This window comes from Streptomyces chilikensis (assembly GCF_001642695.1).
Taxonomy (GTDB): domain Bacteria; phylum Actinomycetota; class Actinomycetes; order Streptomycetales; family Streptomycetaceae; genus Streptomyces; species Streptomyces chilikensis.
On sequence record NZ_LWCC02000155.1, the window covers coordinates 1 to 56,942 of the forward strand.

General features: G+C 72.9%; 46 protein-coding genes and 1 pseudogene (1 of these 47 running past the window's edge). 23 read left to right on the top strand and 24 right to left on the bottom strand.

The genetic code is table 11. From position 1 onward, the window contains the following. Positions 1-47: 47 nt before the first annotated feature. The gene (locus tag A2U95_RS29580; protein WP_166028666.1) at positions 48-761 is read right to left on the bottom strand and encodes a hypothetical protein; all 714 of its coding nucleotides are present in this window, start codon (positions 759-761) and stop codon (positions 48-50) included. A 382-nt stretch (positions 762-1,143) separates the two neighbouring features. Between A2U95_RS29580 and A2U95_RS29585 the strand changes: the two genes are divergently transcribed. Beyond that, the gene (locus A2U95_RS29585; RefSeq protein ID WP_206283119.1) at positions 1,144-1,989 is read left to right on the top strand and encodes a TIGR03620 family F420-dependent LLM class oxidoreductase; all 846 of its coding nucleotides are present in this window, start codon (positions 1,144-1,146) and stop codon (positions 1,987-1,989) included. Positions 1,990-2,043: 54 nt separating this feature from the next. Here A2U95_RS29585 and A2U95_RS29590 read toward each other — a convergent pair whose 3' ends face one another. Beyond that, entirely contained in the window at positions 2,044-3,207 is a 1,164-nt protein-coding gene (locus A2U95_RS29590) for a S1 family peptidase (protein ID WP_166028668.1), read from the bottom strand. Positions 3,208-3,391: 184 nt separating this feature from the next. After that, positions 3,392-4,627 carry a beta-1,3-glucanase family protein gene (locus A2U95_RS29595; protein ID WP_166028670.1) on the bottom strand — a complete coding sequence of 412 codons (1,236 nt, stop codon included), beginning with the start codon at positions 4,625-4,627 and terminating at the stop codon, positions 3,392-3,394. A 507-nt stretch (positions 4,628-5,134) separates the two neighbouring features. Between A2U95_RS29595 and A2U95_RS29600 the strand changes: the two genes are divergently transcribed. The 4 genes from A2U95_RS29600 to argG all read left to right on the top strand — a co-directional run bounded on the left by A2U95_RS29600 (position 5,135) and on the right by argG (position 10,429). After that, positions 5,135-5,725: a DinB family protein gene (locus tag A2U95_RS29600; RefSeq protein WP_166028672.1), complete on the top strand. Its 591-nt coding sequence runs from the start codon at positions 5,135-5,137 to the stop codon at positions 5,723-5,725. A 214-nt stretch (positions 5,726-5,939) separates the two neighbouring features. Beyond that, positions 5,940-7,421, top strand: coding sequence for an extracellular catalytic domain type 1 short-chain-length polyhydroxyalkanoate depolymerase (locus tag A2U95_RS29605; protein WP_166028674.1), 1,482 nt, complete (start codon positions 5,940-5,942; stop codon positions 7,419-7,421). A 129-nt stretch (positions 7,422-7,550) separates the two neighbouring features. Then, positions 7,551-8,972: an MFS transporter gene (locus A2U95_RS29610; RefSeq protein WP_166028676.1), complete on the top strand. Its 1,422-nt coding sequence runs from the start codon at positions 7,551-7,553 to the stop codon at positions 8,970-8,972. 14 nt (positions 8,973-8,986) lie between these two features. Next, positions 8,987-10,429 carry an argininosuccinate synthase gene (gene argG, locus A2U95_RS29615; protein ID WP_166028678.1) on the top strand — a complete coding sequence of 481 codons (1,443 nt, stop codon included), beginning with the start codon at positions 8,987-8,989 and terminating at the stop codon, positions 10,427-10,429. 100 nt (positions 10,430-10,529) lie between these two features. On the opposite strand, the gene A2U95_RS29620 is transcribed toward argG, so the two are convergent. After that, positions 10,530-11,402, bottom strand: a complete 873-nt coding sequence (locus A2U95_RS29620; protein WP_166028680.1) for an ABC transporter permease — start codon at positions 11,400-11,402, stop codon at positions 10,530-10,532. After that, positions 11,399-12,454 carry an ATP-binding cassette domain-containing protein gene (locus A2U95_RS29625; protein WP_166028682.1) on the bottom strand — a complete coding sequence of 352 codons (1,056 nt, stop codon included), beginning with the start codon at positions 12,452-12,454 and terminating at the stop codon, positions 11,399-11,401. The genes A2U95_RS29620 and A2U95_RS29625 overlap by 4 nt, the downstream gene beginning before the upstream one ends. 604 nt (positions 12,455-13,058) lie before the next feature. Between A2U95_RS29625 and A2U95_RS29630 the strand changes: the two genes are divergently transcribed. Together A2U95_RS29630 and A2U95_RS29635 are read left to right on the top strand one after the other, a co-directional pair. After that, complete coding sequence (locus A2U95_RS29630; protein WP_166028684.1) at positions 13,059-13,640, top strand: TetR/AcrR family transcriptional regulator; 582 nt, start codon at positions 13,059-13,061, stop codon at positions 13,638-13,640. Between the two features lie 36 nt (positions 13,641-13,676). Then, the gene (locus A2U95_RS29635; protein ID WP_166028687.1) at positions 13,677-14,852 is read left to right on the top strand and encodes a GDSL-type esterase/lipase family protein; all 1,176 of its coding nucleotides are present in this window, start codon (positions 13,677-13,679) and stop codon (positions 14,850-14,852) included. 189 nt (positions 14,853-15,041) lie between these two features. Here the strand turns inward: A2U95_RS29635 and A2U95_RS29640 are convergent, their stop codons facing one another. From A2U95_RS29640 to A2U95_RS33155, 5 genes are all read right to left on the bottom strand, one after another. Further along, entirely contained in the window at positions 15,042-16,385 is a 1,344-nt protein-coding gene (locus A2U95_RS29640) for an ABC transporter substrate-binding protein (protein ID WP_166028689.1), read from the bottom strand. A gap of 62 nt (positions 16,386-16,447) precedes the next feature. Then, on the bottom strand, positions 16,448-17,542 hold the full coding sequence (locus A2U95_RS29645; RefSeq protein ID WP_166028691.1) for a branched-chain amino acid ABC transporter permease: 1,095 nt from the start codon (positions 17,540-17,542) through the stop codon (positions 16,448-16,450). 5 nt (positions 17,543-17,547) lie between these two features. Next, complete coding sequence (locus tag A2U95_RS29650) at positions 17,548-18,426, bottom strand: branched-chain amino acid ABC transporter permease (RefSeq protein ID WP_166028693.1); 879 nt, start codon at positions 18,424-18,426, stop codon at positions 17,548-17,550. A 28-nt stretch (positions 18,427-18,454) separates the two neighbouring features. Next, positions 18,455-19,159 carry an ABC transporter ATP-binding protein gene (locus tag A2U95_RS29655; RefSeq protein WP_166028695.1) on the bottom strand — a complete coding sequence of 235 codons (705 nt, stop codon included), beginning with the start codon at positions 19,157-19,159 and terminating at the stop codon, positions 18,455-18,457. A 1-nt stretch (position 19,160) separates the two neighbouring features. Continuing rightward, on the bottom strand, positions 19,161-20,048 hold the full coding sequence (locus A2U95_RS33155; protein ID WP_240958352.1) for an ABC transporter ATP-binding protein: 888 nt from the start codon (positions 20,046-20,048) through the stop codon (positions 19,161-19,163). A 198-nt stretch (positions 20,049-20,246) separates the two neighbouring features. Between A2U95_RS33155 and A2U95_RS29665 the strand changes: the two genes are divergently transcribed. The 4 genes from A2U95_RS29665 (at position 20,247) to A2U95_RS29680 (ending at position 28,327) form a co-directional block, all read left to right on the top strand. Beyond that, on the top strand, positions 20,247-21,524 hold the full coding sequence (locus A2U95_RS29665) for a PucR family transcriptional regulator (RefSeq protein WP_240958354.1): 1,278 nt from the start codon (positions 20,247-20,249) through the stop codon (positions 21,522-21,524). Between the two features lie 184 nt (positions 21,525-21,708). Beyond that, positions 21,709-23,487, top strand: a complete 1,779-nt coding sequence (locus A2U95_RS29670; RefSeq protein ID WP_166028700.1) for a glycoside hydrolase domain-containing protein — start codon at positions 21,709-21,711, stop codon at positions 23,485-23,487. Between the two features lie 8 nt (positions 23,488-23,495). Further along, positions 23,496-24,434, top strand: coding sequence for a peptidoglycan-binding domain-containing protein (locus A2U95_RS29675; protein ID WP_166028702.1), 939 nt, complete (start codon positions 23,496-23,498; stop codon positions 24,432-24,434). 470 nt (positions 24,435-24,904) lie between these two features. Next, the gene (locus tag A2U95_RS29680; protein WP_166028704.1) at positions 24,905-28,327 is read left to right on the top strand and encodes a helicase-related protein; all 3,423 of its coding nucleotides are present in this window, start codon (positions 24,905-24,907) and stop codon (positions 28,325-28,327) included. Between the two features lie 53 nt (positions 28,328-28,380). On the opposite strand, the gene A2U95_RS29685 is transcribed toward A2U95_RS29680, so the two are convergent. Both A2U95_RS29685 and A2U95_RS29690 read right to left on the bottom strand, forming a co-directional pair. Beyond that, a complete protein-coding gene (locus A2U95_RS29685) occupies positions 28,381-30,054 on the bottom strand; it encodes an Hsp70 family protein (RefSeq protein ID WP_166028706.1) in 1,674 nt (557 codons plus the stop codon). 61 nt (positions 30,055-30,115) lie between these two features. Further along, a complete protein-coding gene (locus A2U95_RS29690; protein ID WP_166028708.1) occupies positions 30,116-32,302 on the bottom strand; it encodes a hypothetical protein in 2,187 nt (728 codons plus the stop codon). 826 nt (positions 32,303-33,128) lie between these two features. On the opposite strand from A2U95_RS29690, the gene A2U95_RS29695 reads away from it, so the two are divergent. Then, complete coding sequence (locus A2U95_RS29695; protein WP_166028710.1) at positions 33,129-33,476, top strand: DUF1330 domain-containing protein; 348 nt, start codon at positions 33,129-33,131, stop codon at positions 33,474-33,476. Positions 33,477-33,552: 76 nt separating this feature from the next. On the opposite strand, the gene A2U95_RS29700 is transcribed toward A2U95_RS29695, so the two are convergent. The 5 genes from A2U95_RS29700 to A2U95_RS29720 all read right to left on the bottom strand — a co-directional run bounded on the left by A2U95_RS29700 (position 33,553) and on the right by A2U95_RS29720 (position 39,526). Beyond that, on the bottom strand, positions 33,553-35,907 hold the full coding sequence (locus tag A2U95_RS29700; protein ID WP_166028712.1) for a M6 family metalloprotease domain-containing protein: 2,355 nt from the start codon (positions 35,905-35,907) through the stop codon (positions 33,553-33,555). A 273-nt stretch (positions 35,908-36,180) separates the two neighbouring features. Further along, entirely contained in the window at positions 36,181-36,864 is a 684-nt protein-coding gene (gene leuE / locus A2U95_RS29705; RefSeq protein ID WP_166028714.1) for a leucine efflux protein LeuE, read from the bottom strand. 117 nt (positions 36,865-36,981) lie between these two features. Beyond that, a complete protein-coding gene (locus tag A2U95_RS29710; protein ID WP_166028716.1) occupies positions 36,982-37,656 on the bottom strand; it encodes a 3-oxoacid CoA-transferase subunit B in 675 nt (224 codons plus the stop codon). Continuing rightward, positions 37,653-38,324 (bottom strand): 3-oxoacid CoA-transferase subunit A, encoded by a 672-nt coding sequence (locus tag A2U95_RS29715; RefSeq protein WP_166028717.1) that lies wholly within the window; start codon positions 38,322-38,324, stop codon positions 37,653-37,655. The genes A2U95_RS29710 and A2U95_RS29715 overlap by 4 nt, the downstream gene beginning before the upstream one ends. Then, entirely contained in the window at positions 38,321-39,526 is a 1,206-nt protein-coding gene (locus A2U95_RS29720; protein ID WP_166028719.1) for a thiolase family protein, read from the bottom strand. The genes A2U95_RS29715 and A2U95_RS29720 overlap by 4 nt, the downstream gene beginning before the upstream one ends. A 93-nt stretch (positions 39,527-39,619) precedes the next feature. On the opposite strand from A2U95_RS29720, the gene A2U95_RS29725 reads away from it, so the two are divergent. The 3 genes from A2U95_RS29725 to A2U95_RS29735 all read left to right on the top strand — a co-directional run bounded on the left by A2U95_RS29725 (position 39,620) and on the right by A2U95_RS29735 (position 43,255). Continuing rightward, complete coding sequence (locus A2U95_RS29725) at positions 39,620-40,504, top strand: LysR substrate-binding domain-containing protein (RefSeq protein WP_166028721.1); 885 nt, start codon at positions 39,620-39,622, stop codon at positions 40,502-40,504. Positions 40,505-40,665: 161 nt separating this feature from the next. Continuing rightward, entirely contained in the window at positions 40,666-42,117 is a 1,452-nt protein-coding gene (locus A2U95_RS29730; RefSeq protein WP_166028724.1) for a hypothetical protein, read from the top strand. Beyond that, positions 42,104-43,255 carry an ARPP-2 domain-containing protein gene (locus tag A2U95_RS29735; protein ID WP_166028725.1) on the top strand — a complete coding sequence of 384 codons (1,152 nt, stop codon included), beginning with the start codon at positions 42,104-42,106 and terminating at the stop codon, positions 43,253-43,255. The genes A2U95_RS29730 and A2U95_RS29735 overlap by 14 nt, the downstream gene beginning before the upstream one ends. A 176-nt stretch (positions 43,256-43,431) precedes the next feature. On the opposite strand, the gene A2U95_RS29740 is transcribed toward A2U95_RS29735, so the two are convergent. After that, on the bottom strand, positions 43,432-44,022 hold the full coding sequence (locus tag A2U95_RS29740; protein ID WP_166028727.1) for a flavodoxin family protein: 591 nt from the start codon (positions 44,020-44,022) through the stop codon (positions 43,432-43,434). A 95-nt stretch (positions 44,023-44,117) separates the two neighbouring features. After that, positions 44,118-45,284 carry an 8-amino-7-oxononanoate synthase gene (locus A2U95_RS29745; protein ID WP_166028729.1) on the bottom strand — a complete coding sequence of 389 codons (1,167 nt, stop codon included), beginning with the start codon at positions 45,282-45,284 and terminating at the stop codon, positions 44,118-44,120. Between the two features lie 155 nt (positions 45,285-45,439). Here A2U95_RS29745 and bioB point away from each other — a divergent pair, with 155 nt between their 5' ends. From bioB to A2U95_RS29770, 5 genes are all read left to right on the top strand, one after another. Beyond that, on the top strand, positions 45,440-46,693 hold the full coding sequence (bioB, locus tag A2U95_RS29750) for a biotin synthase BioB (RefSeq protein WP_166028731.1): 1,254 nt from the start codon (positions 45,440-45,442) through the stop codon (positions 46,691-46,693). Beyond that, complete coding sequence (locus A2U95_RS29755; RefSeq protein ID WP_240958356.1) at positions 46,686-48,041, top strand: adenosylmethionine--8-amino-7-oxononanoate transaminase; 1,356 nt, start codon at positions 46,686-46,688, stop codon at positions 48,039-48,041. The genes bioB and A2U95_RS29755 overlap by 8 nt, the downstream gene beginning before the upstream one ends. Positions 48,042-48,068: 27 nt before the next feature. Beyond that, positions 48,069-48,863 carry a dethiobiotin synthase gene (bioD, locus tag A2U95_RS29760; RefSeq protein WP_166028733.1) on the top strand — a complete coding sequence of 265 codons (795 nt, stop codon included), beginning with the start codon at positions 48,069-48,071 and terminating at the stop codon, positions 48,861-48,863. Positions 48,864-48,934: 71 nt separating this feature from the next. Next, positions 48,935-49,564 carry a GNAT family N-acetyltransferase gene (locus A2U95_RS29765; RefSeq protein ID WP_166028735.1) on the top strand — a complete coding sequence of 210 codons (630 nt, stop codon included), beginning with the start codon at positions 48,935-48,937 and terminating at the stop codon, positions 49,562-49,564. Between the two features lie 237 nt (positions 49,565-49,801). Beyond that, positions 49,802-50,902: a vWA domain-containing protein gene (locus tag A2U95_RS29770; RefSeq protein WP_166028737.1), complete on the top strand. Its 1,101-nt coding sequence runs from the start codon at positions 49,802-49,804 to the stop codon at positions 50,900-50,902. An 85-nt stretch (positions 50,903-50,987) separates the two neighbouring features. Here A2U95_RS29770 and A2U95_RS29775 read toward each other — a convergent pair whose 3' ends face one another. The 3 genes from A2U95_RS29775 to A2U95_RS29785 form a co-directional block, all read right to left on the bottom strand. Next, a complete protein-coding gene (locus tag A2U95_RS29775) occupies positions 50,988-52,211 on the bottom strand; it encodes a PP2C family protein-serine/threonine phosphatase (protein WP_166028739.1) in 1,224 nt (407 codons plus the stop codon). A 418-nt stretch (positions 52,212-52,629) separates the two neighbouring features. Next, the gene (locus A2U95_RS29780; RefSeq protein WP_166028741.1) at positions 52,630-53,286 is read right to left on the bottom strand and encodes a DUF1963 domain-containing protein; all 657 of its coding nucleotides are present in this window, start codon (positions 53,284-53,286) and stop codon (positions 52,630-52,632) included. A 76-nt stretch (positions 53,287-53,362) separates the two neighbouring features. Further along, positions 53,363-54,286, bottom strand: a complete 924-nt coding sequence (locus A2U95_RS29785; RefSeq protein WP_166028766.1) for a phosphorothioated DNA-binding restriction endonuclease — start codon at positions 54,284-54,286, stop codon at positions 53,363-53,365. A 296-nt stretch (positions 54,287-54,582) separates the two neighbouring features. Here A2U95_RS29785 and A2U95_RS29790 point away from each other — a divergent pair, with 296 nt between their 5' ends. Continuing rightward, positions 54,583-55,128, top strand: a complete 546-nt coding sequence (locus tag A2U95_RS29790) for a GIY-YIG nuclease family protein (protein WP_166028743.1) — start codon at positions 54,583-54,585, stop codon at positions 55,126-55,128. A gap of 75 nt (positions 55,129-55,203) precedes the next feature. Here A2U95_RS29790 and A2U95_RS33910 read toward each other — a convergent pair. Continuing rightward, positions 55,204-55,602, bottom strand: a pseudogene (locus tag A2U95_RS33910) (Scr1 family TA system antitoxin-like transcriptional regulator); the annotation flags it as partial. Continuing rightward, positions 55,488-56,048, bottom strand: coding sequence for a DoxX family protein (locus tag A2U95_RS29800; protein WP_166028745.1), 561 nt, complete (start codon positions 56,046-56,048; stop codon positions 55,488-55,490). The pseudogene A2U95_RS33910 and the gene A2U95_RS29800, both read right to left, overlap by 115 nt. 91 nt (positions 56,049-56,139) lie before the next feature. On the opposite strand from A2U95_RS29800, the gene A2U95_RS29805 reads away from it, so the two are divergent. Together A2U95_RS29805 and A2U95_RS29810 are read left to right on the top strand one after the other, a co-directional pair. After that, the gene (locus A2U95_RS29805; protein WP_166028747.1) at positions 56,140-56,685 is read left to right on the top strand and encodes a TetR/AcrR family transcriptional regulator; all 546 of its coding nucleotides are present in this window, start codon (positions 56,140-56,142) and stop codon (positions 56,683-56,685) included. 71 nt (positions 56,686-56,756) lie between these two features. Continuing rightward, positions 56,757-56,942, top strand: the 5' portion of a protein-coding gene (locus A2U95_RS29810; RefSeq protein ID WP_166028749.1) for a hypothetical protein. Its footprint extends 177 nt past the window's final position; 186 of the gene's 363 nt are visible here — the first part of the coding sequence; it begins with the start codon at positions 56,757-56,759; the stop codon falls past the right edge of the window.

Consider the following 56,942-nt stretch of genomic DNA (forward strand, 5'->3'; position numbering starts at 1 on the left):
CCCCCACGCCGCCGCCGGCCGGCGGGTCCCTCCCCGCGGGCGCGGTCTCACGTGCGGGGCGGAGGGCCGCCCCCGGAGGAGCCCGCCAGCCACGTGTGCCACACGCGGCGCGTGTTGGGCACCTCGGGGTGGTCCAGCATCCACCGGACGTAGCCGGCGTGACAGCGTGCCCACGGATCCCCGGAGTCCGCGGCCCGCGCCAGCCGCTCCCGGAGGTCCGCGCCGTCGACGGCGCGTGCGACGCCCACGTACTCACGGTCCTTGCAGCGGTGGGCCCGCCGCACGGCCAGTTCCACCAGGCCGACCAGTCGGGCCGCGACCGCGGGATCGTGATCGGCTCGGGCCAGGGCCCGCAGGAGGGACTGCTTGGCTCCCCAGGACTTCGCGTGGAGGGTCCACTCCCGCGGGTACCGCGCCTCCCACTCCAGGAACAGCAGGCCGTAGGGGAGGCCCGGCCATTCCGTGACCGGCCGGCCGTACGCCCTGCCGGACAGCCCTTCGGGCAGCGAGTGACCACAGAGACGGTGGTACTCCTCGAGCGCCCGGCGGAAGGCCGGCTCGCGGTACTGCTCCTCGGGGCCCAGGGGCAGGGTGAGGGACCAGTATTCGTTGACCCGCTCCAGGGCCCGGGCGGCGCACCGCTTGGCCCCGTCCAGGCGTGCGAGCGCCGCCGCGCGCTCGGCGGGGTCGTCCGATGTCAGCCCCTGCGCCCATCCGAGCCGGGCGTCCCAGGCCCGGCGCTCCTCCTCCGGCTCCTTCACCGCCGCCTCCCGTCCGTCGTCCCTCGCCTGCCGGTGGGTCACGCGCCCCCGCAGCGGCGATCCTCGCACCGCGCACATCCGGGTCGGCAAGGGGATTTCACGGCGCGTGGCGTCCGCGCCGGACCGCGCGGCGGCCCACGGGCCCCGGACGGGCCCGGTGCCGCTGCGGACGGCCGCGCCGGAGGACGGCCGGGAGCGGGCGGTTCCCCGCCCGCTCCCGGCCGTCCGCCGCACGGAGCGTCAGGAAGGGCGTTCAACCCACTTTCGGGGGTGGGGATCAAGCCGTTGACGCTGTTCGGGTGAACGGGGAATGCGTGCCTTCGCCCGCGTTGCTGGGACCATGGGAACGATGGCTCACAGCCGACCGGAAGGAACATGCCTCATGGTGGACGTCGGGCGCTTCGGCATCTGGAGCGGGAAGCTCCGCGAGGGCGGGGACGAGGCGGTGGAGGCCGTCAACGAGCTGGACAGGCTGGGGTTCGGGGCCGTGTGGTTCGGCATGGGATCGATCCCGGCGGCCGGTGAGCTGCTGACGGCGTCGTCCCGGATCGCGGTCGCCACGGGCATCCTGAGCATCTGGCAGTACGACGCGGCGATGGTCGCCGAGCAGGCGGCGGCGGTGGAGGACCGGCATCCCGGGAGGCTCCTGCTGGGACTGGGCGTCAGTCACGCGCCGCTGGCGAAGAACTACCAGAAGCCGTACTCGGCGATGGTCGCCTATCTGGACGCGCTGGACGCGGCCTCGGCGCCGGTCCCCCCGGGGTCGCGGGCGCTGGCGGCACTGGGGCCGAAGATGCTGCGGCTGGCGGCCGAGCGGACGGCGGGCGCCCACCCGTACCTGGTGGACGCGCAGTTCGTGGCGCGGGCCCGGGAGACGCTCGGCAAGGGACCGCTGCTGGCGCCGGAGGTGAAGGTGGTGCTGAACTCCGACCCGGCCGAGGCGCGGCGGATCGCGCGGCAGACGGTGGACATGTACACCCGGCTGCCCAACTACACCGACAACTGGCTCCGCATGGGCTTCGAGGAGGAGGACTTCGCGGGCGGCGGCAGCGACCGGCTGATCGACTCGGTGGTGATCTGGGGCAGCGACGACACGGTCCGGGCCCGCCTCGCCGAGTTCCACGACGCGGGCGCCGACCACGTGGCGGTCCAGGTGCTCGACGGTGCCCCCGACCGTCATCCGCGCGAGGGCTGGCGCCGGCTGGCCGACCTGCTCGAGCTGCGCTGACCGCCGGCGCGGCAGGACGGGCGGGCGGGGCCCGGTGCCCCGCCCGCCCGCGGCTCAGGCCGTCACCAGGGTGAGCCCGTAGCGCCCGAGGATCTCGTTCACCGGCTGGAACCAGGTCTGGCCGCCGGTGGAGCAGTTGCCCCAGCCGCCGGAGGTGACGCCCTGCGCCTGGTCGCCGCTGATGAACGAGCCTCCGGAGTCACCGCCCTCGGCGCAGACGCTGGTCCTGGTCATCTGGCGCACCGCGCCCTGGCTGTAGTTGACCGTCTCGTTCTTGGCCAGCACGGTGCCGCAGTGCCAGCGGGTGGTGGAGCCGGAGCGGCAGATCGACGCCCCGACCGGCACCTCGTGGGAGCCGCGCACCAGCTGGTCGGAGACGGTGCCCCAGCCGAGGACCACGGGAACGGTCCACCAGCCGCTGCCGACGTTCACCCAGGCGTAGTCGTTCTCGGGGAACGACGAGCCCTGGATGTTGCCGATGTAGGTGCGGTCCCAGCCGCTGACCGGCTGGCCCGCCCCGCCGCAGTGCCCGGCGGTCACGAAGCCGCCGACCACCGAGAAGCCTATGGAGCAGCGGACGTTGCCGGTGTAGAAGGGGTCACCGCCGACGGTGCCCGCGGCCAGGGTGCGCGGCGCGCCCGGGACCTCCTCGACGGTCACCGGACCGGCCTCGCGGGCACGGTCGAGGAACCGCTCGACGGCCTTGTCGGCGAGGTGTCCGTCCGCGACGTTCACGACGACGGTGTTGGCGCGGGGGTCGACGTGCCAGCCGGTCACCCCCTCCGGGGCGTCGAGCCGGTCGATGCGCCTCTGGGTGGCGTCCAGTGCGCGGGCGTCGTGCCGGACCGTGCGGACGTCGGCGCCGGTGGCCCGGACGGCACGGCGGGTGCGGTCGGGGGCGTCCGAGGCGACGGCGACGGTCAGCCGTCCGGTCTCCGCGTCGAACCAGGAGCCTCCGTAGGCGGAGCCCGCGGCGCGGCGCGCGGTGGGTTCGAGCGCGGTCGCGCTCTCCTCGGCGGCGAGGCGCTCCTTCGCCTCGGCGGCGGTCAGGCCCAGGTCCTGCCGCATCGCGCGCAGCAGCCCGTCGGAGGCGGGGGCCTCCTGGGCGGTGGAGGTGCGGTGGTCGTCGGCCGAGGCGGCGGGGGCCGCCACGGTGGCCCACGCTCCGACGAGGAACAGCGCGGCGAGCGTGCCGCGCGTGAGGGTGTCGCGTCTCATGGGAGAGCCTTTCGGTCCGTTCCGGCAGGGGCGGTGGAACCAGGGATTTCCAGGAGCGCCCTCCCGGCCCGCCGTCCGGTGCGGCCGCGGGCGGGCGGGGAGGCGGGGGCGGGCGGACCGGGGCGGACCGCCCGCCCCCCCCTGTGGGGGGATGGGTGGGGGGAGGGAGGAGGCGGGTGCCGGGTCAGGAGCCCGCGCCGAGCTCCAGGGTCCAGGACGTCGGAGCGCCGTCCTGGAGGTGGCCGTCGACCGGGGGCGCGCCCGTGGGGCCGACGTCGTCGTAGGGGAAGGCGTAACCGACGGCGGCGTGCTCGTGGACCAGCCGGGAGTAGTGGTTGGTGATCGCGTGCCCGTAGTACCGGTCCGGGGACACGCCGTCCGGCTGGTCGTCGCCGCCGGGCACCAGCAGGGAACTGCGGTTGAGCGCCGCCGCCAGGCGGGCGGCCACCGCGCCGCGGGCGTCGCCGCCCGAGTTGTACAGCGGGCCGCTCGCGCAGCCGAAGATGTCGACGGCGCTGGGCCTGGTGAACGGCACTCCGTTGTCGTCCAGTCCGGCGAAGGTGAGCACCCCGCCGGACACGCGGCCCGTGTACCTGCCGGTCGGTCCCTGGCCGTCGACGGTCAGTGGCGTGGTCCCGTAGTGGCGCCAGACCTCGTCGAGGTAGGGCTCCCAGTAGCCGTCAAAGCCGCTGGGGGCGTGGACGGGGGCCGTCACCCGGACGACCTCGCCCGCGTCGTCGGTGACCACCAGCCGGTCCCAGGGCGCGCCGTCGGCGGCGTGCTGGGCCCTCAGCCCCTCGGCGATCCGGCCGAGCGCTCCGGCGGGCAGCGCCGGGACCGACTGCGCGCCCGCGCTGCCGGTGGTGGACATGGCGACGGGGAGCGACACCATGTCCACGTAGCTGATGTTGGCGTACAGGTTGGCGCTGTTGTACGTGAACTCGCAGAAGGTCCAGTGGGTGCGCCAGTTGGGGTCGCTCGGGGTGAGCGCGGGCTGGACCGTGCCGGGAGGTCCGTCGCCGTTCGCCGGGTTGACGAAGAACCGGAGCTTCGCGCCCACGGAGAACCAGACCCGGCCGCTGATGACGTACTGGTTCAGCGTGACCCGCACCCCGGGGGAGCCGGACGCGCCCAGGGGGATGGAGTGGTCGGGGGCCGGCGTGAGGACCGAGGTGGGGTTCGGCAGCCGCCGGAAGCTTCCGTCGGCGGTGACGAAGCCGGGCCGGCCGGACTCGTCGGTGCCGCTGATGTAGGCGTACGCGGTGTCGCTGCCGGACGTGTTGCGCAGGGTGACCGGCAAGGACGGTGCGGCGGACGGTGTCCCACCGGCCGCCGCGCGCGCCGGACCGGTGGGGGACCAGGCGGGCGCGCCGAGCGCGGCCGCCGTACCCGCGACGAGGAAGGACCGTCGGGAGACCACGCGTTCCTCCTGAGGACGTCCCGGGGCGGGCCGGAACGGCACGCTGCCCGGAAAGGTGGGGGGACCAGGCGGGTGGGGGCGGGCGCGCGCGAAGGAGGACCGTGCGGGCGCCCACCCCGATGTGGCGTGTGCGGTTCTGATGAAATCCTGCCGCTTTTGAAACGTCAAGAGTTCTGAGAGCGCTCTCAGTTGACAAATTCCGACCTCGAGTCGGGTGGGCGGTGGAGGAACACCGCGCTCCCGCCGGTCGGCGCGCGGCGGACGGGAGTGGCGGGGCCGGCCCCGGGCCGTGGCCGCGGAGTGCGGGGGCTGCCTGGAACCCCGACTCCATCCGCACCCCACGTTCCTTCAGCCCGGCCAGGACGGGATCGAGGTCGCTCCGGTGGGCCCGCCTGCTCATCGGGTCCGGGGGGAGGACGTGACGCAGGGACGGTACGTCGAGCAGGGGGTCGTCACCCGGATCCGGATCCGGCTGCGCGCCGGCTCCCGGGGCGGCAGACTGACGTGATGATCGACTTCACCGGTGCCCCTGCCAAGGCCGACCTCCACCGTTACCTGCAGGACGCGCGTGACGCGCTGCTGTGGAAGCTGGAAGGGCTCTGCGAGTACGACGTCCGCCGTCCCCTCACCCCCACCGGCACGAATCTGCTGGGTCTGGTGAAGCACCTGGCGTGCATCGAACTGGGGTATCTGGGCGACGTGTTCGGACGGCCCTCCGGCATTCCCCTGCCGTGGGTCGCGGACGGAGCCGAGCCGAACGCCGACATGTGGGCCACGGCGGAGGAGTCCCGCGCGTTCGTGGTGGACCTGTACCGCCGGGCCTGGGCGCACGCGGACGCGACGATCGACGCGCTGCCGCTGGACGCGGTGGGCACGGTGCCGTGGTGGCCGCAGGAGCGGAGCGAGGTCACCCTGCACCACGCCGTGGTGCGGGTGACCGCGGACGCGCAGCGGCACGCGGGGCACGCCGACATCCTGCGCGAGCTGATCGACGGGGCGGTGGGGATGCGGGAGGACGACGGGGCGCTGCCGGAGGGGGACGCGGCGTGGTGGCAGGCCCACCGGGCCCGTCTGGAGCGGGCCGCCCGCGAGGCCTGACCCCGCCCCACCGCGGCGCGCGCCGCGGGCGGTGTCTCCCCGGGCGGCCAGGGGGTCCGGGAGGCGGCCTCACCGCGGCGCGCACATAGCGGCAGCCCAAAGCTATGTGCTGCCACTCCACTGGCAGCGCCGGTGCCCGTTCGTACGGTTCGGAACGCGTGCCCCGCATGCGCCTCGCCCCGCTCCCAGCCCCCACCCCGTCCGGGAGGACCCCATGCCGCTTCCTGGCCGCCCCCGCTCCGGGGCCCGGCCGGGCGGGTTCGGCCTGACCGCCGTGCTCGCCCTGCTGCTGGCCCTGTTCGCCGCTCCCACGCCCGCCTCCGCCGCCTCGCTGACCCAGGTCACCGGGTTCGGCACCAACCCGGGCAACCTCCAGATGTACGCCTACGTCCCCGACGGGCTCCCCGCCGGCGCCCCGCTGGTCGTCGCCATGCATGGCTGCACGCAGAGCGCGCCCGACTACCACGCGCACTCCGGGTGGGCCAAGTACGCGGACCTGTACGGCTTCGCCGTGGTGTACCCGCACACGTCGAGCGCCAACAACGCCAACTCCTGCTTCAACTGGTTCCAGTCCTCCGACCACAGCCGGGGCCAGGGCGAGGCGCTCTCCGTCAAGCAGATGGTCGACCACGCGATCGGCCGCTACGGCAGCGACCGGTCCCGGGTGTTCGTCACCGGGCTGTCGGCCGGCGGGGCGATGACCGCCGCGATGCTCGCCGCCTACCCGGACGTGTTCGCCGGGGGTTCCATCGCCTCGGGCATCCCGGCCGGCTGCGCCACCGGCGTGGCCAACGCCTACACCTGCATGTACAACGCGACCCCCAGGACCCCGAAGCAGTGGGGCGACGCGGTGCGTTCGGCGTCCGGCGGCTGGACCGGCCCGTGGCCGCGGGTCGCCGTCTGGCACGGCACCTCCGACACCACCGTGGTGCCCGCCAACGCCACCCAGTCGCGCGACCAGTGGACCGACGTGTGGGGCCTGGGCCAGACCCCCAGCTCCACCGCGTCCCTCCCCGGCAACACGACGCAGGCCGTCTACACCGACGCGCGGGGCGTCCCGGCGGTCACCACCTTCACCGTCTCCGGCATGGGACACGGCACCGCCGTCGACCCCGGCTCCGGCACCCAGCAGTGCGGCACGGCGGGCACGTACTACCTCGACACCATCTGCTCGAGCTACTACACCGCCCTCTTCTGGGGCCTCGACGGCGGCTCCGCGGGTCCGGGCGTGCCCGGCGCCCTGCCGGCGCCGACCGGACTGACGGCCGGGCAGGTCACCGAGAGCGGCCTCACGTTGTCCTGGAACGCGGTGGCGGGGGCGGCCTCGTACGAGATCCACCGCGGCGGCTCCCGGGTCGGCACGGTCACCGGCACCTCGTACACGGACAGCGGGCTCTCCCCCGGCACCGCCTACACGTACACCGTCGCCGCCGTCGACTCCGCCGGAACGGCCGGAGCACGCTCCGCGGCCGTCACCGCCACCACCACCGGCGGCGACGGGGGCTTCGAGCCGCGCTGCCACACGGCCTCCAACTACGCCCACGTGCAGGCCGGCCGCGCCCGCCACAGCGGCGGCTACGCCTACGCCAACGGGTCCGGGCAGAACATGGGCCTCTACAACACCTTCTACAGCCACACCCTGGAGGAGACCTCGCCCGGTCACTTCGTGATCTCCGACTCCGGCTGCCCGTCCTGATCCACGGCCTTCCCCCGCGGGGCCGTCACCTCGGTGGCGGCCCCGCGTTCCCGTCGGCGCCGGCGAAATTATCTTGACGTCAAGATTCATCAGGTCAAGACTCATCCTGAGCAACCCTCAGGAGTCCTCATGCCTTTCACGCCGTCCCGCCTGCTCCCCGACGACCGCCTGGTACGGACGATGTCGTACCAGTCGGTGCTCTCGGCCTTCGCCGAGGGCGTCTTCATCACCGGAGAGGCGGTGTACTTCACACAGGTCGTCGGGCTGAGCCCGGCACAGGTCGGCCTGATGCTGACCCTGTCCCTGACCGCGGCCTTCCTGTTCTCCGTACCGCTCGGCCGCCTGACGGACCGGCTGGGGACGCGGCGCAGCTGGAGCCACGCGTCGGTGCTCCAGGCGGTGTTCTTCGCCTCCTGGTTCCTGGCGGGCGGTTTCGCCACCGCACTGGCCGTCCTGGTCCCGCTGGTCCTGGCGGAGAACTGGGCGCGCACCGGCCGCAACGCCTACCGGGTGCAGATCTTCCCGCGCGAGAAGCGGGTGCACGCCAGCGCGTACCTGCGCGCCGCCCGGAACCTGGGCTACACCCTGGGCGCGACGGCCGGGGCCGTGGCCCTCGCCCTGGACGACCTCACCCTGATCCACGCGGTGCCGCTGTTCACGGCGGCGGTGCTGCTGGCCAACGCCTTCTGGATCGGCCGCCTCCCCGAACCGCCCCGCACCGGGCCCGTGACGCACGCCGCCGCGACCCCCGGGGCGGCCGCCGGGTCCGCCCGCCGCGGGGACCCCAGGGCCGCACTGCGGAACCGGGGCTTCGTCCTGCTGACCTTCCTCAACGGCGTGCTCCGCACGCACCAGGTACTGCTGACCACGGTGATCCCGCTCTGGCTGGTCACCGAGACCGACGCACCGAAGGTGGTGCTGGCCTGGCTGTACGGCACCAACACCCTGATGGCGGTCGCCCTCCAGGTGGCCGCCGCCCGCGGCATCGCCACCGTCGCCGACTCGCTGCGCGCGCAGCGCCGCGGCGCCCTCTGCTTCCTGGCCTCCTGCGGCATCATCGCGGTCACCCACGAGACGGCCGGATGGGTGACGATCCTGCTGATGTGGGTCGGACACGTCACGGTGACCGGCGCCGAGATCTACCAGTCGGCCGGCGAGTGGGGCCTGGTCGCCGAGCTGGCCGACCCCGAGCGGCGCGGCGAGTACGAGGGGGTGGTGAACCTCGGTTCCAACCTGGGCACCGTCTGGGCCCCCGCCGCCTACACCTTCCTCGCCATGTCCTGGGGCGCGGCGGGGTGGGCGGTGATCGCCGCGGTCATCCTGACGGCGGCCGTGGCGGTCCACCCGGCGGCCCGCGCCTGCGAGCGGCACCTGCGGCGGCACGGGCTCGCACCCGAGGGGACACCGGACCGGCCGAGCCGGCCGGAGCCGCCCGCGCCCGCGGAGCCCTCCACGCCCGCGGAGCGGTCCGGACGTCCGGAGCTCCCGGAGCCGGGGACGGCCGGGGAAGGAACCGCCTCCCGTGCCTCTTTGCATGACCATACGGGATGATGCATAATCTTCCTATGTCCAAGGTCCTCACCTCCCTCCCCGTCGGCGAACGCGTCGGCATCGCCTTCTCGGGCGGCCTCGACACCTCCGTCGCGGTCGCGTGGATGCGCGACAAGGGCGCCGTCCCCTGCACCTACACCGCCGACATCGGTCAGTACGACGAGCCCGACATCGCCTCGGTGCCCGGCCGCGCCACGGCCTACGGCGCCGAGGTCGCGCGCCTGGTCGACTGCCGCGCCGCGCTGGTCGAGGAGGGCCTGGCCGCGCTCACCTGCGGAGCGTTCCACATCCGCTCCGGCGGACGCGCCTACTTCAACACCACGCCGCTGGGCCGCGCCGTCACCGGCACCCTGCTGGTGCGGGCCATGCTCGAGGACGACGTCCAGATCTGGGGCGACGGTTCGACCTACAAGGGCAACGACATCGAGCGGTTCTACCGCTACGGCCTGCTCGCCAACCCGAACCTGCGGATCTACAAGCCCTGGCTGGACGCGGACTTCGTGACCGAGCTCGGCGGCCGCAAGGAGATGTCGGAGTGGCTGGTCGCGCACGGCCTGCCCTACCGGGACAGCACGGAGAAGGCGTACTCCACCGACGCCAACATCTGGGGCGCCACCCACGAGGCGAAGACCCTCGAGCACCTGGACAACGGCATCGAGACGGTCGAGCCGATCATGGGCGTCCGGTTCTGGGACCCGGCGGTCGAGATCATGCCCGAGGACGTCACCATCGGCTTCGCGCAGGGCCGCCCGGTGACGATCAACGGCAAGGAGTTCGCCTCCGCCGTCGACCTGGTGACGGAGGCCAACGCCATCGGCGGCCGCCACGGCCTGGGCATGTCCGACCAGATCGAGAACCGGATCATCGAGGCCAAGAGCCGCGGCATCTACGAGGCCCCGGGCATGGCCCTGCTGCACGCCGCCTACGAGCGGCTGGTCAACGCGATCCACAACGAGGACACCCTCGCCCAGTACCACAGCGAGGGCCGCCGCCTGGGCCGCCTGATGTACGAGGGCCGCTGGCTGGACCCGCAGGCGCTGATGATCCGCGAGTCGCTGCAGCGCTGGGTCGGCGCGGCGGTCACCGGCGAGGTCACCCTGCGGCTGCGCCGCGGCGAGGACTACTCGATCCTCGACACCACCGGTCCGGCGTTCAGCTACCACCCGGACAAGCTGTCCATGGAGCGCACCGAGGACTCGGCGTTCGGCCCGGTGGACCGCATCGGCCAGCTCACCATGCGCAACCTGGACATCGCCGACTCGCGCTCCAAGCTGGAGCAGTACGCCGGCCTCGGCCTGCTCGGCACCGGCGGCAGCCCCGCCCTGGGCGCCGCCCAGGTCACCGGCCTGATCGGCACCATGCCGGAGGGCGGCGCGGAGGCCATCGCCTCCCGCGGCGAGGTCACCGAGGACGACGAACTCCTGGACCGCGCGGCCATGGAGTCCGGCACGGACTGACGTCGCGGCGACCCACCGCCACGAGACCCGGCCCCGGCATCCGCCGGGGCCGGGCCCGCCTCCGCCCGTCCCGCTTCCGCCCTTCCCGCTTCCGCCCCTCTCACTTCCGGCTGTACAGCCGCATCGTCACCGGCCCGAAGACCAGCAGGAGCAGCCCCGCCCAGGCCAGCGTCCAGGCGACCTCGGCGCCCGGCCACCGGCCCGCCATCAGACCGCGCACCGCGGAGGCCAGGTGGGTGATGGGGTTGTTGTTGACGAAGGCCTGGAGCCAGCCCGGCATGGTGCGCGGGTCGACGAAGACGTTGGAGAGGAAGGTCAGCGGGAAGATCACCATCATGGCGACGCCCATCACCGACTTCTCCGTGCGCAGCAGCAGGCCGAACATGGTCCAGATCCAGGAGAAGGCGAAGGAGAAGACCAGGAGCAGCAGCACCCCGGCCAGCACCCCCTGCACTCCCCCGCCGGGCCGGTAGCCGAGGACCATGCCGAGGGAGAGCATCACCGCGGAGGCGATGGTGTAGCGCAGGGCGTCGCCCAGCAGGTACCCGACCATGATCGACGGCCGCCAGAGGGAGAGCGTGCGGAACCGGTCGAAGACGCCCTTGTCGATGTCGGTGTTGACCGAGACGCCGGTGTACATGGTGATCATCACGACCGACATCACCAGGATGCCGGGCAGGACGAACTGGATGTAGTCGTCGGGCGACCCGGCCAGCGCGCCTCCGAAGAGGTACGTGAACATCAGCAGGTTCATGACCGGGAAGGCCGTGACGTCGAACAGCTGGTCGGGCACGTGTTTGATCTTCAGGACCGCCCGCCACCCGAAGGCGAGGGAGGCGGTCAGGGCGCTGGGCCGGGGCGGCCGTTCGGTGGTGACGAGGACCGGGGCGACGGACTCGGCGCTGAACGGGGTGGGCTCGCGGATCTCGGTGGTTCCGGTGGCGGTGCCGTCCGGGCGGGTGTCGGTGGTCATGCCGTCCTCTCCGTACCGGTCGTGGTGGTCGTGCCGGCGGGGCCGGCGGTGGTGCCGGGGGTGGCCGTCCGCGGCGTGGGGCCGTCGGCGCCGTGCCCGGTGAGGGCCAGGAAGACCTCGTCCAGGCTGGGCTGGCCGAGCGCGAAGTTGTCCACGGTGATGCCGAGCCGGGCCAGTTCGGCCAGGGCTCCGGCGGCGCGTTCGGCGGCGGTGGCGGTGCTGGAGGCGCCGATCCGGGCGGTGAGCGCGACGGGGTCGTGCTCGTGCTGGACCTGCGCGTCCAGCGCCCGGCGCAGGATCTCGGCGGCGCGGGGCCGCTGCGCGGGGTCGCGCAGGCGCAGCAGGACCGAGCCCGCGCCCACGGATGCCTTGAGCTCGCCCTTGGTGCCCTCGGCGATCACCTTGCCCCGGTCGATCACCGCGATCCGGGAGGCGAGCTGGTCGGCCTCGTCCAGGTACTGGGTGGTGAGCAGCACGGTGGTGCCCTGGGCGACCACGGCCCGCACGATGTCCCAGACCTGGTTGCGGCTGCGCGGGTCCAGGCCGGTGGTGGGCTCGTCGAGGAAGAGCAGGTCGGGGGTGTTGAGGATGGACGCGGCGATGTCGATCCGGCGGCGCATGCCGCCGGAGTACTGCTTGACCTGCTTCCCGGCGGCCTCGGCGAGCCCGAAGGCGTCCAGGAGCCGGGCGGCGCGTTCGCGGGCGGCCCGGCGGCCGTGTCCGAGGAGGCGGCCGAGCAGCAGCAGGTTCTCGGTGCCGGTGAGGTCCTCGTCCACCGAGGCGTACTGGCCGGTGAGGCTGACGCGGCTGCGGACCCGGTCGGCGTCCCGGACGACGTCGTGGCCGAAGACGCGGGCCTCGCCGCCGTCGGGGCGCAGCAGGGTGGCGAGCATCTTGACCACGGTGGTCTTGCCGGCACCGTTCGGGCCGAGGACCCCGTAGACCGTGCCGGTGGGGACGACGAGGTCGACGCCGTCGACGGCTCGCGTCCCGCCGAAGGTCTTCACCAGGCCCGCCGTCTCCACGGCCGGGGCGGGCGTCGGCTGGTTCATGGGGAACTTCCTCTCCGGTGCTGCGGGGAACTGCCGGGGTGCGGGGGCGTCAGGGCCGCGGGGGGCCGCGGGGACGCGCATCAGTGCAGACCCCGGCGGCCCCGCGGACTCATCGGTCGGCGCGGTTGCCGCCCCTTCCTCCGATGCCGAGGGAGGCCGGCGGGACCGGCGGGTCGGCCGGCGCGCCGGCGGCGGGAGGACGCACGGTGACGTGCGTCCCTCCCGCGATCGCCGGTGCCGCGAGCCGCTGCCGATGGCGGCGGCGGTGGCGGTGGCGCTGGCGGGTGTGGTCCCGGTGGCCTTCGTGGAGGGGACGGCCCGTCGCCCGCCGGACGGTTCTCCGCCGCCGGTCTCCACGCCGCAGGAGGCGGCCCTCCTGGTGGAGAGCCGGGCCCCGGCACCGCGGTTCTGGGCCCCGCACCCGTCCCACGGCCCCGTCCCCCGGATCCGGCTGACGCGGCCGCCGGAGACGCCGGACGAAGCGGCGGTCACGACGATGCCGGCCCTCTCCCTCCGCGGGCGGACACACCCCCTACCTAATCCCTTTAGGTTCCTGCATAATGGGTGTCGTATCCCGTGACCGCCCGCAGAGGAGGAGACCCGGATGGTCCGAGCCGGAGTGACCCCGGAGCGCCTCGCGCGGGCCGGGGCGGAGCTCGCGGACGAGGTGGGGTTCGACCAGGTCACCGTCTCCGAGCTGGCCCGCCGCTTCGGCGTGAAGGTCGCCAGCCTCTACTCGCACGTCAAGAGCTCCCACGACCTCAGGACCCGCATCGCCCTCCTCGCCCTCGAGGAACTGGCCGACCGCGCGGCCGACGCACTCGCCGGCCGCGCGGGCAAGGACGCGCTGGCGGCCTTCGCGGACGCCTACCGCGGCTACGCCCGCGCGCACCCCGGCCGGTACGCGGCCGCCCGCTACCGGCTGGACCCGGACACCGCGGCGGCGAGCGCCGGCGTGCGGCACGCGCAGATGATGCGGGCCATCCTCCGCGGCTACGACCTGCCCGAACCGGACCAGACGCACGCCGTGCGGATGCTGGGCGGCGTCTTCCACGGCTACGTCGAGCTGGAGCTGAGCGGCGGGTTCGCGCACACCGCCGTGGACCCGGAGGAGTCGTGGGCATGGGTCGTCGACTCCCTCGACGCCCTGCTGCGCGGCCGTCCGGCCGGTGCTTCCGGCACCTGACCCCCTCCCCCGCACCCGGAGAGCAGGCCCCGCCCGATGAGCGACACCCCCGACGACGAGCTGATCACCACCCCGGTCACCGCCGGCCTCCTGCGCGGCGCCCTCGACGTGGAGCACACCGCGCACGGCCTGCTGCCGCACCGGCTGCCGGCCCGGGCCCGGCGGCAGATACCCGACGACCACCTGGCCCAGGCCGAGGCCCAGCCCTCCGGCGTGCGGCTCGCGTTCCGCACCCGGGCCACCCGCGTGGAGCTCGACGCCCTGCCCACCAGGCGGGCCTACCGCGGCGCTCCGACCCCGGCGGACGGCGTCTACGACCTCCTCGTCGACGGCGCCCTCGCCGGCCGGACCGGTGTCCCCGGCGGCCGGGTCCGCACCCTCGACCTGACGGACGGGTCCGTCGAGGTGCGGGAGGGAGCTCCCGGCACCGCCCGCTTCGACGGCCTGCCCGCACGGGACAAGGACGTCGAGATCTGGCTCCCGCACCACGAGGTCACCGAGCTGATCGCGCTGCGCACCGACGCCCCGGTGGAACCGGCCCCCGACCGCGGGCGCCGGGTGTGGCTGCACCACGGCAGCTCCATCAGCCACGGCTCCAACGCCGTGCACCCCACGGAGATCTGGCCCGCGCTGGCCGCGGCGGCGGGCGGCGTGGAGCTGGTGAACCTCGGGTTCGGCGGCAGCGCCATGCTCGACCCGTTCACCGCTCGTACGATGCGGGACACCCCGGCGGACCTGATCAGCGTCAAGCTCGGCATCAACGTCGTCAACGCGGACGCGATGCGGCTGCGGGCCTTCGTCCCGGCGGTGCACGGCTTCCTTGACACCCTCCGCGAGGGACACCCCGACACGCCGCTGCTGGTCGTCTCGCCGATCCTGTGCCCGGTCCACGAGCACACGCCCGGACCGCTGATGCCCGACTTCGGCGACGACGGAAGCGTGCGCTTCAGGGCCACCGGCGACCCGGCCGAGGTCCCGGCCGGACGCCTGACGCTGACCGTCGTCCGGGACGTGCTCGCCCGCGTCGTGCGGGAACGGGCCGCCGACGACCCCCACCTGCACCTCCTCGACGGCCTCGACCTCTACGGCGAGGACGACCACGCCGAGCTCCCGCTCCCGGACGCCATCCACCCCTCCCCGGCCGGGCACCGCCGCATCGCCGGCAACTTCGCCCGCCTGGCGTTCGGCCCCCGCGGTCCGTTCGGCCGGTGACGGGCGGGCACGGCGGACCGAGCCGGTGCGCCCGTACGGCGGAGGGGGCGGGCGGGGCGCGACGGGGACGGGCGGCAGTCCCGGCCGGCGAGGTCTGCGGCGGCCCGTGCGGGAAGTCCGCGCTCCGGCGCGTCGGCGAACGGTGAGCGGGAGCGGTGGCGGTGGCCGGGGCCGCCACCGCTCCCCCGGTCAGGACGCCGGCTCGACGTCCGGGATGCCGTTCGCCGGCGGCGCGTCCTTCGCCGCGGAGTCGTCCTCCTCGATCGGCGCGTCGCCGATGTCGGTGACCAGGACGGGCGTCAGCGGCTCGCCCCTGCCGTCCTCGAGCCGGACGACCTCCATGCCGGAGATGCCGAGGTGGCTGTCCTCGGAGTAGCGGAACGGCGCGAGCCCGGGCCCCTCCAGGGTGGAGCCGACCTTCTCCAGCGCCTTGACCACGCCCTCGCGGGTGGGGTCGTCCCCGGCCGCCTGGAGCGCCTGGACGAAGGTGTAGGCCTGGGACATTCCGTAGATGCGGTAGTTGGTGAGCTCGCCCTCCGCGCCGTGGGCGTCCCACACCTTCTGCCACAACTTCAGCCACTCGCTGTCGGTGGCGTCGGTGCCGGGGATGTACTCGGTGGTGAGCACGCCGTCCAGCAGACCGGCGCTGCCCTTCACCTTGCCCTCGGAGAACCGGGCGAGCAGCGCGCCGACGAGGGCGGGGTCGGAGCCGACGTTGCTGTGGAACCACTTCGGCCTGAAGTTGATCTTCATGGCGGTGAGCTGGCTGAGCGCCGTGTACGAGGGCACGTTGAAGCCCAGGACCAGGTCGACATCGGCGGCCTGGAGCTTGGCCAGCTGCGGGGCGACGTCGGTGTTGCCCGGCGTGTACCTGACGGTCTCGACGATCTGGTCGTCGATGTACTTGCGGGCTCCGGCCTCGCCGTCACGGCCGAAGTCGTCGTCCTGGAGGAACAGGCCGACCTTGGCGTCGGGCATGTTCTCCTTGACCCACTGGCCGATGATCTTGCCCTCGATCATGTAGTCCGGCTGCCAGCCGAAGGTCCACGGCCGCTTCGCGGGGTCGTCGCCCCACATCAGGGAGCCGCTGGAGACCATCAGGTCGGGGACCTTCTCGGCGTTCAGGAAGTCGACGACGGCGGTGTGGGTGGGCGTGCCGAGCCCGGCCACCATGCCGAAGATCTCCTCCTTCAGGACGAGTTCGTTGGTGACGGTGCTGGTGTTGGTCGGGTTGTAGGCGTCGTCCTTGACGACGTACTCGATCTTGCGGCCGTTCACCCCGCCGTTGGCGTTGACGTAGTCGTAGTAGGCCTTGTGGCCGCTGGGGATCTCGCTGTAGCCGGGGGCGGCGACACCGGTCAGCGGGAAGTGGCCGCCGATTTTGATGGTGTCCTCGGTGATGCCGGCGTCGGGCGCCGCCTTCCCCTCCCCGTCGTCGGGACGTCCGCCGGCGCCGCAGGCGGCGAGCAGGGCGGCCGCGGTGAGCAGGCCGGCGAGTCGCGTCGTGCGACGGAACCTTCGTGTTCGCTGCACGGTGGTGCCTCCTTCGGTGTGCCGCGGCCCGGGGCGCCGCCGCGTGGGTTCGGTGGCGGCCCTCACGCGACGCCCCTGCGCCGCCGCCAGAGGTTGCGGAGGGTTCCGGTGATGCCGGCGGGCGCGACGAGGATCACCAGGATCATCGTCAACCCGTAGACGGCCGGCGCGAGTTCGGCCGCACGGACGTCGGTGAGCCCGGCGTCCGTGCCGAGGCCGGTGACCAGGTGCGGGAGGAAGGTCAGCAGCGCGGAGCCGATCAGGGCTCCCGTCAGGCTGCCCAGGCCGCCCAGCACCACGGCGCTGAGCAGGGTCAGGGAGAGGGTGAGCGAGAACCCGCTGGGCGCGGTGATCCGTACCGCCATCGCCATCACGGCGCCGGCCAGGCCCGCGCAGGCGGTGCTGACCACGAACGCCAGCACCCGGGCCCGGCCCAGGTGGATGCCGGCGATCTCGGCGGCCACCTCGTCGTCGCGGACGGCCCGCCAGGTCCGGCCGACCCTGCCGCGCATCAGGTTGGCGAGCAGCACGTAGGTGACGACCAGGGCCGCCCAGCCGATGTAGGCGACGTACTTGGTCGGGTCGAGTTCGCTGCCGGTGACGAAGTAGGCGGCGTCCAGCACCCACACGGGCGTCTCGGGCATCCGGACGCCCAGCCCCTGTTCCCCGCCGAGGCGTTCGAAGTGGAGCACGACACCGGGCACCGCGACGGCCAGCGCCAGGGTGGCGCCGGCGATGTACGGACCGTGCAGCCGGGCCGCGGCGACGCCCACGACGGCGCCGACCAGCAGTGTCACCAGGGTGGCCGCCGCGAGGACGACGGGCAGCGGGAGCGCGGGCGGTTCCCCGTCGAGGAACAGCGCGGTGGTGTAGGCGCCGACGGCCATGAACGCGCCGTGCCCGAGGGAGAGCTGGCCGTTGAGTCCGGTGAGGACGGTGAGGCCGCCGGCCGCGATGCCGAGGTAGGCCATCGACGCGAGCTGGGAGTTGGCGAAGGAGCCGGTCGTCTCCATCACGACCGTGACCGCGAGCAGGCCGAGGACGGCGAGGGACAGGTGCCGCGGCAGCACCGAGCTCCTCCAGCGCCGCCGCGGCCCTCCCCGTCCGTCTGCGGCGGCGGCGGGGTCCTTCTCCCCGGCTTCCGTGGTGGTGGGCATGGTCGTCAGACCCTCCGTTCCGCGTGGTGCGAGAAGAGGCCGCCGGGCCGCAGCAGCAGCACGGCCATCAGGATCACGAGTGCGGCGAGCGGTACGAGTTCGGAGCCGAGGTAGCCGCTGACGGCGCTCAGCGACAGGCCGAGCAGCATCCCGCCGATCACCGATCCGACGGGGCTGTCGAGGCCGCCGAGGACGGCGGCGACGAAGCCGTACACCACCACCGAGTCCATGTAGGCGGGGTGCACCAGGCTGCCGCCGGCGATCAGCAGTCCGGAGAGCGAGCCGACCAGCGCGGCCAGCGCCCAGCCGAGGGTGAGCATCCGGCCGACCTTGACGCCCAGGACCCTGGCGACCTCCTGGTTGAAGGCGGCGGCCCGCATCATGAGCCCGACCTCGGTGTACCGGAACAGCAGCACCAGCAGCCCCATCACCACCATCACGGCGAGGACGGTGAAGACGCCGAAGCCGGTGAGCGCGACGGGGGTGTCCCCGACGGTGAGGCCGCGCACCCCGAAGGGCGCGGGGAACGAGCGGTAGCGGGAGCCGAAGACGATGCCGGCGACGGCGTGGATGAGGATGAACAGGCCGAGGGTGAGGATGACCGCGTTGATCTCGGCCTTGCCCTCGACGGGCCGCACCACCACGCGTTCCACCACCGCGCCGAGCAGCAGGCCGCTGACCAGCGCCGCGGCGAACCCGGTCCAGTAGGAGTGGCCCGCGTCGATGATCACCAGGGCGATGTAGGTGGTGATCATCGCCATCGGCGCCTGGGCGAAGTTGACGATCCGGGTGGACCGCCAGATGAGGCAGAGCGCCAGCGCGAACGCCGCGTAGACCGCTCCGAGGGTCAGCCCGCCGAGCGCGGTGGTGAGGAGCTGCTGCACGAGGTCTCCCGTGGGTCAGGAACCGGGGTCAGAAGCCGAGGTAGGCGTGGCGGACCTTCTCGTCGGCGGCCAGCGCCGCGGCCTCGTCCTGGACGACGACCTTGCCGAGGTTGAGCACCACGCCGACGTCGGCGATGGACAGGGCGCTGCGGGCGTTCTGCTCGACCAGCACCACGGTCAGTCCCTCGCTCGCCACCAGGGACCGCAGCAGGTCGAAGATCTGGGTGACGATCCGCGGGGCGAGGCCGAGCGAGGGCTCGTCCAGCAGCAGGACCTTGGGGGCGGCCATCAGGGCGCGGCCGATGACCAGCATCTGCCGCTCGCCGCCGGACAGGACGTGGGCGGTGGCGTCGTAGCGTTCGCCGAGCACCGGGAAGAGGCCGCAGATCCGCTCGACGTCGGCCCGGCGGGCCCGGGCGGGGCGGTGTAGTCCGCCCAGCCGGAGGTTCTCCTCCACCGTCAGCTCGGTGATCACGCCCCGGCCCTCGGGGACGTGGGCCAGGCCGAGCCGGGCCATGTCCTCGGCGGGGGCGCGGGTGACGTCCCGGCCGTCGAGCCGCACCTGTCCGCGTTCGGCGCGCACCAGGCCGGAGGCGGTGCGCAGCAGGGTGGTCTTGCCGGCCCCGTTGGCGCCGAGGACGGCGGTGACCTCGCCCTCGCGGGCGGTGAAGGACACTCCGTCCAGGGCGCGGACCGGGCCGTAGCTCGTGGTCAGGTCCCGTACGTCGAACATGTCACTCCCCCGTCCCCCGCTGCTCCCGCCCTGCCCGTTCGCCGGCCCCTTCGCCGGCCTTTCCGCCGGCTTTTCCGCCGACCTCTTCGCCGAGGTAGGCGGCGACGACGGCGGGATCGCGGCGCACCTCGTCCGGTCCGCCGCGGGCGATGACACGGCCGAAGTCGAGGACGGTGATGTCGTCGCACACGCTCATCACCAGGTCCATGTGGTGCTCGACCAGCATCACGGCCATCCGGTCGGTGAGACCGCGGATGAGTTCGCCGAGTTCGGCCATCTCGTCACCGGCGAGGCCGCCGGCCGGTTCGTCCAGCAGCAGCAGTTCGGGTTCGCCGACCAGCGCGCGGGCCAGGGCGACCCGTTTGCGGACCGGGTACGGCAGGCTGCCCGGGAGGCGGTCCGCGTACCGCTCCACGCCGAGGCCCGCCAGCGTCCGACGGGCCCGTGCGGCGAGGGCGGCGTCGTCCCGGGCGCCGCGGCCCAGGCCGAACAGGGCGGAGGCGAAGCCGGTCCTGGCGTGCCGGCCGGCGCCGACCATCACGTTCTCCAGGACCGTCATCCGGTCGAAGAGGCCGAGGCCCTGCAGGGTCCGGCCGATGCCCAGGGAGGCCAGCCGGTGCGGGCGCAGCCCGGTCAGCTCCTCGCCCTTCCAGAGCAGCCGTCCGCTGTCGGGGCGCACGAAGCCGCAGGCCACGTTGAACAGGGTGGTCTTGCCGGCTCCGTTGGGCCCGATGACGCCGAGCACCTGGCGGGGCGCCACGTCGAGCGAGACCTCGGACAGCGCCCGGACACCGCCGAAGCGGACCGACACACCGGTGATCGAGAAGAGCGCCGGCGGTCCGCCGTCGTGGTCGGTGCGCTCCGTGGTTGCGGTCGTGGGTGGGCTCAACGCGCGCTCCCTGTCTGCCCTTGCCGGGCTCGCCGCCCGGGGCGGCCGCCTGGCTGTTCGGCTCCGGCGATCCCCTACCGTGGGCGCTGTGCACAGAATCCGACATGGGCGGTGTGCACAAAGTCCCTGGTGCGCAGTGCCCTGGCAACCGGCACCGGGGCTGGCGCGCCTGTGCGCTCCGTGCCATCCTCCGGGGCCATGGGCAAAGGCACGGGCCTGACGACCGCGTCGCCGGAGCCGGCCGGCGGCGAGGGCCGGGCGGGCGGTTCCGGCGACGGGCCACGCCGTTCCGTGGAGCGGGCGTGGGCCTCGCTGCTGCCGTACGCCGACGCCATCGCCGACGACATCACGCTGACCCTGCTGGACAAGGACTGGCACGGCGAGGCCGGGCCCGAACTCCGGGCGGACATCCGCTCCAGCGTCCGCGAGCACGTCCACCGGGGCATCCGCACCATGGCCGGTCTGGCCCGCACCGGTGAGAGCACCGTGCACCTGTGGCGGGAGACCGGCCGCCGCCGAGCCCGTCAGGGTGTGCGCATGGAACATGTGCTCAACGCCTACAGCCTCGGGTCACGCGTGCTCTGGGAGGCCCTGCTGAACCGGCACGGCCGCCCGGACCACGGGCGGCCGGACCAGGAGGCGGACGACCGGGTCCTGCTGCTGGCCGGCCGGCAGATCTGGGCGGCGCTGGACCTCCAGAACGCCACGCTGGTGGAGTCCTACCGCCGTGAGGAGGCCCGGCTCCACAACCGCGACCTCCAGCGCCGCCAGCGGCTGCTGGACGGGCTGGTCGAGGGGCGCGGCGCGGACCCGGTCTTCGCCGCCGAGGCCCGGGAGGTGCTGGGGCTCGGCGCCCGCGAGCCGGTGGCCTGTGTGGTCGCCCCCTTCGACGGGCTGCCCGACGGCCCGGTCCGCGGCGCCGAGGACCGTCTCGAGCGGCTGGGCGTGACGTCCTGCTGGCACGTCCGCGGCGACATCACCTTCGGTCTGGTGGCGACCGGCGGGACCGGCCTGGACGGCCTGGTCCGCGCGCTGGGACCGGCGGTCGTGGGCCGCGCGGGGGTGGCCGCCTCGCCGGACGGCCTGGCCGGCTTCGCCACCGCCTACCGCCTCGCCGTCCAGGCCGCCGGCACCGTGCCGCGCGGCACGACGGGGGTGGTCCCCGTGACCGACCGCCTGCCCGAGGTGCTGCTGCGCGCCAGCCCCGAGGCGACCGCCCTCCTGGTCGAACAGACGGTGAGCCCGCTGCTCGCCCAGCCGCCCCACCAGGCGGCCGTCCTCCTGGAGACGCTGCGCGCGCTGCTCACCCACCACGGTTCGCCCACCCACGCCGCCAAGCAGCTCTTCTGCCACCGCAACACCGTGATCTACCGCATGCGCCAGATCGAGCAGCTCACCGGCCGCAGCCTGCGCGACCCCCGCGACCGGCTGCTGCTCACCCTCGGCGAGATGGCCGCGCCCGCGCCGGCGGTGTGAGAGCGCCTCCCCCGCCCGCCGCGGGGCGCCGCCGGGGCGGGCGGTGTTGACAGGTCCTCACCACGCCGCCAGTCTCTCCCTGCCCGGCCGTTCAACGCGCATAGCGCCTGCTCCGATTTGTCATGAGCCCGTCACTTGGTCGCCATGTGCGGGTCGCCGCCCCCCACCCGGCAAGGAGTGCCCGATGTCCCCACAGCGGTCCCCCCGTTCCCCCCACCGAAGACTCCGCTCCGCCACCGCCCTGCTGGCGGTCCTCGGCGGCCTCGGCGCCTCTGCCCTGACCGGCCCCGCGCAGGCGGCCGGGGAGCGGGCCGCGGCCGACAGGACGCGCACCGTCGCCTACCACGGCTACCGGATCGACGTCCCCGCCGACTGGCGGGTGGTCGACCTGACCGAGAACCCCCGTGCCTGCGTGCGCTTCGACCGCCCCGCCGTCTACCTGGGCACGCCCGGCGAGGAGAACGACTGCCCGGCCCACCTCGTCGGCCGCACCGCCGGCATCGTCGTGGAGCCGATCACCGCCCGCTCCGCGGCGCAGGTCACCGCCGCCACCGCCCGGGCTCAGCGCGGCAGGGCCACCGCGCCGTCGGCCGTGTCCAGCGGCGACGCCGTCCGGATCGCCGTGGAGGACGCCGGCGTCCTGGTCACCGCGGCGCACAACCCGGACACCGAGGACCAGGTGCGCGAGGTCCTCGCCACCGCCGGGCTGACGGCCGGCGCCGAGCGCACCGAACTCCCGCGCGGCGCGGGGCGGCCGGGCACGGTGGCGCCGCTGGCGGCGGCCGGCCCGCAGCCGGGCACCTACCTGGGCAAGGGCTTCGACGCCTGCACCGCCCCCTCCACGGCCGCGATGAACGCCTGGCAGGCGAGCTCCCCCTACAGCGCCGTCGGCGTCTACATCAGCGGTTCCTTCCGCGGCTGCGCGCAGCCCAATCTGACAGCGAGCTGGGTGACCACGCAGACCGCCAACGGCTGGCGCCTGTTCCCGATCGACGTCGGGCGCCAGGCGCCGTGCACCAACTACTCGCTGAGGATGTCCGCCGACCCGGCCACCGCCAGGTCGCAGGGCGCCGGCGCCGCGGCCGCCGCGGTCACCGCCGCCTCCAACCTGGGCATCCCCGCGGGCAGCGCCATCTACAGCGACATCGAGGCGTACACCTCGACGGCCTCCTGCAAGGCCGCCGTCCTGTCGTACCTCTCCGGCTGGACCGAGCGCCTGCACGGCAGCGGCTACCTGTCGGGCTTCTACTCCAGCGCCGCCTCCGGCATCAGGGACGCGGCCTCGGAGTACGACAACCCGGCCTACACGCGCGTCGACCACCTCTTCTACGCCTGGTGGAACGGTGCCGCGGACACCGACACCGGCACCTACGTGCCGTCCACCCACTGGTCGGACCACCAGCGGATCCACCAGTACGTCGGCGAGGTCACCGAGACCTACGGCGGCTACTCGATCAACATCGACCGCGACTACCTGGACGTCGGCGCCGGCGGCACCCAGCCCGCGCCCACCTGCACCGGCGCCAACCTCAGCTTCGGGGCGTACGCCACCGTGCAGAGCGGGTCGACCGGCGAACTGGTCAAGGCCGCCCAGTGCCTGGTGACCGCGGCGGGCTTCGACGCCGGCACCCCGGACGGCGTCTTCGGCTCCGGCACCGCGACCGCGGTCCGCAACTTCCAGTCGTCCAAGGGGCTGACCGCCGACGGCGTGGTCGGTCCCAGGACCTGGACGGCGCTGCTCGCCCGTGGCGCCACCCCCACCGTGCAGAGCGGTTCGACGGGCGAGGCGGTCACCCGGGTGCAGCGCGCCCTGACCGCGGCGCTCGGCCGGACGGTGGCCGTCGACGGCGTCTTCGGCCCGGGCACCGCCCAGGCGGTCCGCGACTACCAGTCCTCGCGCGGGCTGGCCGTCGACGGCGTCGTCGGGGCCGGCACCTGGGGCGCCCTCCAGGCGGGGCGGTGACCTGGACCGTGAAGCGACTCCGTCACCTCACCGCCCTGTTCGCCGCGCTCGCCGGGCTGCTCCTCGGCTCCGGCGTCCCGGCCCAGGCCTTCGCCCAGGCCGCGTTCCCCCTCTCCGCCAACGGCAGCCGGGGCACCGACGTCGTCGCCCTCCAGCACCTGCTCGTGGCGCACGGCCGTCCGGTGGCCACGGACGGCGTCTTCGGCTCGGGCACCCACAGCGCGGTCGTGGCGTTCCAGCAGTCCGAGGGTCTGGGCGCGGACGGCATCGTCGGCCCCGCCACCTGGGGCGCGCTGGTGCCCACCGTCCGGGAGGGCGACGACGGCCCCGCCGTGAAGGCCCTGCAGTCCCAGCTCAACGCCAAGCGCGGCGCCGGCCTGACCGTGGACGGCGACTTCGGCCCGGCCACCACCTCCGCGGTGCGCGCCTTCCAGTCGCACGCCGGCATCGGCGTGGACGGGGTGGCCGGACCCGCCACCTGGAAGAACCTGCTCTGGCACTACGAGAGGATCGACTTCGGCCCGGGCACGATGTGCGCGCAGAGCCCCGACGGCAACGCCAACGCCCACTGGGCGACCGCGGGGGCCGTCGGGCAACTGGAGGCCGCGGCGGCCGCGTTCGCCACGACCGGCAACGGCAGGCTCCCGGTCGGCGACGCGGGCTTCGAGCACGGCGGGGACATCCCCGGTCACGCCAGCCACGAGGTCGGCGTGGACGTCGACGTGTGGCCGATCCGCACCGACTCCGCCCAGTGCACGGCCGGCCGCATCACCTGGCAGTCCTCCGCCTACGACCGGGCGGCCACCCGCCGCCTGGTCCAGGAGATCCGCGCCAAGGCCCCCGGCCGGGTCGAGCTCGTCTTCTTCAACGACCCCCAGCTGATCGCGGAGGGCCTGACGACGAGTTACCCGAACCACGACAACCACCTGCACATCCGGTACAGGTAACTCCGCGGTAAGGACCCGAGGCTTCGGCCTCGGGTCCCATATCGCCACTCCGGCGCTGCGGCGCCGAGTCGGGCACTTTCTCCCCCGGCAACCCGATCACTCGATCAACACACCGCCGGGCGCAGGCGGGGAAACGCTCATGGCGCTCTACAACTGCCTGGCCACGCGGCCACCGAACACCGCCACGTAATCTTGCCTCCAGGCTAGAACCACAACGAGTGGCGTGGCTCGGAAACAACAACTCGTCAGCAGATCCCCGACGCTCCTGGGGGCGGCGAGAGATCAGCCGCACGGGCACGGAAAGACCGCCCGACTCGGGCAGGGGGAATGGAATGAGGGAACCAGCAGCTTCCAACGGCGGGACCGGTCCGTCCCCGATCAGGGTGTCGCCTGGCGACGACCGGCTCCGGCTGCGCTACATCCCATGGGGGGACCTGGCCAGAGCGGATGTTCAGCAATCGCTCGGCCACGTGGACAACCTTTTCTACGACGATCCGGAGTGCCTACCCCGGCTTCCCGTGCCTGCGGCGCGGAGGCGGCTCGCCCCGCGAACGGACGGCGGGGTCTCCCGGAGTGTGCTGCCGACCGGCGTTTATGTCTTTGAGACGCGCACCGGCAACCGGACGGCCGTGGGATTCGCCCTGAATGACGGAGACGCCCCTGTCCCGGCCCAGCTGAAGCGCCTACGCGACATAGACGACGGGCATCTGCTCCACCGCGCCCTCCTGCAGTACGAGGCCTGGTGCGACGCCCTGCAGAAGGACGTCGCACCCGCGTTCGCTGTCGGAGATCTCGTCCGTCTCTCCGGGGACGTCTTCACCGTGGCCGGGACCAGGCTGATGCGGGACGGCAGCGTCCAGTACACGCTGCACGGTGCCGGGGGCCGCCTCATGGCCTTCGAGGAGGATCTCGAGCTGCTCCCGCCCAGCACTCAAGACCCTCAGGACTGGATCCGCCGGCCGCCCGCCACCGCCGACCGGACCGCGCTCGCGCTCACCCTGGCCAAGCTGAGCACCCCACTTACGGACATCGTCTACTCGTACCAGTCCAGCCGTACCGTGTTCCGGCCCTACCAGTTCCGGCCCGTGCTCAAGCTGATGAACTCGGACCGCCAGCGCCTGCTGATCGCGGACGAGGTCGGTCTCGGCAAGACCATTGAGGCCGGTCTCATCTGGAACGAGCTTGAGCAGCGCACGCATCTCCGGCGTGACTTCGGTCGACGCGGGGGCACGCACTTCCGGGGTCTCGTCGTGTGTCCCGCGGCGCTCGTCACCAAGTGGCAGGCCGAGATGCGGGAGCGTTTCGACCGACGGCTGGAGGTGCTCGACAGGGAGGGCATGGCCAAGCTGGTGGAGATGTTCCGCGACGGGGACCGCAACGAGCCGTTCGCCGGCGTGGTGTCCCTGGAGCGGCTCCGCCGGGAGGGCCAGCTCACCGAGCTCGCCGAGCTGGCGCCCCGGTTCGATCTCGTCATCGTCGACGAGGCTCACTACCTGCGCAACGCGAGCAGTCGCAGCCACGCCGCGGCCGCCCTACTGGCCGACTGGGCCGACGCGCTGATCTTCCTGTCCGCCACCCCGCTGAACCTCGGCAACCAGGACCTGTACAACCTTGTCCGCCTGCTCGACGAGTCGTCGTTCCCCGACCCCAAGGTTTTCGAACGCCAGCTGGAGCCCAACCGCCACCTGAACGCACTCGCCGTGAGCCTCGCCAGGGGCGCCGCGAACGTCAAGGGCGGCCCACGGCCTCTGCTGTCCCATCTCAAGCGTGTCCGAAGCTCCTCCTTCGGTATACTGACCGCACAGCGGCCCGAGTTCCAGCGCCTCCAGGAGCTGTTGAACACAGATGCGCCGATGTCCCCGCAACGGCTCGCCGAGGCCCGGCGATGCATCGGGGAGCTCAATGCCCTCGCCGGCATCGTGAACCGTACTCGCAAAGTCGACACACCCGACCGCAAGGCGTTGCGCCAGGCCGAGGACGTCAAGGTCGTGTGGACGCCCGAAGAACGCGCCTTCTACGACGGCCTGCGCGCGTGGTGTCTACGGCGCGCCTCCCGTAGCGGTACGGCCGCCGGGTTCGCCGCACAGATGTGGCTGCGGCAGGCGGCCAGCTGCATCCCCGCCATGCAGCAGCGCCTGCGGGAGCGCTTCGCACCCCGGACCGCCGATGATGAAGCCGTGGAGGAGCTGCTCTACGAGTCGGAGGCCACGGATGATGTCGAGAGCCCGGTGAACGGCGACGCCTCGGCGGCGGAGTCCTCGCCCGAGACGCTCGCCCACGAGCTGACCGAGCAGGCCGAGGATCTGTCGAGACTCCGTGCCCTGCTCCGGGAGCTCCCCGTGGACTCCAAGTTCGAGCGATTCGCGCAGATGCTCCGCGACGCCCGCGCCAGGGGCATGCGCCAGGCGATGGTCTTCTCGTTCTTCACCCGCACCCTGGAGTACCTGCAGGAGCGTCTCGCCCCGGAGTTCAAGGTCCGAGTGATGCATGGAAAGGTCGATCCGCAGGAGCGGATCCGCATCATGAAGGACTTCCGGGCCGGCGCGTTCGACCTCCTGCTGGTGAGCGAAGTGGGCAGCGAAGGCCTCGACTTCGAGTTCTGCAACGTTCTGGTCAACTACGACCTGCCCTGGAACCCGATGCGGGTTGAACAGCGCATCGGCCGCCTGGACCGGTTCGGCCAGAAGCACGAGAAGATCTTCATCTTCAACATGCAGGTGCCCGGCACCATCGAGACCGACATCTTCCAGCGCCTCTACACGCGCATCGGGGTTTTCCAGGACTCCATCGGAGAGCTCGAGCCCATCCTGCGCGGACGGCTCAAGGAACTGCATCGCATCGTTCTCGATCCCCGTCTCACGCAGGACGAGCGGCGTCGCCAGGTCGACCGGATTCAAGTCGCCCGGGTGGACCGGGAGAAGGACCTGGAGACCCTGAGCGAGGCCCACGAGCTTCTCACCGGTCTCGACGGCCTCCTCATCGAGGGCTTCGACGAGAACAGTCCGGGAAAGGGCCGCTACCTGGGCCCGGAGGAGATCCGCGGCCTCGTCGAGAGCTTCCTGACGGACAGCGGGCAGGGCACTCTGTGCGATGTCGCCGACGAGAACGACCTGGTGGACATCACCGGCAGCAAGCAGCTGCTGAAGACGATGTACGCGGCGATGGACTCCGGTGCCTTCGCCATGCCCCGCGACGGCCTGCTCGCCCGGCTCAACGAGGGCGTCCCGCTGCGCGCCTGCTTCACCGCGAGCACTTCGTCGAGGAACGCCGTTCCGCTGCTCAGCGTCCGCCATCCCCTGGTCCGCACCGCGCAATGGTGGTACGACAATCATCCGGACCGGCTGTTCCGTTTCGGGCGGGTGCGCCTGCCGGGGCTGCCTCCCGGATCCCGCTACCTGGTCGAGGTTCGGCTGGCCCGGGCGGATGGCGCCCGTACCCGGCGCGAGCTGTGGACCACCGCGGTGGACATCCGGACAAGGCAAGAGGTCCCGGAGGTCGGCACCGCGCTGCTCACCTCACTCGCCCGGGGCGAGCTCCTGCCCGCGGAGGGGCCGCTGCCGAGCGACATCAACAGGCTGCTCGTCGACGCGTTGGATGAGGTAGAGGCTCAGGCGGGCATGCAGCAGCGCGCGACCAAGCAGCTCTACGAGGCGGAGAACACCCGGATCGCCGCAGGGCGGCGTGCGACCGTGCAGAACACGTTCGAGATCAAAATCGCCACTGCGCGGCGCCTCGCCCACGAGGTGAACCACGCTTCGATCAGGCGACTTCACGCGGCCCGGGTGGCCCAGCTGGAGACCAGGCGGGAAGCGGTCCTCGCGCAGCACGAGCGCGACGCCCGCTTCAGCCTCTCCACCGAGTCGGTCGCGCTGGTGGTGGTCGAGGGGGACTGACAGGAGCCCGCCGGTGGCCATGGGCGCTCCATGACCACCGGCGGCGCCACACGCTACTGCCAGGGATGCGAGTACTCGTCCGTAAAGCTCCTCGGCTGCGGCACCTTTCCGCCGGCCCCCATGCGCGTCAGGCTGATCGCGCCCTGTTCGCCCGCCCGCAGCACAGGCCAGGCGTCGACCCTGAAGGTCATCGGCCGGGGGGTGGCGTCCTGGACGACAATCTCGCCGTTGAGCCGCAGCGAGAACGAGAACCGGGTGCTCGGGTGGAGCTCCACAGGCAGGTGGGGCACGGTGCGGCCCTCCACGGAGAAGTCCATCGGCTCTCCGTCCACCGCCAGGGCCCGGATCCGCGCCCTGGTGACCCACTCGACGTCCGGTGTCCCCCTCCAGTGGTGGGCCAGGTGCCGCTCGCGGCGCATCACCTGGTCCCAGGTGTAGAGCGGTTCGAAGGCAGGGTAGAGCAGCTCGCGGTGCGGGCGTCCGTGGGTGTCCTCCCACTCCAGCACCAGGTCGAAACCGGGTCTGGGAAGATTGAGCCGGTGGTAGTTGTCGACCACCAGCCCCGTCACCACCGACTGCTCGGGCGACTCGAGCGATCTGTCGAACTCCACCCTGGCCCCGGGGAACCTCTCTTCGAAGGCCTCTCGCACCAGCGGCACCTGGGACATGCCCCCGGCGAGCAGCACGTGATCCACGTCGGCCGCCAGTTCCTGGATGGGCATGCGAGCCAGGCGCTCGATGTCGGGCGTCGTGCGCCTGCGCAGACGCGCCTCGCACAGGGCGGCCCTGACGTGTTCCAGGGCCTCCGTGAGTTGGGGCCAGAACGCTGCCTCCAACCGATCCCGTGTGTAGGTGAGCAACGGCAGATCGGTGTACCCGCCGCCGACCGGCACCGCCTGCTCGTCGTAGCGGGTGTCCGAGAGCAACACCTTGAGCCGCCGGGCGGCGGCCACGAGCAGCGACCTGAGGGTGGCGGGGTCTCCCGTGCGGTCCACCTCGACGCCCATGGCCTCCAGATCCTTCTCCAGGTCTTGGGCGATCCGACGGTCCAGCGTGTCGCCGGCCCTGGCCACACCGCGGGCGGAGAGGACGGTGAGCTCGGGGGCACCGTCCTCGAGCGACTCGGCGACCTCGACAACGGCGATATCGAGGGTTCCTCCGCCGTAATCGAAGACGAGGGTGGTTCCGTCGGGCCGGTCCTCGCCAAGGTCGTAGTAGAGCCCGTCCGACCAGGCGAGGCCGGCGGCCACCGGCTCGTCGACGATGTCCCCCACGGCGACCGGGATTCCCGCCGATCTGGCGATGGTGGCCAACCGCCTGCGTCGCGGTCCGTCCCAGATGGCGGGGCAGGCGAGCCGGAAGACAGCGTTCTCGGTGTCCGCCTCGACGGCTCGGGCCCGCAGCAGCACGTGCTTCAGCAACTGCTCGATCAGGGAGTCCGCCGTATGCCGCAAGGAACGCGCCGCTCCCGAGGGCCGGAACGCGGCGGGCTCCATGCCCAGGGTGATGCACTGCTTCACCGACCGCAGCGCGGTCGCCCCCGCCGCCGCCTCCGCCCCTTCGCCGAACAACAGTTCGCCGGAGCCGGAAGCGGCGATCACGCTGGGCATCCAGGCGGTGCCGTGACCGATCGGAACAATCTCCGGCACGCCACCGGGCAGCCGCTGGCTCACGAGCGTGGTGGCGGTTCCGAAGTCGATACCGATCAAGGGCTTGTCGTGCTGCACCGATGTCCTCCATGGACCCGAGCTGCCGGGACTCACCGACAGCACCGAACAACGTTCTTCTTCACTGCTTCACCCGGCGGACCAAGGCGTGTTCGAGGACGACAGGCTCAGGCTCCCGAGGCCCCTGCCATACGAAGCCGGGTCGCTCCACCACCACCCGTGTCGCAGGTCCGCCGGGGGCACGGTGCCTCACTTGGTCGTACTCCGTTTCCTCTCCGGGGACTCCGAAGTCAAGAACCCCCGCCGCCGCCGCTCGCGCCAGCGCCCTGCGGTACAAAGCCGTGGCCGGCCCCGTTTCCCCGCCTTCGTGCGCTGCCTGGTCCGCCACCTCGGCAAGCACCCCGGCCAGCACGCGCAGCGTGTCGATCCGGGCCTGCCGCAACTGCGCCTGGGAGGCTCCGCGCGCGGTCTGCCGGGCCTGGCGCAGCTCGTCGTCGCGACGCCGCACCTGAGTGGTCAGCCTTTCGACACGCTGAGCTTCTTCCTCCAGGGCCCGCTGGACCGATTCCCACTTGGCCTCAGCGGCGCGCGCCCGTTCTTCCGCCTCCTCCTGCCGATTCTTCTCCTCCTCCACACGGAGCCGCAGCCGATCCGCCACCGCTTCCGCCTCGGAGAGCGCGACTGCAGCAGCACGTCCCTGCCGCTCGAGTTCGGCCCGAGCCGACTCGGCGTTCTTCCGCTCCTCCTCCAGCAAGCGAGTCAGGGCCTCGACCTCGGCCTGAGCACTCCACTCCGGCTGTGGAGTCGACGGAACGGTGTCGGAGGTTTCCGGTGCATCCGGGGTGTCAGGCGTGTCAAGGGTGTCGTCCTCCACGGCTTCGGCCGCGGCTGCCGTCTCCTCGCCTGCCGGAGAGACCGAGGTGGAGGCTGCCTCCTCGACAGCGTCGGGGACCGTCTCATCCGTCTCCGGCCCGTCAGACGCATCGAGAGCATCGGGGGACACCTCCACCTCGGCTGGGACTGCGGGACCGGCGGCGGCAGCCAGGGACTCCCAGCGTCCACTCGCCACCATCGTCTGCGCCGCTTTGGCCGCACTTGCCCGGATGTCCTGAGGAACGGCCGAACAGTCGGCGACGAGTGTGATCCATTCGTGCACAGGCCCCTTCGGCAGATCCCGAAGTCGCGGATGTGCCCGTAGGAAGCAGGCCCGCGTCACCAGCTCGTCGACCAGCTCGAACCATCCGGCGTCGTCATCCTTGGGCCTTCTGAGAAGCGTGCTGCGCAGCAGTTCCTTGGCCCTGACGACGAGCGGTGCCAGCTGGTCCATCACATGTGGAGCCTTCTCCGGACCTCGTGCCGAGGACATTGCCTGCTCGAACCGGTCCATCAGGGCGCCCATACAACTCCAGGCGTCCTCCCCGATGACCGCCTTCGCCGCCCTGTCGGCCGCGCGGCTGGGTGCAGGCATGGCCACAAGCGGGACGAGGAGCGGTGTCAGGGGCAGAGCACCGGGGATGTCCGTATCCTTTTTCGCAGGCCTTCCGGCATGAGTGCCCGGGAGAACCACACGCCGCCTGGCCCGTGCCACCTCCGTTATGTGGGTGACGGCCAGCGCACGGACCTCCTCCGCGATTTGCTCGGGATGCGGCTCCGCCCACTCCCTCGGCCACTCCGCTACGGGAAAATCAAGAGAGTGCGCAGCAAGCAATTCGTACGGGGACAGCTTGTAGAGGCTGCCGGTCACGATGCGCCGCAGCGACTTCCTGACCGCGGGATCCACTTCGCCGGTATGGTTCGCCAGCTGCCGGAGGGCCTCGGAAACGGACAGCTCATGGCTCAGATCGTGAGGTGAGCTGCCGACGTCGCTCCAGCGGAGACGCCCTTGGCTCCGCGACCGGCTGACATGAGGATGCGTCAAAAGCAACTCTCGCACTTCCCCCCAGCGCCCATCTTCCACCTGCTCACCCAGGCCCAGTTCCTTCGCATGCCTCCGGAGCATGGTGATAGAGGCGGGCTCCCCCATTTCGCGGAGCATCTGAACGAGCACTCCGACGGGGTTCTCCCGGAAGTCCTCCTGGAGAGCGGCGAGACCGGTGGCCGCCCGGAACCGAATCGACCCCGGTACGAGCAACCTCACCCTCTCCGGCAACGGCAGGGAAAGTTGTTCTGTCTCACCCCCCTCCCACTCGACGACCACTGCGGTCCCGTCATGTTCCCGCACGGTGCCCGTGCGGCCTATGGCCAGGTCTTCGTATTGCTCAACCAGAGATCCAATTTCCACAAACGAGACCTTATCCGGACGCACCATGAGGTGAAGTCGGCCTTGGCCGGAAGCGGTGGGCTACCGTAGTCGGCGGTTGTCAGGGCTACTTGGCCAGCGACCAACGCAGCACCGGGCTGTCCTGCGGTGCGTAGAGGGCCTTCGAAGGCCACTGGTCTCCCGACACGGGGAAGACGATATTCCCGGGGAACAGTCACCGGTCATCACAGGCGCATCCACGACGTACTCCGGCTTGGGGAAGTCGTCGTACGAGACACTGCTGGGCCCGACCCAGGTCGCGTCGTCCTGGGAGAGCGACCAAGGAAAGAGGGAGGTCGTGAACTCCTCCTCGGTGACGCACACCCTGACTTCAAGCGCGGCCCACATGTAATCCCTCGCACCGACCTCTTCCGCCGCCGACACCCTGGTCTGCACCGGCTGCCGGTACGACGGAACAGTCGCGGTCCCCGCCGTCGCCGCACACTGCTCGTCGCCCTCACGGCTGAACTTTTGCACTATCTTCATCGGCACCGCCCCCGCCGGGGCTCACAAGGCGGCACGGAATCTGTGAGTCGGACAACTCCTCACCAAGCTGCTCGAGGGACCGTCTCCCGTCGGTCTGGCCGCACCTGCCGACGCTGCGGTCCCCAGGCCGGTGACTGCTCCGACCCCTGCGACTGCCACGGACGGAGGACATGCCAAACCTGGACCGGTTGCTGGCGATCCTACGCCGCGAGGGCTTCATCGAGCCCGAGATGGACAGCGAGGTCACGAAGCTGAAACCTCGGGCTCCGCACGGCCGTGATCCTGTCATCGGCGTACGTCCGGTGACAGGATCACGGCCGTACGGAGCTCGAGGACAGGAAAGAACGCCATGCCCGCCTACGCCATCGCGCACCTGAGGGAAGCGCCCCCGCACCCGGAGATCGCCGAGTACATCGAGCGCATACCGGCCACCTTCGAGCCCTACGGCGGACGCTTCCTCGTGCACGCCGCGCAGCACGAGGTGAAGGAGGGGAGCTGGCCCGGGCACGTGGTGGTGCTCGGCTTCCCCGGGATCGAGGAGGCGCGGGCCTGGTGGGACTCCCCCGCCTACCGGGAGATCGCCCCGCTGCGCTCGCGGCACGTCCCCGGTGACATCGTCCTCGTCGAGGGCGTGCCCGAGGGGTACGACCCGTCCGCCACCGCCAGGGCGATGCGGGACGCGGCGGCCGGCGTCTGATCCACCCGGCCGCGCGTCCGCCGAGGCCCGCCGCCCGGAAGGGGGCGGCGGGCCGCGGCGCGCCGGGGGCCGGACCTCAGCGGGAGGCGGCCAGGGTGCGCGCGGCGCTCACCAGGGCCGCCGAGGCCAGGGCTCGTCTGCCCTCGGAGGCCGTCCTCTCCGCCAGACCGGCGAACCGCTCGAGCGCCTTGGCGGCCTGCTTCGGGCGTTCCGCCTGCCGGAGCTGGGCCTCGAGCCGCCGGACCTCGCCCGCGGTCAGGACGCCCTGCTCGGCGTAGCCGTCCAGCAGGGCGCCCAGGGAGGCCGTGGAGACGGCCAGGCCGGCGGTGGTCAGCCGGACCGTCGTCGTGGCGGTGGCCGTCGGGTCGGACTCGCTGGTGGCGGTGATGGTCACCGTCGCCCGGGGCGACGCGCCCGCGGAGGCGGTGGCGTGGGCGGTGACGGGCAGGGTCCCGCCCGCGGGCACGGCCTGCACCTCGTAGGGGAGGCCGACCTTCCAGCCGTCGCCCTCCACGGTGGCCTCGAGCCGGTAGACGTCCGAGCCGTGCACGCCCGGTCCTGCCCCTCCGGTGTTGGCCAGCCCGGCGCCGATCAGCGCGGTGGACCCGCCGACGGGGATGCCGGCCGCCCGGCCCAGGGCGACGCCCCGCCGCTGCGGGCCCGCGGCGTCCAGGGCGCGCACGGCGACCCGGTAGGTCAGCGCGCCCTCGGCGTCACGCCACACGTCCAGCACGTAGAAGTGCAGGCCGTTGGGCTCGTCGATCCACTCGTACTCCGAGCCGGAGCCGGTGCCGGCGTGGAAGGTGGCGTCGTCGAGCTGGCGGGGGTCGCCGCGCACCACCATGACGTTCTCGCCCGTGGGGCCCTTGTAGTCGACGCGGTCGATGTTCTGCGGGTTGGCGTCGACCAGCCACTCGCGGGGCGAGCCCTGGGTGCGGTTCTGGGACAGCAGGACGCCGTGGCCGGCGGTGAAGGAGTCGTTGCCGACCCGGTCGACGACCTCCATGGTGTAGTCCTGCCAGTTGGCGCCCTTGGGGCACCAGAAGCGGGTGTCGGCCTCTCCTGCGCGGGCCATCCGGTCCTCGCAGGCCCCCAGCCGGAAGCCGTCGACGTCGACGTCGAGGGCTACCTTCTGGCCCTCGCCGGGCACGTACTCGCGGGCGCGCAGGGTGGCCACGGCGACGCCGTCGTCGCGGAGGGCCGCCTTGGTGAGCTGGACGGTCTCCTCCTCGCCGAGGATGCCCAGCGCCTGCTTGTAGTGGACCATGTGGTGCGGGCCGAGGGCGGAACCGCCCTGATTGGGCACCTGCCAGCGGTTGTGCGTGCCGCCGGGGCCGTTGAAGGTGCCGCGCGACATCATCTCCCAGTAGCCGGTGAAGTTGCGGGTGTCGTCGGCGAAGGGGTTGTTGTAGTTGTCCGGCAGGTTGCGCAGGTGGCTGAACTCGTGTGCGAACACGCTGAGTCCGGAGCTCTCCGCCTGGGTGGAGATGCCTCCGCCCGCGTTCGGCCAGTGGTTGGCCGCGGCCCGCCAGCTCGTCCACTCGACGTAGCGGGTCTTCGCCCAGTTGGTCATCGGCCGGCCGAGCTGGTTGAGGACGGGGTCGCCGTTCTCGTCGCGGGGCGGCCCGAGTCCGGCGGGGACGTCCTCCTTGCTCGCGTACTTCTGGCGGCCGAACTCCTCCCAGGTGGAGGACTCGTCGTGGCCGGCGGTGACGATGAAGATGTTGTCGAAGCCGCAGAAGTCGTCGGTGGTGCAGCCGATGGCGTCGCGCCACAGCCGCGTGGTGTCCGCGCGCAGGTCCTTGCCGCAGGTGTCGCCCATCGGGCAGAACTGGGCGACCGGGCCGTTCATCTGGTTGTTGATGCCGTACTCGTGCAGCTTGCCGGGCAGCGTGTAGGTGCCGAAGACCTCGGCGTCCACCCCGATCTTCCCGAAGGAGTCCTCCATCCAGTAGGAGTGGAGGGTCTGGTGGCCGTTGTACTCGTTCGGGACGGTGTAGTAGTCCTGGTACCAGTCGCGGACCCGGTCCTTTGGGACCGGCTCGAAGTCCTCGCCGTAGGGGTTGCCGAAGGGGTGGCTGCCCGGTTCCTGGGTGATCAGCATCGGTTGGTCGGTGAAGTCCACCAGCAGCACGGCGGTGCGGTACTGCACCTCCGAGCCCTGGGAGGTGGCGGCCGAGGCCCATTCGTCGGGGCGCACGTCCACGTAGTCGTCCCAGGTCATCTCCGCCTGGTCGGTCCACCGCTGGGGGTCGACGGCGACGACCGGGCCGGCCGCCGTGGGCGCGGCGGCGACGGGTGACTGCAGGGTGGCGGTGGCGGCGAGGGTGATGCCGGCGACGGCCGGGGCGAGCCAGGCGGCGCGCCGGGCCGCGCGGCCGCGTATGCGGGGTGAGCTGTTCGGTTCCGTGTTCCGGTCACGTCGTCTCACGAAGCGATGTCTCCTTGACGGTGCCCAGGGCGGCCCGGTCGGGACGCGCCCGTCCGGGACCCTAGCGACGCCCGGGGCCGGGCATCACCCCTGTGACCTCCGCTCGGACAAGTTGACGTGATGTCACCGGTGATCACTTCGCGGCCGTCCCGCACGGCGGCCCGCGGCGCGGACCTGTCCGGTCATGAGGGCCGGTCATGAGGGCCGGGCCCTGGAGACGACGGCGGCCTCCGCGACCGGACAGGTCGCGGAGGCCGTCGGTACCGGTGGCCCCTACGCGCTCGCCAGCGAGAGCTTGGCCGCGAAGCCGAGGAAGAGCGCGCCCGCCGCGGAGGAGGCGCCGGCCGAGAGCCGGCGGCGGCGCCGGAAGGCGGCGGCGAGCCGGGTGCCGCCGAAGATCAGCGCGCTCAGATACAGGACGCTGCCGATCTGGGCGAAGGCCCCGAGGACCAGGAAGGACAGCGCCGGGTAGGCGTAGGCCGGGTCCACGAACTGCACGAAGAAGGAGACGAAGAAGAGGATCGCCTTGGGGTTGAGGAGGCTCACCACGAAGGCCCGCCGGAAGGGCCGCTCCCCCCGTGCCTCCTTGCCGTCCGGCTCCCCCGCCGAGGCCGCCGCCTCCATCGCGCCGTCCGGCTCGTGCCGGGTGCGCCACATCTCCAGGCCGGAGCGCAGCATGCCGATCGCGACCCACGCCAGGTAGGCCGCGCCCACGTACTTCACGATCCCGAACAGCATGGCGTTGGTCTGGAACAGGGAGGCCACGCCCGCCGCCGACAGCGTCATCAGCACCGTGTCCCCGCAGAACACCCCGGCCGCTCCGGCGTATCCGGCGCGTACGCCGCGCCGGGCGGCGACCGAGAGCACGTAGAGGGAGTTGGGGCCGGGCAGCAGGACGATCAGCAGGACGCCCGCCAGATAGGTCGGAAGATTCACGACACCGAACGACGAGAACATGGCCGGAGTGTCACACGGATGGCCGATTCGGGCCACACTTTGCCCGCTATGCGGACGGAGCCGTTTCCCCCGGGGGGGTGCCCTCGGGGAAACGGCTCCGTGGTCCGCGCGTCGCCCTCAGGCGGTGAGCAGCGGCACGTCGAGGCGCTCGGCCAGTTCGTCCACCGTGATGCCGAAGGTCCGGGTGACCTCGACGCCCTCCGGGGTGATGTCGAAGACGGCGAGGTCGGTGTAGACGCGGTCGACGCAGCCGAGGCCGGTGAGCGGGTAGGTGCACTCGGGCACCAGCTTCGGGGAGCCGTCCTTGGCGAAGAGCGTCATCATCACGAAGACCTTCTTGGCCCCGATGGCCAGGTCCATCGCCCCGCCGACCGCGGGGATGGCGTCGGGCGCGCCCGTGTGCCAGTTGGCCAGGTCGCCGCGACCGGAGACCTGGAAGGCGCCGAGGACGCAGATGTCCAGGTGGCCGCCGCGCATCATGGCGAAGGAGTCCGCGTGGTGGAAGTAGGCGGCTCCGGGCAGCTCGGTGACCGGGACCTTGCCCGCGTTGGTGAGATCGGGGTCGATCTCGTCCTCCTCGGCGGCCGGGCCCATGTTGAGCATGCCGTTCTCGGTGTGCAGGACCACACCGGAGTCGGCGGGCAGGTGGTCGGCGACCAGGGTCGGCTGTCCGATGCCCAGGTTGACGAACGACCCCTGGGGGATGTCCCGGGCCACCAGCGCGGCCATCTCGTGCTTGCCCAGCCTGGCCGGCGGGACGCCGGCGCCGGTCGCTGTGTTCGTGGCGGTCATGCGCGCTGAGCCTCCTGCACCACACGGTCGACGTAGATGCCCGGGGTGACGACGGCCTCGGGGTCGAGGCTGCCGGTTTCGACGATCTCGCGGACCTGCGCGATCACCGTGGTGGCGGCCGTGGCCATCACCGGGCCGAAGTTGCGGGCGGTCCTGCGGTAGACCAGGTTGCCCATCCGGTCGGAGCGGTGGGCGCCGATCAGGGCGACGTCGCCCTTGATCGGGTACTCCAGGACGTAGGTGCGGCCGTCGATCTCGCGGGTCTCCTTGCCCTCGGCGAGGAGCGTGCCGGCGCCGGTGGGGCAGTAGAAGGCGCCGATGCCGGCCCCGGCCGCCCGCATCCGCTCGGCGAGGTTGCCCTGGGGCACCACCTCGAGCTCGATCCTCCCGGACCGGTAGAGGTCGTCGAACACCCAGGAGTCGGCCTGGCGCGGGAAGGAGCAGACCACCTTGCGGACCCGCCCCTTGGCCAGCAGCGCGGCGAGTCCGGTGTCGCCGTTGCCGGCGTTGTTGGAGACCACGGTGAGGTCCTTGGCGCCCTGCCGTATCAGGGCGTCGATCAGTTCGACCGGCATGCCGGCCATGCCGAAGCCCCCGACGAGCACGGTGGAACCGTCCTCGATCCCGGCCACCGCCTCGTCGGCGTGCTCGAAGAAGCGGGTGCTCATCGGGTGCCTCCGGTGACGTTCTCGAGGACCACGGCGAGCGCCTGGCCCACGCCGATGCAGATGGCCGCGACGCCCCAGCGCTCGCCCGACTCCTGCAGGCGGCGGGCGAGGGTGCCGAGGATGCGGCCGCCGGAGGCGCCCAGCGGGTGGCCGAGGGCGATGGCGCCGCCCTTGGCGTTGACGATCTCCGGGTCGATCCCCCAGGCGTCCACACAGGCCAGCGACTGCACGGCGAAGGCCTCGTTGAGCTCGACGGCGGCGACGTCGGACCAGCCGATGCCGGCGCGCGCGAGGGCCCGGTTCGCCGCCTCCACGGGGGCGAACCCGAACTCCTGCGGGTCCAGGGCGAAGACGCCGCGCCCGGCGACGCGGGCGACCGGGTCGGCACCGATGCGTCCGGCCGCCTCGCCCGAGCCGAGCAGCACCGCCGAGGCGCCGTCGCTCAGCGGGGAGGCGTTGCCGGCCGTGATGGCGCCGTCCGGGCGGAAGGAGGGCTTGAGGCCGGCGAGCTTCTCGGCCGTCGAGCCGGGGCGGATGCCCTCGTCCCGGGTGAAGGCGGTGCCCTTGCGGTCCACCACGACCGGGACCACCTGGTCGTCGTAGAAGCCCTCGTTCCAGGCGGCGTCGGCGAGGTTGTGGGAGCGGGCGGCGAACTCGTCCTGCCGCTCGCGGGAGATCGTGAAGCGCTCGGCCAGCTGCTCGTTGGCCTCGCCCAGGGAGACGGTCCACTCCTCGGGCATGCGCTCGTTGACCAGTCGCCACCCGAGGGTGGTGGAGACCGCCGTGACGTTCCCGGCGGGGAAGGCGCGGTTCGGCTTGGGCAGCACCCAGGGCGCGCGGGTCATGGACTCGACGCCGCCGGTGAGCACGATGTCCGCGTCGCCGGTCTCGATGGCGCGGGAGCCGATGATCGCGGCGTCCAGGGAGGAGCCGCAGAGCCGGTTGACCGTGGTGGCCGGGACCGAGGTGGGCAGGCCGGCCAGCAGGACGGCCATCCTGCCGACGTTGCGGTTGTCCTCACCGGCGCCGTTGGCGTTGCCCCAGACGACGTCGCCGATCTCGGCGGGGTCGAGGTCGGGCGTCCTGGCCAGGACGCCCTTCACGGCCGTCGCCGCCAGGTCGTCGGGCCGGACGTCGGCGAGGGCCCCGGAGAACTTCCCGAAGGGCGTGCGGGCTGCTGCGTACAGATAGCTCTCGGTCACCTGCTCACCGTACGAGCCGGGACTTGTTCACGTCCAAGACCCAGTGGGCATGGATTGATAAGCATAGTTTATCGGTCTCGGTAGGATGGGGCCATGGAACTGCGCCGCCTCCGTCACTTCCTCGCCCTGGCCGAGGAGTGCCACTTCGGGCGCGCGGCGGCCCGTCTGCACATCGCGCAGCCCGCCCTCTCCCAGCAGGTCAAACAGCTGGAGCGGGAACTGGGCGTCTCCCTCTTCAACCGGTCCACCCGGCACGTCGAGCTCACCGAGGCCGGCCGGCACCTGGTCGAGCACGCGCGCGCCCTGGTCGCGGAGGAGGAACGCGCCCTGGCGCACATGCGGGAGCTGGCCACCGGCCACGCGGGACGCGTCTCGGTCGGTTTCATCGGCACCGCCACCTACGACGTGCTGCCCCGGGTCGCCCGCACGGTGCGCGCCCGGCTGCCCGGGATCACCCTGGAACTGCGCGGCGAGACCCTCACCCCGCAGCTGGTGGAAGGCCTGCGCTCGGGCGCCTTCGACCTCGCCGTGCTGCGGGGCAGGGTCGACGCGGAGGACGTCCGCACGGTGCCGCTGCGCTCCGAGCCTCTGGTGGCCGTGCTGCCGTCCCACCACCGGCTGGCGGACCGGCCCAGCGTCCCGCTGGCCGATCTGGCCGGGGAGCCGTTCGTCGTCCACCCCTCGCAGGCGCGGTCCTCGATGTACGACCTGGTGATGGCGGCCTGCCGCCGGGCGGGCTTCGAACCCGGCCGGCGTCTCGAGGTCGGCGAGACCGCCACGCTGGTGGTGCTGGTGGCCGCCGGGCACGGTGTGGCCCTGGTCCCGGCCTCCGTGCAGAGCCTGCACGTCGAGGGCGTGACCTACGTGCCCCTCACCGGGCCGGAGCCGGTCGACCTGCTGCTGGCGCGCCGCGCCCGCCGCGAGTCCGCCGCGGTCGACCGGGTGGCCGCGGTGATCGAGGACTGCGCGAGCGGCTGACCCCGGGGTTGTCCGGTGGAGGCGGGGCCCAGGGCTCTGTTACGGTCCCGCTGCCGGCCGCGGGACTCCGGTGCGACTTCCGGAACCTGCCTTTGAAGCAATGATTCGCAGTTCGTACCCCCATTCCCCGGCCGGCCTTCAGCTCGGGGGTGGGGATTCGGATGGACTCGTACGCGGACCTGGTCGCCGCCGACGACGTGCTGCTCTTCGTCAACGCGGCGATCACGGCCACCGGGCAGCGCGAGTTCCACGGCTCCGCGGGCGCCCAGACCCTGTCGCTGGAGTTCCTCCACGACTACATGCTGGGCAACTACCGCGACCTGTACGCCGGGGTGCTCGCCCTCGACATCAACGACCACAACGTGGCGATCATCGTCCGGCGCCTGCTGGAGACTGCCGGCGAGGCCACCGCCCGGCAGCGCCGCGACGAGGGCCGGCTGATCGCGGCGCGGCTGGCGACGCTGCCGCCGCAGCGTGTGTACGGGCTGTTCGACGCGCTGCGCCGGGCCCGGGTGAACAACCGCCGCACCCGGGCGATCATGCGCGACTGGCTGGCCGCCCGCCCGGACCTGGCGTTCGACGCCGTGAAGTACCGCGGCGCGCTCAAGCGGGCCCTGCGCCACGCCCATCTGCTGCCGTCGGGAACGGAGTTGGGCGACTTCCTGTTCGGGCGGCCGTCCCGCCCCCACTTCACGACGCCGCTCCTGGAGACCTGGCGCCGCGCGCACCACGAGAAGGCGGCCCTGTACGACCTGCCGTACACCGTGGCCGAGCAGTTCGCGGCCCGGCACGGCGTTCCGAGGGCCGTCTTCCTGGAGCGCATCGCCCCGCGGATGACCCGGCTGGAGACCCTGCGGACCCAGGAGTCGGCCCGTCGCCACGGCGCCGACGCGGTGCGGGCGGACCTGGCGCGGATGCCGCTGACCCGGCTGGCGTCCTACGTGCTGTCGCTGCCGGTGGAGGAGCGCCTGCACCGGCGCGGGGAACTGACGGGCGCCCTGGAGTCGGCGGCCGCCCGGGTGGCCGGGCCGCTGCGGGGAAGCTGGGGCAAGGTCACCGCGGTGCTGGACGACAGCTTCTCCGCCCGCGGTTCGGGGGAGAAGCGCCGGCGGCCCCTGGCCGTGGCCCTCGCCGCCCATCACCTCCTCGCGGCCCTGGCCGACGACTACACCGGGCTGTGGACCTCCGGCCGCGGCGACGCCCTGCTGGCCTTCCCCCACGGGCCGACGCCGCTCGGCCGGCGGATCCTGGACGCGCTGGAGACCGCCCCGTCACGGCTGGTGATCGTCTCCGACGGCTGGGACAACGCGCCGCCCGGTCTGGCGGCGGAGGTGCTGCGCGTCTGGCGGACCCGGCTCGACCCAAAGCGGCGCACCGCCGTCGTCCACCTCAACCCCGTCTACGACGCGGACGGTTACGACGTGCGCAGGCTCGCCCCGTCGGTGCCGACCGCGGGCGTCCGTGACGCGGAGGACCTGCCCGCCCTGGTGGAGCTGGCCCAGTTCGCGGAGGGCCGCACCGGCCTGGCCGAGCTCACCGCCTACCTCGACGCCCGCGCGGCCCGGCTCACCGCGGGCAGACCGGCCGGAGGACGACGCGATGACAGCACCTGACCTGACCGGTCTGCGCACCCGGCCCGCCCAGGTGTGGGGCGCCGTCCGCCTGGTGCCGCTCGTGCGGGACGAGCCCGTCGGGGACCTCCGCCTGAGCGCGCGGACGTACGGCGACGCCGCCGGCCTGGTGGACCTCGGGCCGGACGGCGCCTGCTTCTCGTACGTGCCGCACGGTTTCGTCGCCACCTGGACGCGTGACGGCTCCCCGGCCGCCGCCTACGGCACCCGGCTGTCCGCCGGCCACGACTGCGCGCCCGCCGAGGTGATGCCCCTGCGCATCCACCGCCGCACGGCCCGCCGGGAGGCCAGGGAACGCCTGCGGTTCCTGCCGCTGCACCTGGCGCTGGAGGGGTATCTCGCGCTGCACTTCGGCGGCCCCGCCGTCGCCTGGGAGGAGTGGTCCCGGCGGGCCGTCCGCCGGGGCCTGTCGCCCCGCGCGGAGCAGGCGTACGCGGGAGCGCGGGTGTCCGGACTCGCGGACGCGCTGCGCGTCTTCGAGATCCATCCCGGCCAGTGCGGCCTCCTGCTGTACGTCGCCGACGCCCTGGCGGCCGCGTTCGCGGTCCCGCACCCCGACGACTACCGCGCGCTGCACCCGACACTGGTGGAGGACCTGTACGGCGAACTCGTGCACCACTACGCCGTGTTGATGCCGCCGGTGCCCGACTTCCGGGCCCGCGTCCCGGACGCCCGGATCCGCGACCTGGCCGGCCTGCGAGCGGCCGCCGCCGAACAGGAGGCGGCCTGGGCGGAGTTCCACGACAAGACGATGGCCGCCGGCCTGCTGGAGGAGTCGTACACCTGGCGGACGGTTCACCGGCTGGGGCGCTTCTCGCTCTCCCGCTTCCTTCCCGGGTTCCGTCCCCGGCGGGAGAACCACATCGGCGAGGCCATCACCGACGAGGCGGGCAGGGTCGTCTACCTGAAGACGTTCCGGCTGTCGGAGAGCCAGGTCCGCCGCGGCCACCTCCTCAGCCGTCTCGCCGACCACGACTGGCACCTGGCCCGCACCGCGGCGGCCCTCGGCGTCACGGAGGCCCAGCTGGGACTGCGGCTGGAGAACGCCGGCTTCGGCCACCTGCTCCGCCAGGACGTCCTCGACCGGTACCGGCGGCAGGAGCGCCTCGGAGCCGGGTGAGCGGGTCCGGCCGGTTCCGCGGTTCCCCTGCGCTCCGGAGCCGCGGGGACCGCGGCGCGGTCGGCCGGCGACGCCGCCGCGGACGTGCGCACCACGGCATGCCCGTGCCCCCGGGCGGCGCCCCCGGTGGCGCGGCGCGGTGTCCGCGCCGTGCCCCGGACGCCGCCCGGGTCCCCTCACTCCCCGGTGGAACGCGCGAGCGGCGCCTGGCGGGCGAAGAACGTCTTGGCCCGGGCGAGGGCCCGCGTGTCGTCGAGGACCTGTCCCGGGCCGGAGCCGTTGCCCAGCAGCACCCCGCCGTAGCGCATCTTCATGTACGCCGCGGTGTTGCCCAGCATGAGTTCCAGCGGCTGGGCGAGCGCCTCCGCCCTGTCCCCCATCGTCGTCACGCCCCACAGGGTGCGCCCGGCCATCCTGGCCCGGAAGTCCAGCCCGGGGACGTACAGCCACTTGGTCCAGTGGTCCAGGTACGCCTTGGTGGAGGAGGACACCGAGTACCAGTACAGGGGCGTGACCAGCACGATGTCGGTGGCCGCGAGCGTGGCGTCGCGGAGCAGCGCCTCGTTCCCGGCCTCCGGCTCCCCGGGCTCCGGCCACGCCCCGCCGGAGTGCCGTGCGTCGGTGAAGTCCGCCAGGGGCAGACGCGTCAGGTCGAGCCAGCGCTGCTCGGCCCCGGCGGGCAGCTGCTCCGCCGCGGCCCGCGCCAGCGTCTCGGTGTTGCCGCCCTGCCGGGCGCTGCCAAGGAGGAACAGGAACGAGCGGTTCACGGGTGACTCCCAGTCGTCGGCATCGGTCTGGGATGCCCAACTTCCTTGCACACGCGGTTATTCCGCGCAGTGAACGACTGGAGGGGCGGCGCCGCTCAGACGCCGGCGGGCGCGGTCGCGAGGACGGTCCGCACCGCCGTGCGGATCTGCTGGTCGGTGAGGTCGGCGCGGGCGGTCAGCCGCAGCCGCGAGATGCCGTCGGGGACGGACGGCGGCCGGAAGCAGCCGACCAGCAGACCGGCCGCGCGGCAGTCGGCGGCCCAGCGCAGCGCCGCGCCGGGGGACGGCGCGCGCACCGAGACGACCGCGGCGTCCGGCCGGGTGACGGCCAGGCCCGCCGCCGCGAGCTCCTCGTGCAGGGCCGCCGCGACCTCCCGGACCCGGACGGCCAGGGCGGGTTCGCGTTCCAGGATCCGCAGGGCGGCCAGCGCGGCGCCGACGGCGGCCGGGGCGAGGCCGGTGTCGAAGATGAAGGTGCGGGCGGTGTTGACCAGGTGCTCCACCACCCGGGCCGGGCCGAGCACGGCGCCGCCCTGACTGCCCAGGGACTTGGACAGGGTCACCGTCGCCACCGTGTCCGGCGCGCCCGCGAGTCCGGCGGCGTGCGGCGCGCCGCGTCCGCCGTCGCCGAGGACGCCCAGGCCGTGGGCGTCGTCGACGAGCAGCGCGGCCCCGGTCTCGCGGCACGCCGCCGCCAGGGCGGTGAGCGGGGCGGCGTCGCCGTCGACGGAGAAGACGGAGTCGGTGACGACCAGGGCCCGGCGGCCCGGGTGGGCGGCGAGGGTTTTGCGCACGGCCTCGGGATCGGCGTGCGGCACCACGGCCGTCTCGGCACGGCTCAGGCGGCAACCGTCCACGAGGGAGGCGTGGTTGCCCGCGTCCGAGACGACCAGACCGTCCCGGTGGCCGCCCAGCGCGGTGAGCGCGGCGAGGTTGGCCGCGTAGCCGGAGGAGAACACCAGGGCGGCCTCGAAGCCGCAGAACCGGGCCAGTTCGCGTTCGAGTTCGGCGTGCAGGGCGGTGGTGCCGGTGACCAGCCGGGAACCGGTGGCCCCCGCTCCCCACCGGGCCGCCGCGGCCGCGGCCGCGGCGGTCACCTCGGGGTGGCGGGTGAGGCCGAGGTAGTCGTTGCCCGCGAGGTCCGAACCGCCTCCGCTCCCGGTCTCCCGGGGCCGCAAGGACCGCACCAGGCCCGCGCGTTCGCGACGGCGGGCCTCCTCGTCGATCCAGCCGAAGGGATCCTGGGAGGAGGGCTGCGGCATGGGGGTACCGGTCCTTGTCTCGCGGTTCACGTGCAACGGACCGACCCTAGCCGCAGTCGGCCCGTCACGAACTGTGGCCATCCACACACGCCGGCCGGCGTCTTCTTGTCCGTTTCCTTCTTGGCCGCGCCCGGCTCGTGGGCAAGGATCAAGGCATGGACCTGCTGGACGTGCTGGTGGAGAAGGGGCTCCGACGTGAGCCGCCTACCCGTGAAGAAGCCCTCGCCGTACTGGCGACCTCCGACGACGATCTGCTCGATGTGGTGGCCGCGGCGGGCCGGGTGCGCCGCCAGTGGTTCGGCCGCCGGGTGAAGCTCAACTACCTGGTCAACCTCAAGTCCGGCCTCTGCCCGGAGGACTGCTCGTACTGCTCGCAGCGGCTGGGGTCGAAGGCCGGGATCCTCAAGTACACCTGGCTGAAGCCGGAGGAGGCCGCCGAGGCGGCCGCCGCCGGGGTGGCGGGCGGCGCGAAGCGGGTCTGCCTCGTGGCGAGCGGCCGCGGCCCCACGGACCGGGACATCGACCGGGTGTCGCGGACCATCGAGGCCGTCAAGGACCAGAACGAGGGCGTCGAGGTCTGCGCGTGCCTCGGACTCCTCTCCGACGGTCAGGCCGAACGGCTGCGCGAGGCCGGCGCCGACGCGTACAACCACAACCTGAACACGTCGGAGAGCACCTACGGCGAGATCACCACGACGCACACGTACGCGGACCGCGTCGACACGGTCGAGAAGGCGCACGGGGCAGGGCTCTCGGCCTGTTCCGGCCTGATCGCCGGGATGGGCGAGTCCGACGAGGACCTCGTCGACGTGGTGTTCGCGCTGCGCGCGCTGGACCCGGACTCGGTGCCGGTGAACTTCCTCATCCCGTTCGAGGGCACCCCGCTGGCCGAGGAGTGGAACCTCACCCCGCAGCGGGCGCTGCGGATCCTCGCGATGGTCCGGTTCGTCTGCCCGGACGTCGAGGTGCGTCTCGCCGGCGGCCGCGAGGTCCACCTGCGCACGCTCCAGCCGCTGGCGCTGCACCTGGCCAACTCGATCTTCCTGGGCGACTACCTGACCAGTGAGGGCCAGGCCGGCAAGGCCGACCTGGAGATGATCGCCGACGCCGGGTTCGAGGTGGAGGGGACGGACACCCCGACCCTGCCGCGGCACCGCGCGGAGGGCGCCGGCGTGTGCGGCTCGGTGCGCGACGGGGAGGCGGCGGGCTGCGGCGGGAGCGCGGCGGGCTGCGGCGAGGACGCGGCGGGCTGCGGTCACGGACCGGCGGGCTGCGGCGGGCACTCCGGGGCCGGCCCCGCCGAGGAGCCCGTCGGGCAGGACGCCCCGGCCGCCGCGGCCTCGCCGCGGACCGATCTGGTGGCCGTGCGCCGGCGCGGAGCGGGAACGGATCTCGCACCCAATGCCTGACCTCGCACCGCCCGGCGGTGGGGCCGCGCCGCCGTCCCCGGCCGCACCGCCCGCCCCCGGCGCGCCGGGGGGCTCCGAGGCGCTGCTCGCCCTGGACCGGGCGCACGTGTGGCACCCGTACGGCCCGATGCCGGGCCGTACGGACCCGCTGCTCGTCGAGTCCGCCTCCGGGGTCCGGCTGCGCCTTGCCCGGGAGGCCCACGGGCAGCGCGAGTTGATCGACGCGATGGCCTCCTGGTGGTCCGCGGTGCACGGCTACAACCACCCGGTCCTCAACGAGGCCGCGACCGCCCAGCTCGGCCGGATGAGCCACGTGATGTTCGGCGGGCTCACCCACGAGCCGGCGGTGCGGCTGGCCACCCGTCTGGTGGAGATCACTCCCGGCCCGTTGCGGCACGTCTTCCTCGCCGACTCCGGTTCGGTGTCCGTCGAGGTGGCGCTCAAGATGTGCCTGCAGTACTGGCGTTCGCTCGGCCGCCCCGAGAAGCGCCGGCTGCTCACCTGGCGCGGCGGGTACCACGGCGACACCTGGCAGCCCATGTCGGTGTGCGACCCCGAGGGCGGGATGCACGAGCTGTGGCGGGGCGTGCTGCCCCGCCAGGTCTTCGCCGACGTGCCGCCCGCCGAGTGGGACGAGGCGTACGCGGGGCGCCTCGCCGACCTGATCGCCGCGCACGCCGGCGAGACGGCCGCCGTGGTCGTGGAGCCGGTCGTGCAGGGCGCGGGCGGCATGCGCTTCCACTCCCCCGCCTACCTGCGGGTCCTGCGCGAGGCCTGCGACGCGCACGACGTCCTGCTGGTCTTCGACGAGATCGCCACGGGCTTCGGACGGACCGGCGAACTCTTCGCGGCCGACCACGCCGGGGTCGCGCCGGACGTGATGTGCCTGGGCAAGGCCCTGACCGGCGGTTACCTGACGATGGCGGCGACCCTCTGCACCACCCGGGTCGCCGAGGGCATCTCCCGCGGCGAGGTTCCGGTGCTGGCCCACGGCCCGACGTTCATGGGCAACCCGCTGGCCGCCGCCGTCGCCCGCGCCTCCGTGGACCTGCTGCTCGGGCAGGACTGGCGGCGGGAGGTCCGGCGCATCGGGACGGGCCTGGGCGAAGGGCTGGCGGCCGCCCGCGAACTGCCGGGCGTGGCGGACGTCCGCGTCCTGGGCGCCATCGGGGTGGTCCAGCTGGACCACCCCGTCGACATGGCGGCGGCCACCGCCGCCGCGGTGCGCGAGGGGGTCTGGCTGCGCCCCTTCCGCGACCTGGTGTACGTCATGCCTCCGTACGTGACGGAGGACGACGACCTGGCCCGGATCTGCCGCGCGGTGTGCGCGGCGGCCGCGGCGGGATGAACAACGGTGAGGAATGCGAGGACCGGCATGTCAGTGATCGTCGTATCGGGCACGGGAACCGAGATCGGCAAGACCGTGGTCACCGCGGCCGTGGCCGCGCTGGCGGCGGCGGCCGGCCGTTCGGTGGCCGTGCTGAAGCCGGCCCAGACCGGTCTGGCGCCGGGTGAGCCCGGCGACGCGGCGGAGGCGGCACGCCTGGCCGGGGGCGCCGGGGCCCGGGACGTGGGGGCCGGCGGTACGCCCGGAACCGTCGGCACGCCGGGAGCCGTCACCGCGGTCGAACTGGCCCGCTATCCCGACCCGCTGGCCCCGGCGACCGCCGCCCGGCGGGCCGGCATGCCTCCGGTCCGTCCGGAGCAGGTCGCCGAGGCGGCCGAGAAGCTGGCCGCCGGACACGACCTGGTCCTCGTCGAGGGCGCGGGCGGCCTGCTCGTCCGCCTCGACGAACGCGACGCCACCCTGGCCGACGCCGCGGCGCTGCTCGGCGCGCCCGTCCTGGTCGTCGCCCCCGCCGGACTCGGCACCCTCAACACCACCGCGCTGACCGCCGAGGCACTGCGCTCACGGAAGCTGGAACAGCTCGGCGTCGTGGTCGGCAGCTGGCCCCGCGACCCGGACCTGGCGGCCCGCTGCAACCTGACCGACCTCCCCCAGGCGGCGGGGGCGCCGCTGCTGGGCGCGGTCCCGCAGGGCGCCGGGGCCCTGTCCCCGCGCGCCTTCCGGGAGGCCGCCGCGGACTGGCTGTCGCCCCGTCTGGGCGGCCGCTGGGACGCCGCGGCGTTCGTCGGCGCCCACGGAGCCCCGGACGGCGAACGGCTCTGACGGAATCGATCGGCCCAGGTCGTCCTGAACTCCATGTCCCCGACAACAACCGCGTGCCATCATCACGTTCCATGACGTCTGTGCCCTTCGTGCGCCCCTACCGGCCCTCCGACCGTCCGGCCGTCGGCCGCATCTGCGTCCTCACCGCCCATGACGGCGGCGACGCCACGCCGCACTACGCCGACCCGGAGATCCTCCCGGCGATCTTCGCCTACCCCTACGTCGACCGGGAGCCCGAGCTGGCGTTCGTCGTCGACGACGGCGACGGCGAGGCGGTCGGCTACATCGTGGGCACCGCCGACACTCCCGCCTTCGTCACCTGGTTCCGCGACCACTGGCTGCCCACCGTCGCCGGCGCCTACCCGCCCCCCGCGGTGAACGGCGCCGAGCCGACACCGGACGAGTCGATGGCCGCGCTCCTGCACCGCCCGGAACACATGGTGTGGCCCGAACTCTCGTCCCACCCGGCCCACTTGCACATCGACATCCTCCCGGCTCGGCAAGGTCTCGGCCTGGGGCGCGCCTTGATGGAGACGTACCTGTCCGCGCTCGACAAGGCGGGCGTCGAGGCGGTCCACCTCTGCATGTCCCAGGCCAACACCCGGGCCCGCGCCTTCTACGACCGCATGGGTTTCCAGGAACTCACGGTCCCCGACGACGGCCCGGTCCGGTACCTCGGCCGCCCCACGGCCCGCGCCTGAGCCCGAGCCGCGTCCCGTGGCCGTGCCCGGCGCCTGCCACGGCGACGACGGCTCGGCATCGCGTTGTCAGTGCCTCTCCATAAAGTGGAGACATCAGCTGGACGAACGACGGTCCACGCCGGGATTCGCGGTCCCGGAATTCCGCTGAACGGCACTGGCCAAGCCTTCATCAAGAAGCCGTATCCCCGCATGCCCGTTTCGCGGGCCCGGGGAGACGAACCGAAGGGAACCGACGCGATGAGCAGCACCACGGCAAAGGCCCGGCTCAAGAAGCACCTCGTCAACCACGTCGCCCTCGTCATCGACAAGTCCGGTTCGATGCAGGGGCATTCGGAGCAGCTCATCCGCGTCGTCGACGAGTTCGTGAAGGGCCTGAAGGAGGAGTCCGACCGCCTCGGCCACGAGACCCGCATCAGCCTGTACGCCTTCGACCACCTGGTCGAGAACCTCGTCTGGGACATGGACGTCAAGCACCTGCCGTCCATGCGCGGCCTGTACACCGTCGAGAACGGCGCGACCGCGCTGATCCAGGCGTCGGTGAAGGCGCTCGAGGACCTCGAGCACATCTGGGAGGAGTACGGCGAGCACAGCTTCCTCCAGGTCGTCGTCACCGACGGCGAGGAGAACGCCTCCGGCGCGGACACGACCGGCAGCCGTCACGACCACCTCCCCGACGGCCGCGCCCTCCTGGAGGAGTGGCGGAACAGGATCGCCGACAAGCTGAACAGCCTGCCGGACCACTGGACCTCGGCCATCATGGTGCCGAACTCCCTGGCCAAGCGCACCGCCCAGCAGTACGGCTTCCCCACCGGCAACATATCGATCTGGGACGCGGACTCGGCCCAGGGGGTCGAGGAGGCGATCGGCACCGTCAAGTCGGCCGCCACCAGGTTCCTCCGCGACCGCGAGCAGGGCGTCCGCGGCACCAGGAACCTCTTCGCCATGGGCCAGGACCTCAGCTCGGCCGACGTGAGGACCAACCTCCAGGCCCTGGACGCCGGCAAGTACGTCCTCATCCCCGTCGACGAGCAGACCGCCATCCGTGACTTCGTCACCGGCGCCGGCCACCCGTACAGGACCGGCTGCGCCTTCTACCAGCTCTCCAAGCGCGAGAAGATCCAGGCGAGGAAGCAGATCGCCGTGGCGGAGAAGGACCCGGTCACCGGCCGGATGACGGGCAAGGTCTTCACCGGCCCCGCCGCCCGTCAGCTCCTGGGCCTGCCGGCGACGGAGGTCACGGTCACGCCGGGCAGCAACGACGCCTACACCGTCTTCGTCCAGTCCACCTCGGTCAACAGGAAGCTGATCCCGGGCACCAAGCTGCTGGTCCTGCTCTGACCGGCAGCCGCCGCTCCGGACCCGGCCTCCAGGCCGCTCGCGTCCCTGGAGGCCGGTCCGCGTCCGTACCCGTGCCCGCTCCCGGTCAGGGCAGAAGGCCGTCCTGGTCCGGGTCGAGCCATTCGGCGAGCAGGACGGTGGCGTCGTCGACGAGGTGCCCGGCGTGCTGGTCGACGACGGCATGGACGAGCTGGCGCAGCGTCTCGTGGACCGTCAGGCCGTCGGCGTTGTGCCGCACGATGTAGTCGGTGAAGCGCTGGAGGCCGAACTCCTCGCCCTTGTCGTTCCGGGCCTCGACGATGCCGTCGGTGTACAGGATGATCCGGTCGCCGGGCTCCAGTTGCTCCCTGCTCACGGTCACCGGCAGCCCCAGCCCGGTGCCCATGGGCCCTGCCGGAGGGCAGTACAGCTCGCGGGACCAGCGCCCGGCGCGCAGCAGGACCGGCAGATGGTGACCGCGGTTGATCCAGGTCAGCGCCCCGGTCCGCATGTCGAGGTCGGCGAGGACGCCGGTGACGTACCGGCTGTGGCCGAACTGGGCGATCAGGGTGTCCTCGATCGCCCGCGACGTCCCGACGAGGTCGGCGCCCTGCCGGCGGGCGTTGCGACAGGCGCCGATGGCCATGTTGGCCGTCAGCCCCGCCGTGGCGTCGTGGCCCATCGCGTCGAACACGGCCATGTGGAGCACGCTGTCGGCCACGGCGTAGTCGAAGGCGTCACCGCCGACCTCGTAGGCCGGCTCCGACAACGCGGCGACGGTGGTCCCCGCGCCGGCGAACGCCGAGGGCGGGGTGAGGTGCCACTGCATCTCGGCGGACACGCTCATCGCCTCGGTCCGGACCAGTCGTGCGTAGGAGTCGCTGAAGGCCCTCTTGCTCAGCAGCAGCAACGCCACCACCGACGCCAGCGCGTACAGGGCGTCGCGCACGGCCTCGCCCTCCAGGTCGGTGTCCGCCCGCAGCACGCCCAGGCGTTCCACACCGTCGGTCACCGGCATCCACCAGCGGCGGAGGCCCGGCTCGTCGGGATGGCCGCCCGGCTCGGCGATCAGGTCGACCCGCCGGTAGGCGAGCCCCGGCACGGTCCCCCCGACGGCGTACTCCGTGCCTCCCCCGCCGGCGTCGAGCCCTCGGCCGGTGATCTGGCGCAGCACCTTGCCCTGGAGGTCCGCCACGAAGAAGACGACATCGCGCAGCCCCGCCGCCCCGGCGTGCTCGGCCACCATGCGGGGCAGGTCCTCCAGCCGTGCGATGTGGCTGGCCACCACCAGATCGACCAGTGCCCTGTTCAGCTTCGCCGCGTCGGTCACAGCACGCCTTTCCTTCCGCCCGTCTCCTCCCCGGCGACCCGCTGGGAGAGCCACGGACTGGCGAGTACCCGCAATCGTCCCGGAAATCTTCCGGCGGCGGCCCCTCCCCGCAGGGCTCCGCGGGCGATTCGCGGCCACTCGGCACCGGGCGGCGGAGGACCGGATCCCGCGGAGGGCCGGGTCCCGGACGCAGCCGGTGACGAGGACGCCCACGACGGCTGTGCGGCCGTCGACGAGTACGACGGCATGCCCGCGCTCCGGAACATGCTCCCGGTACCCCTCTCCGGTGTCCGCCCGCTCCCCCGCCCGACGCCGCCGTGGCCCGTGCCTCGCCGGTCACCGGGCACGGCCGGTCCGCCACCCCGATGGTGTCGCGCCGCTCCCACCGCCCCTCACACCCCGGACGACGGCCCGCCGGTCAGCACTGCCAGAGGAACGCGGCCTCACGGCACGGCCCGCAGGCGAAGGCGTACGCCATGCCGCACCCGCCGAAGTTCATCGCCGTGGCGTGGTGCGGTCCCTCCTCGAACTGGGCGACCAGGTCCATGTCCCGGCCGCATCCCCCGCACGACGGCGTCTCGTCGCCCTGCAGCCAGTCCGGTCGCCCGCCGAGCCTCCCCAGCACGTGCAGCACCTCCCGGCCGTCACCGCGCCCCCACTCCTGACGGGCGCCGTCGTAGTCGTCGAGGGACGAATCCGTCAGCCCGACGGCGTTGGCCGCACCGAGGTACAGCACTTCCTCGTCCTCCACCGCGGGCGCCGACAACGGCGCCAGTCCTTCCGCGGGGAGCAGGAAGGCCGCGTTCGCGCCGTCGGTCGCGCTCCACGCCTCGCACATGCCCGGGTCGGTCTGGCACATGAAGACCGCCAGGACGAGTTCGGCCCGGCCGTCCGCCCGCACCGTGGGCCGCGCCCGGTCGTCGAGCAGGACCTGAGCCAGGAACTGCATCGGCCCCCCGCACTCCGCGCACGTCGGCCACGCCGTTCCGGCGGGGGCCAGCGGCACTCCCCCGGTGCGGGTGACCAGCGCGTCCGGCTCCGCGGGGCCTGCGTACGTCATCAGCGTCGTCGCCATGCCCCGGACATTACGGCACACTGTTCCGCCGTCGGCCCGGGGGCAGGCCGAGGGCCGGTCAGGGGGGCTCCGCGTCCTACGCCACGCCCGCCCCGGCGCTCTTGAAGACCTGCCGCGCATGCCACTCGACGTGCTTCGGCCGCACCGCCGGCCGACCGGGGCGGGGTACGGCCACGGGCCGGCCGTGAAGCGCGTCCACCGCCCGTCCGGCCGGACTCCGGGCCACGTACGCCGGAGACACCTGGATGCGCAGATCGGGCAGGAGCCCCAGCACGCCGGCGTCGAAAAGTGTGTGGTGCAGCGAGCACAGTGCCAGTCCGTTGTCCACCTCGTCGGGCCCGTCCTGGCTGTGCCACCGGACGTGGGCGGCCTCGATGCCCACCGGGTTCCGCCCGAGCGCTCCGTCGAAGCCGCAGAAGGCGCACGCGTACGCGTAGGCGCGCAGCACCTCCTCCGCGAACCCGGCCCGCCGCCTCCGTCGCGTGCGCTCCGCCGACAGGTCCGCGACGCCGGTGAACTCCGCCGGGTCGAATCCGATCGCCTCGCAGATCACCGACTCGAGCGCGGTGGTGAAGTGCTGGTCCATCAGCAGCCGGACGGCCTGCCCCAGCACGCCGGGCTCGGCCAGCAGCACCTCCACCTCGGACCGCAGCCGGCCGTGGGCGCCGCGTTCCCGGAGCCAAGTCCTCCGCTCGGGAACGCCGGACCCGATCTCCCGTCCCTCCCGGTCACGGAGGTCCCACAGCTCCCGTTCCAGGTGAACGAACGGCATCGCCGCCCGCTGCCGGGCCGCGCCCGGGCTCTTCACCGCCGGCCCGAAGTCGTTGATGAGCCGGCTGACCGGCTCCTCCGCCTCCTCGTACGAGACGGCGCTGCTGCCCGTGCCGGCGAACCTCCCCAGCAGCCACAGCACCAGCAACGGCTTGTGCGGCGCCCGGCGGTCGCCGACCTGCGCCCGCCGCAGCGCGGTGAGCCGGCCCATCAGTTCTTCCCGCGTCATCGTCCCCCGCCCGACCTCACCCACGCCCCCTCCACAGTGTGCCTCCCGCGGACACCACAGTGACTTGGCGCGTCACCGTAGTCGCCCGGAGACCGCTCCTCACGTCGGCAGGTCACGCCCAGACGCCTCCCGCGACAGCATTTGGCCTTATAGTCTGACGATCTTTCTGCCATGGTTTCCAGAAAGGCAGTTCGGTGTCGATGCCGGACCCCTGACGGGTTCTCGGAGCGACGACGAGCGAACGATCCGGCGTCGGCCGGCCTCCACCCTGTTCCGACATCTCCCCCGGAGGATCCGTGGACGTAACCGCTCTCACCCACCCCGACAGACTGTGGTCGGTGGAGGAGGTGCTGACCAGCCCCGGCCCGGTGCCGGCGGCGGCCGGGGTCTACGGCTGGCACTTCGAAGAGCCGCCCCACCCCGCGCTGCCCGGCCGTCGGCTCCTCTACGTGGGCATGGCTCCCCGCTTCATGGCGACCCGGACCAGCACGCAGAACCTGCGGACCCGCGTGCGTTACCACTGCCGAGGCAACGCGGAGGGTTCGACCCTCCGGCTCTCGCTCGGCTGCCTGCTCGGCCTCGAACTCCGCCGAGTGGGCAGCGGTAAGCACATGACCTTCGGGCGGGAAGGCGAAGCCCGGCTCAGCGCGTGGATGGTGGACAACGCGCGCGTCTGCTGGGTGGAGCACGAGGAACCCACCGCCCTCGAGTCGCAGCTCATATCCCAGCTCGACCTTCCCTTGAACATCGACCAGAACAGCCACAACGGGTTCCACGGCCGGCTCAAAGGCATCAGGGCGGAAGCCCGGTCCAGAGCAAGGGAGTTGCCCATCGGCGAGTAGGCGGCCAACCCCGGTGCCTGACTGAGCTTGCTCCAGTTCGACGGACGCACCACCATGCCCAGCGACCGGCGGCTTCCTCGTGAGCAGCTTCTGCCTGTCGAGTCGGGCCTCGATCCGTTCCTCCGTGGACGGTGGAGGCACGTTCCGCATGACCGCCCGGGCGTACGCCTCGGTCTGCAGCAGTCCCGGAACCACCCGGCACTCGTACGTGCACAGGCTCACCGCCGTCGCTGTGGGGGGGCGCGCCGCGGCGGTCGTGCGGAAAGACCGTGTGGGCGCTCCTGCGGAAGTGACGGACGGGGGAACCACGGACGACCGAGTGCCCGTTGTCGCGCCGGGAATCTTCGGGGCCGGCACGCTCAGCGCGGGCCCTGGCGACGGACGCTGCTCGGCGACGGCCCGCCGGCACGGAGCCGGTCCCCCGAGGTGGCTCCCTCGCCGTCGGGCCGGGCGGACGCGTCCTTCGCCGCCCACAGCGCGGTGGCGATGAAGAGCACCTGCTCGGGGATCCGGAACCACAGCGGCGTGGCCGGGTCGCCGTTGGACGGTACGCCCTCGAGGGCGGCGTAGACGTTGGCGGGGAGGATCAGAACGAAGAACACGGCCAGCCCGATCCCCGCCAACGGGCGGGTCGAGGTCCGGACGAGCCCGGCGGCGCCGAGGAGTTCCAGCACGCCGGTGCCGAGGACGACCGCGGCGGGGAACGGCACGAAGGGCGGGATCATCGCCTCCATGTCGTCACGGCCGGGCATCACGGTGACGCCGGGCGGGGCGAAGTGCGCGGCCGCGGTGAAGACGAGCAGCACCGCCAGGCCGTGTGCGGCGCTGACCCGCCACGTGGCGAACCGGCCGACGCCCAGCGCGCCGAGCAGCCGGAACACCGCCGTGGGGACGACGAGCAACATCAGTGTCCCGAACATAAAAGTCCTTTCGGAGCAAAGGAGTTGAGGGAACTTTCCACTGGCAAGATAAGTTTGCTCCGTAATGTTGTCAACGGTAAGATCGCGCCCCATGACCGATCGCCCCTACCACCACGGGAATCTGCGCCGGGTCGCGCTCGCCGCGACGGCTGAGGCCATCGAGGCGGGGGGCGGCCCCGCCGCCCTCAGCCTGCGCGAGGTCGCCCGCCGCGCCGGCGTCTCCCACGCGGCCTTCAAGCACCACTTCGGCTCCAAGCCCGGCCTGCTCACCGCGCTGGCGACGGAGGGCTACGACCTGCTCGCCGACGCCCTCGCCGCGGCGGGTGACGACCGCGTCGAGGCCGGCGTGGCGTACGTCCGGTTCGCGGCCGGGCACCCGGCCCATTTCGAGGTGATGTTCCAGCCCGGCCTGTACCACGCCGACGACCCGGGCCTCCGCGCGGCGGAGGAACGGGCCGCCCGGGCGCTCACCGCGGTGCTCCCGGACTCGGCCGACCAGGACGCCAGACTGGCCGCCTGGTCGATCGTCCACGGCTTCGCCGGCCTGTGGCTGAGCGGGGCGCTGCCGGCGGACCCCGGCGCCGACGCGGGGGACGCCGCACGACCGGTCATCTCCCTGCTGACGCTCGCCCCGTGAGCCCGGCCCGCGACGGCCGCCGCGACGGTTCGGGCGGCTCCGAATCCGGAGCCGCCGGTCGCGGTCCCGGGGTGACCGCGAGCCCGCCCGCCGAGATCGCCGAGGTGCTCGCGCCGGCCCTGAACGCGGACGGCCCGGTCCACGCCGCGCCCCGCGGGCAGGTCCCGCACCTCGGCGTGGGGGCGCGCCGCGCGTGCGGGTGCGGCACCATTCACTTCGCGCTCGGCACCGGCGAGGCGGAGCCCGCGCCCACCGGC

Excerpts from the sequence above, each read along its gene's own strand:
- A2U95_RS29585 (WP_206283119.1), top strand. The coding sequence starts at position 1,144 with ATGGTGGACGTCGGGCGCTTCGGCATCTGGAGCGGGAAGCTCCGCGAG.
- A2U95_RS29590 (WP_166028668.1), bottom strand. The coding sequence starts at position 3,207 with ATGAGACGCGACACCCTCACGCGCGGCACGCTCGCCGCGCTGTTCCTC.
- A2U95_RS29600 (WP_166028672.1), top strand. The coding sequence starts at position 5,135 with ATGATCGACTTCACCGGTGCCCCTGCCAAGGCCGACCTCCACCGTTAC.
- A2U95_RS29605 (WP_166028674.1), top strand. The coding sequence starts at position 5,940 with ATGCCGCTTCCTGGCCGCCCCCGCTCCGGGGCCCGGCCGGGCGGGTTC.
- A2U95_RS29610 (WP_166028676.1), top strand. The coding sequence starts at position 7,551 with ATGCCTTTCACGCCGTCCCGCCTGCTCCCCGACGACCGCCTGGTACGG.
- argG (WP_166028678.1), top strand. The coding sequence starts at position 8,987 with ATGTCCAAGGTCCTCACCTCCCTCCCCGTCGGCGAACGCGTCGGCATC.
- A2U95_RS29620 (WP_166028680.1), bottom strand. The coding sequence starts at position 11,402 with ATGACCACCGACACCCGCCCGGACGGCACCGCCACCGGAACCACCGAG.
- A2U95_RS29625 (WP_166028682.1), bottom strand. The coding sequence starts at position 12,454 with ATGAACCAGCCGACGCCCGCCCCGGCCGTGGAGACGGCGGGCCTGGTG.
- A2U95_RS29630 (WP_166028684.1), top strand. The coding sequence starts at position 13,059 with ATGGTCCGAGCCGGAGTGACCCCGGAGCGCCTCGCGCGGGCCGGGGCG.
- A2U95_RS29635 (WP_166028687.1), top strand. The coding sequence starts at position 13,677 with ATGAGCGACACCCCCGACGACGAGCTGATCACCACCCCGGTCACCGCC.
- A2U95_RS29645 (WP_166028691.1), bottom strand. The coding sequence starts at position 17,542 with ATGCCCACCACCACGGAAGCCGGGGAGAAGGACCCCGCCGCCGCCGCA.
- A2U95_RS29655 (WP_166028695.1), bottom strand. The coding sequence starts at position 19,159 with ATGTTCGACGTACGGGACCTGACCACGAGCTACGGCCCGGTCCGCGCC.
- A2U95_RS29665 (WP_240958354.1), top strand. The coding sequence starts at position 20,247 with ATGGGCAAAGGCACGGGCCTGACGACCGCGTCGCCGGAGCCGGCCGGC.
- A2U95_RS29670 (WP_166028700.1), top strand. The coding sequence starts at position 21,709 with ATGTCCCCACAGCGGTCCCCCCGTTCCCCCCACCGAAGACTCCGCTCC.
- A2U95_RS29690 (WP_166028708.1), bottom strand. The coding sequence starts at position 32,302 with ATGGTGCGTCCGGATAAGGTCTCGTTTGTGGAAATTGGATCTCTGGTT.
- A2U95_RS29695 (WP_166028710.1), top strand. The coding sequence starts at position 33,129 with ATGCCCGCCTACGCCATCGCGCACCTGAGGGAAGCGCCCCCGCACCCG.
- leuE (WP_166028714.1), bottom strand. The coding sequence starts at position 36,864 with ATGTTCTCGTCGTTCGGTGTCGTGAATCTTCCGACCTATCTGGCGGGC.
- A2U95_RS29710 (WP_166028716.1), bottom strand. The coding sequence starts at position 37,656 with ATGACCGCCACGAACACAGCGACCGGCGCCGGCGTCCCGCCGGCCAGG.
- A2U95_RS29715 (WP_166028717.1), bottom strand. The coding sequence starts at position 38,324 with ATGAGCACCCGCTTCTTCGAGCACGCCGACGAGGCGGTGGCCGGGATC.
- A2U95_RS29725 (WP_166028721.1), top strand. The coding sequence starts at position 39,620 with ATGGAACTGCGCCGCCTCCGTCACTTCCTCGCCCTGGCCGAGGAGTGC.
- A2U95_RS29730 (WP_166028724.1), top strand. The coding sequence starts at position 40,666 with ATGGACTCGTACGCGGACCTGGTCGCCGCCGACGACGTGCTGCTCTTC.
- A2U95_RS29735 (WP_166028725.1), top strand. The coding sequence starts at position 42,104 with ATGACAGCACCTGACCTGACCGGTCTGCGCACCCGGCCCGCCCAGGTG.
- A2U95_RS29745 (WP_166028729.1), bottom strand. The coding sequence starts at position 45,284 with ATGCCGCAGCCCTCCTCCCAGGATCCCTTCGGCTGGATCGACGAGGAG.
- bioB (WP_166028731.1), top strand. The coding sequence starts at position 45,440 with ATGGACCTGCTGGACGTGCTGGTGGAGAAGGGGCTCCGACGTGAGCCG.
- A2U95_RS29755 (WP_240958356.1), top strand. The coding sequence starts at position 46,686 with ATGCCTGACCTCGCACCGCCCGGCGGTGGGGCCGCGCCGCCGTCCCCG.
- bioD (WP_166028733.1), top strand. The coding sequence starts at position 48,069 with ATGTCAGTGATCGTCGTATCGGGCACGGGAACCGAGATCGGCAAGACC.
- A2U95_RS29765 (WP_166028735.1), top strand. The coding sequence starts at position 48,935 with ATGACGTCTGTGCCCTTCGTGCGCCCCTACCGGCCCTCCGACCGTCCG.
- A2U95_RS29770 (WP_166028737.1), top strand. The coding sequence starts at position 49,802 with ATGAGCAGCACCACGGCAAAGGCCCGGCTCAAGAAGCACCTCGTCAAC.
- A2U95_RS29780 (WP_166028741.1), bottom strand. The coding sequence starts at position 53,286 with ATGGCGACGACGCTGATGACGTACGCAGGCCCCGCGGAGCCGGACGCG.
- A2U95_RS29785 (WP_166028766.1), bottom strand. The coding sequence starts at position 54,286 with ATGACGCGGGAAGAACTGATGGGCCGGCTCACCGCGCTGCGGCGGGCG.
- A2U95_RS29800 (WP_166028745.1), bottom strand. The coding sequence starts at position 56,048 with ATGTTCGGGACACTGATGTTGCTCGTCGTCCCCACGGCGGTGTTCCGG.
- A2U95_RS29805 (WP_166028747.1), top strand. The coding sequence starts at position 56,140 with ATGACCGATCGCCCCTACCACCACGGGAATCTGCGCCGGGTCGCGCTC.